The sequence below is a fragment of the Pseudomarimonas salicorniae genome (assembly GCF_023156535.1).
GTDB lineage: Bacteria > Pseudomonadota > Gammaproteobacteria > Xanthomonadales > Xanthomonadaceae > Pseudomarimonas > Pseudomarimonas salicorniae.
This window is the reverse complement of sequence record NZ_JALNMH010000019.1, coordinates 1-45,675: the sequence shown is the minus strand read 5'-3', so window position 1 is coordinate 45,675 and position 45,675 is coordinate 1. Positions and strand designations below refer to the sequence as shown.

38 protein-coding genes and 1 tRNA gene are annotated in these 45,675 nt (G+C 69.1%); 15 read left to right on the top strand and 24 right to left on the bottom strand.

Annotated elements, in window-relative coordinates; all coding sequences use genetic code 11:
* The first annotated feature begins 351 nt into the window (after positions 1-351).
* On the top strand, positions 352-1,269 hold the full coding sequence (locus M0G41_RS17755; protein WP_248211500.1) for a branched-chain amino acid transaminase: 918 nt from the start codon (positions 352-354) through the stop codon (positions 1,267-1,269).
* Between the two features lie 61 nt (positions 1,270-1,330).
* Here M0G41_RS17755 and M0G41_RS17750 read toward each other — a convergent pair whose 3' ends face one another.
* The 7 genes from M0G41_RS17750 to M0G41_RS17720 form a co-directional block, all read right to left on the bottom strand.
* The gene (locus M0G41_RS17750; protein ID WP_248211499.1) at positions 1,331-2,635 is read right to left on the bottom strand and encodes a sensor histidine kinase; all 1,305 of its coding nucleotides are present in this window, start codon (positions 2,633-2,635) and stop codon (positions 1,331-1,333) included.
* A 10-nt stretch (positions 2,636-2,645) separates the two neighbouring features.
* Entirely contained in the window at positions 2,646-3,326 is a 681-nt protein-coding gene (locus M0G41_RS17745; protein ID WP_248211498.1) for a response regulator transcription factor, read from the bottom strand.
* 59 nt (positions 3,327-3,385) lie between these two features.
* Positions 3,386-5,047, bottom strand: a complete 1,662-nt coding sequence (locus tag M0G41_RS17740) for a M56 family metallopeptidase (protein ID WP_248211497.1) — start codon at positions 5,045-5,047, stop codon at positions 3,386-3,388.
* Positions 5,040-5,438, bottom strand: coding sequence for a BlaI/MecI/CopY family transcriptional regulator (locus M0G41_RS17735; RefSeq protein WP_248211496.1), 399 nt, complete (start codon positions 5,436-5,438; stop codon positions 5,040-5,042). Before M0G41_RS17735 ends, M0G41_RS17740 begins: the two co-directional genes overlap by 8 nt.
* Before the next feature lie 740 nt (positions 5,439-6,178).
* A complete protein-coding gene (gene rimK, locus M0G41_RS17730) occupies positions 6,179-7,138 on the bottom strand; it encodes a 30S ribosomal protein S6--L-glutamate ligase (protein ID WP_248211494.1) in 960 nt (319 codons plus the stop codon).
* Between the two features lie 68 nt (positions 7,139-7,206).
* The gene (locus M0G41_RS17725) at positions 7,207-7,671 is read right to left on the bottom strand and encodes an ATP-dependent zinc protease family protein (RefSeq protein WP_248211491.1); all 465 of its coding nucleotides are present in this window, start codon (positions 7,669-7,671) and stop codon (positions 7,207-7,209) included.
* Between the two features lie 347 nt (positions 7,672-8,018).
* Positions 8,019-8,092 (bottom strand) — tRNA-Gly (locus tag M0G41_RS17720).
* Positions 8,093-8,221: 129 nt separating this feature from the next.
* On the opposite strand from M0G41_RS17720, the gene thiS reads away from it, so the two are divergent.
* From thiS to M0G41_RS17700, 4 genes are all read left to right on the top strand, one after another.
* Positions 8,222-8,422 carry a sulfur carrier protein ThiS gene (gene thiS, locus M0G41_RS17715; protein ID WP_248211489.1) on the top strand — a complete coding sequence of 67 codons (201 nt, stop codon included), beginning with the start codon at positions 8,222-8,224 and terminating at the stop codon, positions 8,420-8,422.
* Positions 8,423-8,544: 122 nt separating this feature from the next.
* Entirely contained in the window at positions 8,545-9,342 is a 798-nt protein-coding gene (locus tag M0G41_RS17710; RefSeq protein ID WP_248211487.1) for a thiazole synthase, read from the top strand.
* The gene (gene trmB / locus M0G41_RS17705; RefSeq protein ID WP_248211484.1) at positions 9,339-10,052 is read left to right on the top strand and encodes a tRNA (guanosine(46)-N7)-methyltransferase TrmB; all 714 of its coding nucleotides are present in this window, start codon (positions 9,339-9,341) and stop codon (positions 10,050-10,052) included. The genes M0G41_RS17710 and trmB overlap by 4 nt, the downstream gene beginning before the upstream one ends.
* Before the next feature lie 107 nt (positions 10,053-10,159).
* Positions 10,160-11,998 (top strand): SLC13 family permease, encoded by a 1,839-nt coding sequence (locus M0G41_RS17700; protein ID WP_248211483.1) that lies wholly within the window; start codon positions 10,160-10,162, stop codon positions 11,996-11,998.
* A 491-nt stretch (positions 11,999-12,489) separates the two neighbouring features.
* Here the strand turns inward: M0G41_RS17700 and M0G41_RS17695 are convergent, their stop codons facing one another.
* Positions 12,490-12,873, bottom strand: coding sequence for a Rieske (2Fe-2S) protein (locus tag M0G41_RS17695; protein WP_248211482.1), 384 nt, complete (start codon positions 12,871-12,873; stop codon positions 12,490-12,492).
* Positions 12,874-12,976: 103 nt separating this feature from the next.
* Between M0G41_RS17695 and M0G41_RS17690 the strand changes: the two genes are divergently transcribed.
* Together M0G41_RS17690 and mscL are read left to right on the top strand one after the other, a co-directional pair.
* Positions 12,977-13,222, top strand: a complete 246-nt coding sequence (locus M0G41_RS17690; protein ID WP_248211481.1) for a hypothetical protein — start codon at positions 12,977-12,979, stop codon at positions 13,220-13,222.
* A 77-nt stretch (positions 13,223-13,299) separates the two neighbouring features.
* A complete protein-coding gene (gene mscL, locus M0G41_RS17685) occupies positions 13,300-13,725 on the top strand; it encodes a large-conductance mechanosensitive channel protein MscL (protein ID WP_248211480.1) in 426 nt (141 codons plus the stop codon).
* 307 nt (positions 13,726-14,032) lie between these two features.
* Here the strand turns inward: mscL and aspS are convergent, their stop codons facing one another.
* Positions 14,033-15,787 (bottom strand): aspartate--tRNA ligase, encoded by a 1,755-nt coding sequence (gene aspS, locus M0G41_RS17680; protein ID WP_248211479.1) that lies wholly within the window; start codon positions 15,785-15,787, stop codon positions 14,033-14,035.
* 173 nt (positions 15,788-15,960) lie between these two features.
* Here aspS and M0G41_RS17675 point away from each other — a divergent pair, with 173 nt between their 5' ends.
* Positions 15,961-16,893, top strand: a complete 933-nt coding sequence (locus M0G41_RS17675; protein ID WP_248211478.1) for a DUF3011 domain-containing protein — start codon at positions 15,961-15,963, stop codon at positions 16,891-16,893.
* 403 nt (positions 16,894-17,296) lie between these two features.
* On the opposite strand, the gene M0G41_RS17670 is transcribed toward M0G41_RS17675, so the two are convergent.
* A complete protein-coding gene (locus tag M0G41_RS17670; RefSeq protein ID WP_248211477.1) occupies positions 17,297-17,899 on the bottom strand; it encodes a hypothetical protein in 603 nt (200 codons plus the stop codon).
* Between the two features lie 98 nt (positions 17,900-17,997).
* Here M0G41_RS17670 and M0G41_RS17665 point away from each other — a divergent pair, with 98 nt between their 5' ends.
* Together M0G41_RS17665 and M0G41_RS17660 are read left to right on the top strand one after the other, a co-directional pair.
* On the top strand, positions 17,998-19,029 hold the full coding sequence (locus M0G41_RS17665; RefSeq protein ID WP_248211476.1) for a mechanosensitive ion channel family protein: 1,032 nt from the start codon (positions 17,998-18,000) through the stop codon (positions 19,027-19,029).
* Between the two features lie 103 nt (positions 19,030-19,132).
* Positions 19,133-19,504, top strand: a complete 372-nt coding sequence (locus M0G41_RS17660; RefSeq protein ID WP_248211475.1) for a DUF1428 domain-containing protein — start codon at positions 19,133-19,135, stop codon at positions 19,502-19,504.
* Between the two features lie 176 nt (positions 19,505-19,680).
* On the opposite strand, the gene M0G41_RS17655 is transcribed toward M0G41_RS17660, so the two are convergent.
* Entirely contained in the window at positions 19,681-20,034 is a 354-nt protein-coding gene (locus M0G41_RS17655; protein ID WP_248211474.1) for an FmdB family zinc ribbon protein, read from the bottom strand.
* Between the two features lie 235 nt (positions 20,035-20,269).
* Positions 20,270-22,264 carry a ribosomal protection-like ABC-F family protein gene (gene abc-f / locus M0G41_RS17650; protein WP_248211472.1) on the bottom strand — a complete coding sequence of 665 codons (1,995 nt, stop codon included), beginning with the start codon at positions 22,262-22,264 and terminating at the stop codon, positions 20,270-20,272.
* A 167-nt stretch (positions 22,265-22,431) separates the two neighbouring features.
* Here abc-f and M0G41_RS17645 point away from each other — a divergent pair, with 167 nt between their 5' ends.
* The gene (locus M0G41_RS17645; RefSeq protein ID WP_248211470.1) at positions 22,432-24,918 is read left to right on the top strand and encodes a TonB-dependent receptor plug domain-containing protein; all 2,487 of its coding nucleotides are present in this window, start codon (positions 22,432-22,434) and stop codon (positions 24,916-24,918) included.
* Positions 24,919-24,960: 42 nt separating this feature from the next.
* On the opposite strand, the gene M0G41_RS17640 is transcribed toward M0G41_RS17645, so the two are convergent.
* Together M0G41_RS17640 and M0G41_RS17635 are read right to left on the bottom strand one after the other, a co-directional pair.
* Positions 24,961-26,934, bottom strand: coding sequence for a methyl-accepting chemotaxis protein (locus M0G41_RS17640; protein ID WP_248211468.1), 1,974 nt, complete (start codon positions 26,932-26,934; stop codon positions 24,961-24,963).
* Positions 26,935-26,945: 11 nt separating this feature from the next.
* Positions 26,946-27,494 carry a hypothetical protein gene (locus M0G41_RS17635; protein ID WP_248211467.1) on the bottom strand — a complete coding sequence of 183 codons (549 nt, stop codon included), beginning with the start codon at positions 27,492-27,494 and terminating at the stop codon, positions 26,946-26,948.
* A 49-nt stretch (positions 27,495-27,543) separates the two neighbouring features.
* On the opposite strand from M0G41_RS17635, the gene M0G41_RS17630 reads away from it, so the two are divergent.
* On the top strand, positions 27,544-28,200 hold the full coding sequence (locus M0G41_RS17630; protein ID WP_248211466.1) for a YceH family protein: 657 nt from the start codon (positions 27,544-27,546) through the stop codon (positions 28,198-28,200).
* A gap of 445 nt (positions 28,201-28,645) precedes the next feature.
* Here M0G41_RS17630 and M0G41_RS17625 read toward each other — a convergent pair whose 3' ends face one another.
* From M0G41_RS17625 to rarD, 9 genes are all read right to left on the bottom strand, one after another.
* Positions 28,646-30,175, bottom strand: a complete 1,530-nt coding sequence (locus M0G41_RS17625) for an FAD-binding domain-containing protein (protein WP_248211465.1) — start codon at positions 30,173-30,175, stop codon at positions 28,646-28,648.
* Positions 30,176-30,217: 42 nt separating this feature from the next.
* Positions 30,218-30,448 carry a dodecin family protein gene (locus M0G41_RS17620; RefSeq protein WP_248211464.1) on the bottom strand — a complete coding sequence of 77 codons (231 nt, stop codon included), beginning with the start codon at positions 30,446-30,448 and terminating at the stop codon, positions 30,218-30,220.
* 359 nt (positions 30,449-30,807) lie between these two features.
* Positions 30,808-31,203 carry a hypothetical protein gene (locus M0G41_RS17615; protein WP_248211463.1) on the bottom strand — a complete coding sequence of 132 codons (396 nt, stop codon included), beginning with the start codon at positions 31,201-31,203 and terminating at the stop codon, positions 30,808-30,810.
* 105 nt (positions 31,204-31,308) lie between these two features.
* Positions 31,309-31,968 (bottom strand): bifunctional 4-hydroxy-2-oxoglutarate aldolase/2-dehydro-3-deoxy-phosphogluconate aldolase, encoded by a 660-nt coding sequence (gene eda, locus M0G41_RS17610; protein ID WP_248211462.1) that lies wholly within the window; start codon positions 31,966-31,968, stop codon positions 31,309-31,311.
* A gap of 13 nt (positions 31,969-31,981) precedes the next feature.
* Positions 31,982-32,971, bottom strand: coding sequence for a glucokinase (gene glk / locus M0G41_RS17605; protein WP_248211459.1), 990 nt, complete (start codon positions 32,969-32,971; stop codon positions 31,982-31,984).
* Between the two features lie 951 nt (positions 32,972-33,922).
* Positions 33,923-35,743 (bottom strand): phosphogluconate dehydratase, encoded by a 1,821-nt coding sequence (edd, locus tag M0G41_RS17600; protein WP_248211457.1) that lies wholly within the window; start codon positions 35,741-35,743, stop codon positions 33,923-33,925.
* The gene (pgl, locus tag M0G41_RS17595) at positions 35,743-36,465 is read right to left on the bottom strand and encodes a 6-phosphogluconolactonase (protein WP_248211456.1); all 723 of its coding nucleotides are present in this window, start codon (positions 36,463-36,465) and stop codon (positions 35,743-35,745) included. Before pgl ends, edd begins: the two co-directional genes overlap by 1 nt.
* Before the next feature lie 4 nt (positions 36,466-36,469).
* On the bottom strand, positions 36,470-37,933 hold the full coding sequence (gene zwf / locus M0G41_RS17590; RefSeq protein ID WP_248211453.1) for a glucose-6-phosphate dehydrogenase: 1,464 nt from the start codon (positions 37,931-37,933) through the stop codon (positions 36,470-36,472).
* Positions 37,934-38,011: 78 nt separating this feature from the next.
* Positions 38,012-38,914, bottom strand: a complete 903-nt coding sequence (rarD, locus tag M0G41_RS17585; protein ID WP_248211452.1) for an EamA family transporter RarD — start codon at positions 38,912-38,914, stop codon at positions 38,012-38,014.
* 815 nt (positions 38,915-39,729) lie between these two features.
* Here rarD and thiC point away from each other — a divergent pair.
* From thiC to M0G41_RS17570, 3 genes are all read left to right on the top strand, one after another.
* The gene (gene thiC, locus M0G41_RS17580) at positions 39,730-41,607 is read left to right on the top strand and encodes a phosphomethylpyrimidine synthase ThiC (RefSeq protein ID WP_248211449.1); all 1,878 of its coding nucleotides are present in this window, start codon (positions 39,730-39,732) and stop codon (positions 41,605-41,607) included.
* A gap of 302 nt (positions 41,608-41,909) precedes the next feature.
* Positions 41,910-42,932, top strand: coding sequence for a DUF2333 family protein (locus M0G41_RS17575; RefSeq protein ID WP_248211447.1), 1,023 nt, complete (start codon positions 41,910-41,912; stop codon positions 42,930-42,932).
* Entirely contained in the window at positions 42,919-44,085 is a 1,167-nt protein-coding gene (locus tag M0G41_RS17570; RefSeq protein WP_248211443.1) for an acyltransferase family protein, read from the top strand. The genes M0G41_RS17575 and M0G41_RS17570 overlap by 14 nt, the downstream gene beginning before the upstream one ends.
* A 351-nt stretch (positions 44,086-44,436) precedes the next feature.
* Here M0G41_RS17570 and pyrC read toward each other — a convergent pair whose 3' ends face one another.
* Positions 44,437-45,474, bottom strand: coding sequence for a dihydroorotase (gene pyrC, locus M0G41_RS17565; RefSeq protein ID WP_248211442.1), 1,038 nt, complete (start codon positions 45,472-45,474; stop codon positions 44,437-44,439).
* Positions 45,475-45,675 lie beyond the last annotated feature (201 nt).

Sequence of the window (45,675 nt, the reverse complement as noted above, 5' to 3'; positions counted from 1 at the left end):
CTCTCCGACATACACTTCCCACTCGCGGGCCGTTCGCATGTTCGCCTCCGTTGGTTGGTCCCAATTAGAGGTTTAACTGCGGACGGCCCGCATAGCATCTACAGTCGGGCTTCGTTGGGCGTCGGCGAAGCCCCATAGGGTGTGCCTTGGCGCACCGATACGGGCGTTCGGAGGGTATGTCCGGTGCGGCCAGCCGCACCCTATGAATGTCTGCTTCGCGCGCGACTTCCACACTCCCGGCCCGCTCTGGCCCGCCTTTCCCGCGCGCCCGGAATGCCCATCCGGGTTCTGCCCGCTTGCCCGGCTTCGCGGGGCTCACGCATCATGCTCGGCATCGCAATGGAGCAGCCCATGGCCCACAACTACCCGGCGCATATCTGGCACAACGGCGGCATCAAGCCCTGGGCCGAGGCCACCACCCACGTCATGGCGCATGCCCTGCACTACGGCTCCTCGGTCTTCGAGGGAATCCGATGCTATGAGACGCCTAAGGGACCGGTGATCTTCCGCCTCGGCGACCACATGAAGCGGCTATTCCTCTCGGCCAAGGTCTACGACATCGGCATGCCCTACCCGCAGGACGTGCTCGAGGCGGCCTGCAAGGAGGTTCTCCGTGCCAACGGACTGAAGACCGCCTACCTGCGCCCGGTGGCCTTCCGCGGCCTCGGCGGTTTCGGGCTGTCCGCCGACACCCCGACCGATGTCGCGGTGGCGGCCTGGGAATGGGGGCCCTACCTCGGCGCCGGCGTGCTGGAGAGCGGCATCGACGCCATGGTCTCCAGCTGGCAGCGGATGGCGCCGAACACCATCCCCAGCGGCGCGAAGGCCGGCGGCAATTATCTTTCCGGCCAGCTGATCGCCCGCGAGGCAAGGCGCCTCGGCTTTGGCGAGGGCATCGCCATGGCCAGCAACGGCCTGATCAGTGAGGGCGCCGGCGAGAACCTGTTCCTGGTCGTCGAGGGCGTACTGAACACTCCGCCGGTCTCGGCCGGCATCCTCAGCGGCATTACCCGCAACACCGTCATGGCCCTGGCCCGCGACGCAGGCATTCCGGTGATCGAACGCGACCTGCCGCGCGAGACCCTGTACTTCGCCGACGAGGTGTTCATGGTCGGCACGGCCGCGGAGATCACGCCCTTGCGCTCGGTCGACGGCAAGCCTGTCGGCAGCGGCCGCCCCGGTCCGGTGACCCGGCAGATCCAGGATGCATTCTTCGGCCTGTTCCGCGGCACCACCGAAGACAAGTGGGGCTGGCTGGACCCCGTGTAAGGCGGATCCCGGCCCGGTTTCGCTTCCGCGCAGGCACCCGTCGCCGGGCTCGATGCCTGCCCTACCTCGAGAACCTGAGGGTCGCCACGGCGCCCTCCTCCCCGTCCCCACGCGGCGCCAGGCGCGCCTCCCAGCCGTACAGCTCGCAGAGCCGGGTGACGATCGCGAGGCCAATGCCCGCGCCCTTGCTACCCTCGCTGCCCTTGCCGCGTACGCCGCGCTCGAACAGGTGTTCGGCGTCCTCGGCGGCGATGCCCGGGCCGCTGTCGGTGATGGCCACGGCGTCGCGGGAGATGCGGATGCGCACCTCGCCCTGGCCGGTGTACTTGACCGCGTTGCCGATCAGGTTGCCCAGCGCTACCGAAAGCACGGACTCGGGCGCGTCGATGACCACCTGCGGGCCGTCCTCGACCACCAGTTCCACCGCCTTGCCGCGCATCGCCAGACGCTGCGCCTCGACGATCTGGCCGATGATGCGGCGCAGGTCGGCCGCGCCGTGGCCGCGCTCGCTGCGCGAGAGGGTCAGCAGGGCCTCGATCAGGTCGGTGCACTGGGTCACCGCACGCTCGATGCGCTTGAGCCGCGTCGCCGATTTGGGGTCCAGATCGGGAGCGGCCTGGAGCAGTTCGGTGGCCCCCCGGATCACCGCCAGCGGGGTGCGCAGCTCATGGCTGACGTCGGCGTTGAACTCGCGGTCGCGACGTACCAGCGCAGTGAGCCGCTCGGAGTAGTCGTCGAGCGCCGCGGCCAACTGGCCGACCTCGTCATCGGCGAAGTGCGGGGCCAACGGCTCGGGCTGGCCGCCCTCGCTGAAGCCCTGCAGGCGCGTGGCGAGGTCCGAGACCGGCTGCATCACCCGCCGGGAGGCCCACAAACCGAGCAGGGCGGCAAGAATGGAAAAGACCACCAGGGTGGCGAGCAGCGCATAGACCAGGTTGCGCTGGCTGAGCTGCTCCTGGCTGAAGTCGTAGCGCAGGAAGCTGATGATGTCGTCGCCCCGGTAGACCGCCAGCTTGTACGGCCGGGGCTCGCCAACGACGTCCTCGTCCACCATCTCATAGACCCCGGTCTCCAGCCGCTGCCAGGCAAATGGCAGGTTGGTGATGGTGCGCGGCGAGCGGGCGATGATCTCGATCTGCCGCGACAGGCTGAACGGCGCGTTGGGGTCGGGATTCTCACGCTTGAACTCGACGAAGTTCTTCGCCTCGCTGGCGAGCCAGGAGTCGATCAGGTCGTTCTCGATGTTCGAGCGCAGCAGCAGGGTGGCCAGGGCAAAGGCCGCGGTCAGCCCCGTGCCGAGCAGAACGAAGGACACGATGATGCGGGCGCGCAGGCGCCGGCGGTAGAGCCGCCCCTTGCTGGCCACGATGCGCCCCTCAGCTCGCCGCTTCGCCGGCGATCCGGTAGCCGATGCCGTGGCGGGTCTGGATCAGCGGGTTGGGGAAAGGCTTGTCCACCGCCGCACGCAGGCCATGGATGTGCACCCGCAGACTGTCCGAGTCGGGCAGCTCCTCGCCCCAGACCCGGGTCTCGAGGTCCTGCCGGGTGACCACCGAGGGCGCTGCCTCCATCAAAGCCTGGAGGATCTTCAACGCGGTCGGGTTGAGGTTGATCGACTTGCCGGCGCGGTGGACCTCGAGCGTGTCGAGGTTGTACTCGAGGTCGGCCACCTTGAGCACCCGGGGCCCCACCGCCTTGCCGCGACGCTGGAGCACGGCGAGCCGGGCCGAAACCTCCTGCAGGGCGAAGGGCTTGACCAGGTAGTCGTCGGCGCCGACGTCGAAACCGGCCAGCTTCTGCTCCAGCGCGTCGCGCGCGGTGAGCATCAGCACCGGTGTGCTCTTGCGGGCCTCCTGACGCAGCTTTCGACAGACTTCGAGGCCGTCCATGCCGGGCAGGTTGAGATCGAGCACAATGGCATCGAACTCGTTGACCACGGCCAGGTGCAGGCCGGTCACGCCGTCCGCGGCGAAGTCGACCGTATGCCCCTGGTCTTCGAGGAAATCACCGAGGTTGGCGGCGATGTCCTGATTGTCTTCAATGACGAGGATCTTCATCCGCAAAGACTACCCCGGCAGGGCGCCGCCGTCATCGTCCGCCCGGCGCGCGCCGGGTGCTAGCGACGAAGCGCGGCGCCGTCGATCGAAGTGACGCTGGATTCCTCCAGGCCACCGCGGCGACAGACCCGCGAGCCGGTGCTCGGGCGGTTGCAGCCGCCGTAAGGGGTGCTCTCGGAGAAATCTCCGGACAGGCTGAAATCGAATCGCTGGGTGCGCTCCTCACCTCCCGCCGCCGGTGGAAAGCGCCAGCTGCGCAGCGCGCTGCGCGAGGCCGCCTCGAACATGCCCTCGGGCTGCGCCTCGATCACCTTGACCTCGCGCACCCGGCCATCGAGGTCGATCCGATAGCTCAGCTCCACCCAGCCCTCGACGTTGGCAAGCCGAGCGGGGCGCGGATAGTCGGGAGCTCGGTAGTCGATCGGGGCGATCTGCGGCGCCGTCTCCGGCGGCGCCGCCAACGGGGCCTCGAAGGCGCGCTCGATGGCAAGGCCGACGGCCACGCCCGGCAGCTCGATCCGGGCCAGCGAAGGGTCCGGGACGGAACGCTGCAGGCCAGGCAGGCCGAGCGCCGAGGCGTCCGCGTCGACGAAATTTGCCGCTACCGGACGCAGCGGCTCGACCTCGATGGCCGGGCGCGCGACCGCCAGCGGCAGCGGCTCGACGCCCACCGCCCTCAGACCCTCGCCCAGCAGGCGTTCGACCGGGGCCAGCGCGATCGCTTCAACGGCTGGCTGCACTGCGCGGAGCCCCGCCACCAGAAGCATCGCCAGCATTGCGGCAACAATCACCGCGCGCAGGCCGCTGCCGCGGGTATCCGGCTCCTGCTCACCGACGATGCGGCGCACCCGCTCGAGCAGCACGCCTCCGGTAGCGGCCAGCGCCAGATCGCCGTGCTGGTGACGGAACTCGGCCACCGCCAGCAGGGCCCGGGCATACGGCGTCCGGTCGCGCGGGTCGGCGGCCACCCGCTCATCGCAGGCCAGCTCGCGCTCGTGGCGGACCTGCGCGGACAGCCAGCGAACCGCCGGATTGAAGAACAGCAGGGTCTCGACCAGCAGCTGCAGCAGGTTGAAGAGAAAATCGGCGCGGCGCACATGCGCCAGCTCGTGGGCCAGCAGCAACTCGATCTGACGCGGCGGCAGCCCGACGGTCATCCCGATCGGGAACAGGATCACCGGCCGCATCCAGCCGACCAGCATCGGCGCCGCGACCTCGGCCGACTCCAGCCAGCGCACGGCCACACGCACCCCATGCTGGCGGCACAAGGCGAGCAGCCGCGCCTGCCACGCCGCCTCTACCGGCGAGGCCTGATCGACCACCCGGCCCAGCCGCCGCCAGCGCAATGCCGCGCGCAGCGAGAGCAGGGCGACGCCAAGAGCCCAGGCGCCGGCGAGAACGACGGTGAGCGGCAGCTCGCGGCTGGCCGCCACCGCCTGCTGAGCCGGCAGGGCCCAGGACGGCAGCGTCTCGGCCATCACCGAAGGGCTGCTGCCGGAAACAGCAAAGCTCATGCTCCACACGGTCAGCGCCGGGAGCAGCAGACAGGCCATCAGCGCAGCTTCTCCGAGCACCACCCGGACGTGCGCAGGGGCGCTCTGCAGCGGGCGGCGCAGGCTGGCGTAGAGCAGGGCCAGCAGGAACGCCTGCCACAGGGAATGCAGCAGGCCCCAGCCGATGGCGTCGAGCCACGGCGAGGCATCCAGCAACAGATCAGTCATGGCGGCGCCCGTGTTCGATACGGTCGAGCAGTTCGCGAATCTGGCTCAGCTCCTCGGCGCTGGGAGACTTGTCGCTGCCCAGGGCGCGCATCACCAGCTCGGCCGGCCGCCCGTCGAACAGGCGCTGCACCAGCTCGGCCGTCGCCCGCTTCTGGGTCGCCGATTTGCTGATCGCCGCCTTGTAGACGTGCGCACGCTGCCTCTCATCGCGTCGGACCAGCCCCTTGGCGTGCATCACCTGGAGCATCTTCAGGGCGGTGGTGTATCCGCCGTCCTCGCCATACAGCGCCTCGTGCACCTCACGCACCGTTGCCTCGCCGAGGTCCCAGAGGACGCCGAGGATGGCGAGTTCGCTTTCGGTGGGGCGGGGAACGGCGGCTCGGGGTGCCATGGCGTCGATTTCCTGGAGAACGAAAGCCCAGGCGCGTCGGCGACGCCACCGGACGCCCCGAGTCTACGGCATTGTTCGTACGAATCAATGGGGGGCCTGGCCGGTACGGGGAGGAGATCCCCGAGACCAACATAGGAACCGGGACGGCCGCAGCGGCAACCCCTTGAGCCCCGCCGGGGACGGGCAAGGAGCGCATCGGGGGCAAACAAGACATTCATAGGGTGCGGCTGGCCGCACCGGGCGTACCGTCCGAACGTCCATATCGGTGCGCCGAGGCACGCCCTATGGGGCTTCGCAGACGCCCAACGAAGCCCGACCGTAGGAGCGCACATGGGCGCGACCGCGGCGCGGCGTATTCTCCACAGACCGCGGCCGGAGCGAACCTCCGCGGTCGCGGCCATGTCCGCTCCTACGAAGAGCCCGCCCGATCGGGGTCGGTGGCGAATGTCCGCTTCGCGCCCGAATTGAGCCCCTCGCGCAGAAGCGCCTTTTCTCGACCGCGGCCCTTTCTCGACCGCAGAAAAGAAAAACCCCCGGAAGCTCGGGGGAACGTGCTTCCGGGGGCTCAAGCTACTGCCCCGATTACCGCAATCTGCAAGCCCCGAACTGACTTGGGAGTGTCGAGCAAACGATTCCGGTAGCGAGCAGATTACTCAGGCGTCAATTAAGAGCCCGTTAAACGGTTCGCTGGGATTCGTTAACCGCCGGGGGCCTTCAAATTGCACGAGGGGTTTCGTTCATTATCCTTGCGAATCAGTGGCTTGCGACCTCTTGCGGCCATTCGAGGGACGCTTGGCTGCGGTGCGCTGGTCGCGCTGGCGCTGGCGGCGCAGGGCGGCGTCGGTGAAATCGATGATCGCACCGGCCACGTCCTCTCCGGTCGCCCCCTCGATGCCCTCGAGCCCTGGAGACGAGTTCACCTCCAGCACCAGCGGCCCGCGCTTGGAGCGCAGCAGGTCGACGCCGGCGACGTTCAGGCCAAGCACCCGGGCGGCGCGGATCGCGGTGTCGACCTCGGCCTCGCTCAGGCTGACCGCCTTGGCGGTGCCGCCGCGGTGCAGGTTGGAGCGGAACTCCCCCTTCTTCGCCTGCCGGCGCATCGCGGCCACCACACGGTTCCCGACCACGAAACAGCGGATGTCGGCGCCCTTGGCCTCAGCGATGAACTCCTGGACCAGAAAGTTCGCGTACAGGCCGCGGAAGGCCTCGATCACGCTTCGCGAGGAGGAGGCCCGCTCGGCCAGGATCACGCCAGTACCCTGGGTGCCCTCGTTGAGCTTGATCACGTGCGGCGGCGGGCCGAGCATGGCCAGCAGGTCGTTGGTGTCATCGGGGTTGTCGCCAAAGACCGTGCGCGGCAGGCCGATCTCCTGGCGGGCGAGGATCTGGTGGCAGCGCAGCTTGTCGCGGGCGCGCAGGATGGCGTCGGAGCCATTGGGCGTGTAGACGCCCATCATCTCCATCTGCCGCAGCACCGCGGTGCCATAGAAGGTTACCGACGCGCCGATGCGCGGAATGACCGCGTCGTAGCCCGACAGCGGCTTGCCCTTGTAGTGCAGGGCGAAGTCGCCCGGCTCGATGCGCATGTAGCAGCGCAGCGGGTCGAGCACGCGCACCGAGTGGCCGCGCGCGCGCGCCGCATCGATCAAGCGCTCGGTGGAGTACAGCTTGGTATTACGCGAAAGGATCGCGAGCTTCATGGAAGAGCCTTGGGGGCCGGCCTGGCTGCCGGCGGCTCGGGCGCGGCTGCGCCGGAGCGCGAAGTGTATCAATCCGGTTTGACGATGCCATCCGCGGCCGTGGCCGTCCTGCGCGCCGGCTTCTCGCCAAGCAGGAACGAGCCCGAGGGGTCGACCACCCAGCGCCCGGCGACCGCGGTCCGCCCGAGCAGCATGGGAAACAGCATCTCGCGGCGTTGGGTCAGGTTGAGCTCGATCGGGTAGCGCTGGCCACCGAGTGCCAGCGTGGTCTGGATGAAGACGCGCAGGGTGCGCTTGCCTCCGCTGTCGGTGACCTCGCGGTGGTCGACGACCCGCGCCCGGCATTCGCGGACCTTGCCCCCGCGGGTCGGAACGATGGCAAAGCGTACCCACTCGATCCCGTTCTCGAAGAAGGTCTCGCTCTCCTCGACGTGCAGCGCCGAGCTGCGCGCCCCGGTGTCGATCTTGGCCCGGATCGCCCGCAGCTTCAGCTCCGGAAGCGCCAGCCATTCACGCCAGCCAAGGCGCGGCAAAGGCGGGGCATCCGAAGAGGACGATGGCTTCCGGCCGCTCATCGCGACGGACGATGGAACGATAGGTTCAAGGTCGGGCCCGTATGGCGTGGGGTTGCAGCCCCGCCGTCGCGCGACCGGGTCGACGGATTGTGGCCGCCCGTTCGGCGAGTGGTCAATGCGCACTCCTGCGCGTTCGCCTGGCGCGCTGCGGACCCGCGGCGCCAGCGCGGAATCCGCGCAGCTCGGGACCGTCTTCGGGACACTCCGCACATCACGGGCCGGCCGCCACGGAGCCGGTCTGCGCCGCCGTCCCGACCGCTCCGGGAGTGGCCGGCCGCAGTGCTGCAGCCGCTTGGCGCCGGAGGTGGAGCGGGTGATGGGAATCGAACCCACGTTAGCAGCTTGGGAAGCTGCAGTTCTACCATTGAACTACACCCGCATCGCAGCCCTCGCGGCGGCTCCGAAGCGCACCAGCGGGGCGCCCCCGGCGGCTCCATGCAGACATTCCCCGAGGACGGCGCGATGATAGCCAGCGCCACGCGGAGCCGCAATCGAGGAGGACACGGCCATGGAAGTCATCGTCAACGGACGGGCGCTGCAGCTCGACACCCCGATCAGCCTCGGCGAGCTGCTGGCCCAGCTTGGCCACGGCGAGCGGCGGGTGGCGGTCGAGGTCAACCGCGAGATCGTGCCGCGCAGCCAGCACGCCAGCTATCGCCTCGGTGACGGCGACCGGGTCGAGCTGGTCCATGCCATGGGCGGCGGCTGAGCGAGCGCCACCCGGCCTGCAACACCCGGCCTGCAATCCGAGACCCGGCACGCGGCCCGCCGCCACGGCGGCGATCGCGCTGCCCCTGCCCTGCCACCGCCCGCTCGGGCCATAATCGGCAGATGGATACCATTGCCACGCAGCATGACCCGCTCATCATCGCCGGGCGCAGCTTCCGCTCCCGCCTTCTCACCGGCACCGGAAAGTTCAAGGACCTCGACGAGACCCGCCGCGCCACCGAGGCCGCCGGCGCGGAGATCGTCACGGTCGCCATCCGCCGCAGCAACATCGGCCAGGACCCGAACGAGCCCAACCTGCTCGATGTCCTGCCGCCCGACCGCTACACCCTGCTGCCCAACACCGCCGGCTGCTACAGCGCCGAGGACGCCGTGCGCACCTGTCGCCTCGCCCGCGAGCTGCTCGACGGCCATACCCTGGTCAAACTCGAGGTGCTCGGGGACAAGCGCACCCTGTTCCCGGACGTCGTGCAGACGCTCACCGCCGCCGAGCAGCTGGTCAAGGAAGGCTTCGAGGTGATGGTCTATACCTCGGACGACCCGATCCTGGCCAAGCGCCTGGAGGAGATCGGCTGCGTCGCGGTGATGCCTCTGGCGGCGCCGATCGGCTCGGGCCTCGGCATCCAGAACCGCTACAACCTGCTCGAGATCGTCGAGAACGCCAAGGTACCGATCCTGGTCGACGCCGGCGTGGGAACGGCATCGGATGCGTCGATTGCGATGGAACTGGGCTGCGACGGCGTGCTGATGAACACCGCCATCGCCGGCGCCCGCGATCCGGTGCTCATGGCCAGCGCCATGCGCAAGGCGATCGAGGCCGGTCGCGAGGCCTTCCTTGCCGGCCGCATCCCGCGCAAGCGCTACGCCAGTGCCTCATCGCCGGTGGACGGCGTGATCGGATGAGCGAGCGGCCGGACAGCGAGCCTGCCGCGGAGCCCGCCCGCCACCGCCCGATCCGCAGCTTCGTGCTGCGACAGGGTCGGCTGACCCCGGCCCAGCAACGCGCCTTCGACGAGCACTGGGCGCGCTTCGGTCGCGAGCCGGCCGGGCAGCCTGTCGACTGGGACGCGGTGTTCGACCGCAAGGCGCGGCGCGTGCTGGAGATCGGATTCGGCAACGGCGAAGCGCTGCGCTGGGCGGCCGGCCGTCATCCCGACTGGGACTTCGTCGGCATCGAGGTGCACCGGCCCGGCGTCGGACGCCTGCTCAATGGCCTCGCCGAGGATGGCCGCGACAACGCGCGTCTTTACTGCCACGACGCGGTCGAGGTGCTGCGCCATGATTTTTCCGAGGGCAGCCTCGACGAGGTGCGCATCTGGTTTCCCGATCCCTGGCACAAGAAGCGGCACAACAAGCGTCGCCTGGTGCAGCCTGAGTTCGTCGCCCTGCTCGCCACGCGCATCCGGCCCGGAGGTCGCCTGCATCTCGCCACCGACTGGGAGGCGTACGCGGAACACATGCACGAGGTGATGGACGCCAACCCCGATTTCCGCAATGAGGCCGGCCCCGGCCAGGCCTCGCCGCGCCCGGACACCCGACCGCAAACCCACTTCGAGACCCGCGGCCAGCGCCTCGGCCACGGCGTCTGGGACCTGCTCTACCAAAGGACCTGAGCATGGCGCAGCGGCAAGCCGGCAGTGGCGGTGCCCGGGACGCGGACGCGTTCCCCGCCCGCGCCCGGCGCCGCCGCGCCACGTATCGATCCGGCGAGGCGCCCTAGATGGACGGCGCCTTCGGACTCTCGGCCGACATGCTGACGGTGCTGGGCCTGGTGGTCTTCACCATGGTGATGTTCACCTGGGAGAAGCTGCGTGCCGACGTCACCGCCCTGCTGGTGCTGGTCATTCTTGGCCTCTCGGGCCTCGTGCCGCCGGATCAGCTGTTCAACGGCTTTTCCGGCAATGCGGTGATCAGCGTCATGGCGACCATGATCCTCGGCGCCGGTCTCGACCGCGCCGGCGTGCTCAACCGCCTCGCCATCTGGCTGCTGCGCGTCTCCGGCGGTGTCGAACGCCGCCTCGTGCTGTCCAGTTCGGCGGTGGCCGGGTTCCTCTCCGGCTTCATGCAGAACCCGGCGGTCACCGCGCTGTTCCTGCCGGTGGCCTCGCGCCTGTCGACCCGCACCGGCGTGCCGCTGACCCGCATGCTGCTGCCGATCGCCGCCTGCGTGATCATGGGCGGCGGGCTGTCGATGGTCGGCAATTCGCCGCTGATCCTGCTCAATGACCTGATCGAGTCGGCCAACCGCAACCTGCCCTCGGGCGTGGCCACCCTGCGCCCGCTGGACATGTTCGCCCCGCTGCCCGCGGGCCTCGCCCTGCTCGCCCTCGGCCTCATCTACTTTGCCCTGTTCGGCCGCCGCTTCTTCGGTGGCGCCGAGGACAAGTCTGTGGCGCCGGGGCGCACCGAGAGCTACTTCGCGCGCACCTATGGCATCGAGGGCGAGGTCTTCGAGCTGACCGTGACCGCCGAGAGCCCCCTGGTCGGCATGTCGGTCGGCGAGGCCGAATCCAACCCCGACGCGCCCCTGCTGCTGGCGCTGAAGTCAGGCAACGAGTCGCGCCTCTCACCCCCGGTCGACAGCATGATCTGGGTCGGCAGCGTGCTCGGCGTGATGGGCAAGCGCGAGGACGTCAGCGACTACGCGCAGAACAACCTGCTGCGCATGACGCCGCGCCTGCGCCACTTCGGTGACCTGTTCAATCCCGCCCGCGCCGGCATTTCCGAAGCGGTGGTGCCACCCACCTCGCCCTGGATCGGCCAGACCTCCAGCGAACTGCAGCTACGCAAGCGCCACGGCATCAGCATCCTCGCCGTCAACCGCGGCTCGGAGGTGTTCCGCGAGGACGTGCGCGACGTGGCGATCCGCGCCGGCGACCTGCTGGTCTTCCACAGCATCTGGCGCGACCTGTCGATGGCCGCGGAAAGCCGCGACTTCGTGGTGGTCACCGACTACCCGAAGGAAGAGCAGCGCCCGCACAAGCTGCTGCACGCGGCGATCATCTTCGCCGGCGCCATCCTGCTCACCCTGTCCGGCGAGGTCGCCGTGCCGGTGGCGCTGATGACCGGCGTGGTCGCCATGCTGCTGGCCGGCGTGCTGACCATGGACGAGGCCTACTCGGCGGTCAGCTGGAAGACCGTGTTCATCATGGCCGCGCTGATCCCGCTGGGCTGGGCGATGGATTCCTCCGGCGCCGCGTCGTGGATCGCCGCCGAGCTGTTCGAACGCTTCGGCGAGCTGCCGCGCTGGGTCATGCACCTGCTGGTCGGCATCCTCACCACCCTGTTCGGCCTCGTGGTGAGCAATGTCGGCGCAACCGTGATCATGGTGCCGATGGCGATCAACCTCGCCATCTCCCACGGCGATGCGCCGATCAGCTACGCCCTGATCGTTGCCCTGTGCGCCTCGAACAACTTCATCAGCGTCTCCAACCCCGTGCTCTCGATGGTCACCGGCCCCGCCGGCTACCGCGGCTTCGACCTGCTACGCGTCGGCGGCCCGCTGTCACTGCTGTACATCGGCGTGGTGGTGGCGGTGATCGGGTGGTTGTACCCGTAGGCCGCAGGCGACAGCCTGCGGCAGGCAGGGTTCGGCCGCTTCGCGGCAACGGCGGCTGCGCCGCCTGCGCCTTCGCTTCGCTCGGTCAGAGGCTAGGGCTCAGGGGCTAGGGGCTAGGGCTCAGGGTTCGGCCGCTTCGCGGCAATAGCGGCTGCGCCGCCTGCGCCTTCGCTTCGCTCGGTCGGCCGCTTCGCGGCAACGGCGGCTGCGCCGCCTGCGCCTTCGCTTCGCTCGGTCGGCCGCTTCGCGGCAACGGCGGCTGCGCCGCCTGCGCCTTCGCTTCGCTCGGTCAGGGGCCAGGGCTCAGAGGCTAGGGCCAAGGGGCGAGCAGCGGGAGCCAGGCTTTCCTCCTCCCCTTGCGGCGCCTTGCGCCGTAGGGGGAGGTTGGGAGGGGGTGAGGCCGCCAAACCCCCAGCGCCCAAGATCGCCTCACTCCGCTTTCCTGAGCCCTGAGCCCTGAGCCCTAGGCCCTGATTCCTGAGCCCTAGTCCCTAGTCCCTAGGCCCTAGGCCCTGCCTCACCCCAGCCGCCTCCCCGCCAACCAGATATACCTCACCATCGCGGACCTCGACCGGCAGCGCGCTGAGGCTGGCGCCGCGGCAGGGGCCGAGCACGCAATGGCCATCGTCCAGACGGAAGCTGGCGCCGTGCGCCGCGCAGATCAGCAGTCCGTCCTCGATCAGGAAACGCCCCGGCGCCCAGTTCAGCGAACGGCCGGCGTGCGGGCAGATGTTCAGGTAGGCCACGGCACCCTGCCCCTGTCGGCCCACCACCAGCGAGGCGGGGCCATCGGCCAGTTCCGCGTGGACTTCGGTCACACCCGTCTCCGGCAGCGCGTCGACGCTGCACAGCCGCAAGGATGGGGAATGGGTCACTTGTGATACTCCGTCTGGCTGTCGATACTGCGCCTCCCGCCACGGAAACGTGCGCGGAGTGTGCCATGAGGAGAGAAGATTGAAGGCAAGCGTGCTGTTTCGAATGGGCCGTCCCCGCCACCCGCTGGCGCGGCTGTTCCTTGCCTGCGTGGCCATCGCCCTGCTGGCGCTGGCCTCGGTATTCGTGATGATCGTCGCCGGCAGCGTGCTGGCGCTGTGGCTGGGCCGCCGCGCCTGGCTGCGCCTGCGGGGCGAGAGCCCGGCTGCTGCCCCGCGCGGGGCATCCGGCGAGGTTCTGGAGGGCGAGTACCGCGTGGTTCGCCGCAGCTCGGAGCTGCTGCCCCGCTGAGCGCGCGTTACGCGATCCAATCGGTGTAGGGTATCGGCGCCGCCTTGGCGGCCTGCCCTTTTCTGATCGGAGCGACCATGAGTTTTCTCAGCGAGTTCAAGACCTTTGCAATGCGCGGCAATGTCGTCGACCTTGCGGTCGGCGTGGTGATCGGCGCCGCATTCGGCAAAATCGTTTCCGCCCTGGTGGACAAGCTCGTGATGCCGCCGCTCGGGCTGCTGATCGGCGGCGTCGACTTCAGCAAGCTCGCCGTGGTCCTGAAGCCGGCCGAGGTCGGTCCCGATGGCGAAGTCATCGCCGAGGCGGTCACCCTCGGCTATGGCGCCTTCCTGCAGACCTGCTTCGACTTCGTGATCATCGCCTTTGCCATCTTCCTGGTGGTCAAGGCGATGAACTCGATGAAGAAGAAGGAAGAGGCAAAGCCCGCGGCCCCTCCCGAGCCGAGCAAGGAAGAGAAGCTGCTGACCGAGATCCGCGACCTGCTCAAGGCCCGCGGCGGTTGAACGGCCAGCGTGCCGGCCCGCGGGCCGGGATTCGCTGTCCGGGCGCAAGCCGGTACTTCGCCACCGCCCCCGAATGGGCGGGCTCTTCGTAGGAGCGGACATGGCCGCGACCGCGGAAGTTCGCTCTGGCCGCGGTCTGTGGTGAACGCGCCACGCTGCGGTCGCGCCCAAGTGCGCTCCCACAGTCGGGCTTCGTTGCGCGTCGGCGAAGCCTCATAGGGTGTGCCTTGGCACACCGATACGGGCGTTCGGACGGTACGCCCGGTGCGGCAAGCCGCACCCTATGAGTCTCTTCTTTGCGCCCGGACTACCCCTCCAGGGTACGAACGTGCACTTCCTTCAGCTGCTCGGCGTCGATCGGCGACGGCGCGCCGGTCATCAGGCATTGCGCGCTGGTGGTCTTGGGGAAGGCGATCACGTCGCGGATCGACTCGGTGCCGGCCATCAGGGCGGCGATGCGGTCGATGCCGAAAGCGATGCCGCCGTGCGGCGGCGCGCCGTGGCGCAGGGCATCAAGCAGGAAACCGAACTTCGCCTCGGCCTCCTCGGCGCCGATGCCCAGCAGGTCGAAGACTGCGCTCTGCATGTCCGGACGATGGATACGGATCGAGCCGCCGCCGATCTCGTTGCCGTTGAGCACCATGTCATAGCCACGCGACACGGCGGTCTTCGCGTTGGCGCGCAGGTCGGCGATGTCGTCGACCGCCGGGGCGGTGAAGGGGTGATGCAGCGCCACATATCGCTGCGCTTCATCGTCCCACTCGAACATCGGGAAGTCGGTCACCCACAGCGGCGCCCAGATGTTCTGCACCAGGCCGAGGTCACGGCCGACCTTGAGCCGCACCGCGCCCATGAAGTCGCAGACCGTCTTGTAAGGGCCGGCGCCGAACAGCAGCAGGTCACCCGACTCCGCGCCGGCAGCGGTCAGCACGGCCTCGAGGGTGGCATCGTCGAGGAACTTAGCGATCGGCGAGTTCACCCCCTCGCGCCCCTTGGCCCGATCCTCGACCTTGATCCAGGCCAGGCCCTTGGCGCCGTACTTGGCGGCATGCGCGCCCATGTCGTCGATCTGCTTGCGTGACCAGTTCGATGCGCCCGGGCAGCGCAGCACCGCCACACGGCCGTCCGGATTGCCGGCCCAGTCGGTGAACACCTTGAACTCGCAGGCCTTGACCTGCTCGGCCACATCAACCAGCTCCAGCGCGATGCGCAGGTCCGGCTTGTCCGACCCGAAGCGGCGCATGGCCTCGGCATAGGGCATGCGCGGGAACGGGTCGGCCAGCTCGACCTGCATCACCTCGCGGAACACCTCGCGGATCATGCCCTCGACGCTGTCCTGGACATCGCGTTCCTGCACCCAGGCGAACTCCATGTCGAGCTGGGTGAACTCAAGCTGGCGATCGGCCCGCAGCGCCTCGTCGCGGAAGCAGCGGGCGATCTGGTAGTAGCGGTCGAAGCCGGCCACCATCAGGATCTGCTTGAACAGCTGGGGCGACTGCGGCAGCGCGTAGAACTCGCCCGCATGCATGCGCGCGGGAACCAGGAAGTCGCGCGCGCCTTCCGGCGTTGCCTTGGTCAGGATCGGGGTCTCGATGTCCTGGAAGCCGCGTGCATCCAGCCAGCGACGCAGGGCCTGCACCAGGCGGATGCGGGTGCGCATCATGCGCTGCATCTCGGGCCGACGCAGGTCGAGGTAGCGGTACTTCAGGCGGGTGTCCTCGCCCGGGTTCTCATGGAAATGGTAGGGCAGGTTCTCGGCGCGGTTGATGATCTCGATCTTTTCCGCGATCACCTCGACCCGGCCCGACTTCATCTTGTCGTTGACGCTGTGCCGGGCACGCACGGTACCGGTGATGCGCAGCGCATCCTCGTAGCCCACCCTCGCCGCATCTGCATACGCCGGATTGTCGGGCTCGGCCACGACCTGGACGATGCCCTCGTGGTCGCGCAGGTCGATGAAACAGACCCCGCCAAGATTGCGGGCGACATCCGCCCAGCCGCACAGGGTGACGGTCTGGCCGATGAGGGTCTCGTCGACGAGACCGCAGAAGTGGGTACGCATGGACAACTCCGGAGCCGCAGCAGTGCGGAAAGCCCGCCATTGTACGAAGCGTGGCGCTCGAACTGGAACCATCCGCGAGGCACTTCATCTGCGGCTCAGCCCGGCGCGGCTGCTGGGGAGATCCGTTCAGGAAGACCCGCTATGCTCGTGGCGTCCCTGATCCGGAGTCAGCCATGAGCGTCCTGCTGCGCGTGTTCGCCCTGCTCGCCGTCCTGCTGTTCGCCCTGCCCGTCCTCGCCCAGCCGGGCGCCAAGGCCTACGCACCCGAGGACCTGCGCCGGCTGAACGTCCAGGACCGCATCCGCGTCCTGGAGCGCGAATACGCCGACCAGTCGAACGGCCGCCGCCTGCCCGACGACCAGCTCGAGTTCTATCTCGACCAGATTGATTCCGGCTGGACTTTCTCGCGCATCCAGCAGGACATCGCCGAATCGCTGGGCGGCGGCCGTGGCTGGCAGCCGCCGCGTTCTGGCTGGCAGGCGCGCGAGGTGATCTGCTCCAGCATCGACCGGCGCTACAACGAGTGCCGCACGCCCTTCGGCGGCCCGGCGGTACTCTCCCAGCAGATCTCCGATTCGGCCTGCGTCGAGGGACAGACCTGGGGCCAGCGCCGCGGCCTGATCTGGGTCGATCGCGGCTGCCGCGGCCGCTTCCGCGAGGGGCACTGGGGCGGCGCGCCCGGCTTCAACCCCGGCGGCGGCATCGCCTGCGAGAGCCGCGAGGGAAAGCGCAAGCGCTGCAGCCTGCCGTTCCGCGGTCCGGTGCGCATTGCCGAGCAGCTGTCCAACGCGCCCTGCATCGAGGGCCAGACCTGGTCGCAGAGCCCGGGCGAGGTCTGGGTGACCCGCGGCTGCCGCGCGGTATTCGTCGAGACCTACGGTGGCGGCGGACTGCCCGGTGGCCGCCCGCACGGCGGCGATTACTCGGTCACCTGCGCCAGCGACAACGAGCGCTATCGCACCTGCGCCTGGAACCGCAGCTACGGCCGCCCCTTCCTTATCGAACAGATCTCCCGCACCGCCTGCGTCGAAGGCCGCAGCTGGGGCTACGACGGCAACCAGCTGTGGGTCGACCACGGCTGTCGCGGGCGGTTCGGCACCCGCTAGGCAACCCGGGCGCCCCTCGCGTGCGTGGCGCTGCACCGGCTGCAGCGCCACGGCGCCGTGACCATCGGGCCAACGCGAGCTTGGGGCGCGAAGTTCGCATTCGCCCCGGTCCCGCTGTAGGAGCCAGCTTGCTGGCGATAGTCGCCCCGGATGGGATGATCGCCAGCAAGCTGGCTCCTACATTCGGGTTCTGCGGAAGGTCTGCTTCGCGCCCGAGGGGTGCATATCCGCCACTATTCCAACGAAGCCCGCCGGTTGCAGCGGTCCTGCCCGCGACCGCTACCTTGTGGATCTGGCGCGAACCATGGCCAGGGCGGACCTCCGCGCTCGCGCCCAAGGGCGCTGCTACCGGAGCCCACTATTCGACGAGCGAACGAACCGCAGATATGCGGCCAACCCGGCGCTATGGCGCCGCCGTCTCCGCCCCCCACGGCGCTGGCGGTGGAGGCACCGGCCGGGTGAGGTCGAACTCGACCCGGAACAGCCGGCCGCTGGGCCGCGACAGCTCGTAGACAAACCGCTGCCCGGGCTCGATCTCCAGCGCCCAGGTGTTCTGCAGCGAGGCATCGAGGCCGTTCTCTTTGAAGTTGGCGATGCTCGCGGCATCGACCGGAAAGGCCTGGCGCGCGGGCGTTCCGGAGTCCGTGGTGTCGCCGCCGTACCAGGTGACCGGGTCCTCGCTGCCGTCGGCATGGCGGTGGTCGTGTTTCAGCCGCAGCCCGTCAGCGACGCGGGTGAGCACCCATGTCCGCGAGCGGTCCTCGCCGACGTGGAAGGGAATCCGCAGACCGTCCTCGGAACACTCGCGTACGTGCATCACCAATGACTTGCCCTCGAACGGGTCAGGCGTGGTGGGCGGCGGGAGGTTGGCGGTTATCCGGCCCTCGAAGGCCTGCCCGCACAGCGCTCGGAGCCGGTCGAGAAAGGCCTCGGCCGGACTCGCCCCGACCGGTGCGGCGGCGGCACAGCAGAGCAGGATTGCAAGGCCTGCAAGGAATCGGGACATGGCGGGCTCGACGATGGGCGAGCCGGCAGCATACCCCGCCCCTGCGCGGTGGCGGATGCTCTAACCTGTACTCCGGACGCCCCGGGGATCGATGGCTGATGGAACTGCTGAACTGGCTGCTGGAAGCCCTGCGCAACGGCCTGCCCATGCTGGTCGTGCTGGTCTGTGGCGCGGCTGTCCTGGCCGGACTCAACATCGCGTTGCGCCGACGCTGGAAGGGGCGGCCCGAGCTGCAGTTCCGCTTCCAGCTGATCATGCTGTTCCTGACCCTCGGCGGCGTGCTGGCCCTGCTGCTGACGCTGCCGATCAGCGACTCGCTGCGTGGCCAGCTGCTCAGCCTGCTCGGCATCCTGCTGAGCGCGGCCATCGCCCTGTCGTCGACCACCTTCATCGGCAACATGATGGCCGGCATCATGCTGCGCCTGATCCAGAACGCGCGACCGGGTGATTTCATCAGCGTCGCCGACATCCGCGGCCGCATCACCGAGATGGACCTGCTGCATACCGAGGTGCAGACCGAGGACCGCGACCTGGTCACCATTCCCAACCTGCTGATGGTCACCCAGCCGCTGCGCCGCGCGCGGGCCAGCGGGACCATCGTCTCCTGCGAGGTGTCACTGGGCTACGACGTCTCGCGGCGGAGGATCGCCGAGGCCCTGCGCGACGCCGTCCAGCGCGCCGGGCTGGAGGATGGCTTCGTCCAGGTGCGCGGGCTGGGTGATTTCTCGGTGACCTACCGCGCCGCCGGCCTGCTCGCCGACTCCAGCCAGCTGATCAGCGCCCGCTCCGAACTGCACGAGGCCGTGCTCGACGCGCTGCATGATGCCGGCATCGAGATCGTCTCGCCGAACTTCATGAACACCCGTGCCCTGTCACCCGAGGCGCGCATCCTGCCGCCGACCGAGGCGAAACCGGTCGAAGCCCCCAAACCGCGCGCCGAATCGGTGGCTTTCGACAAGGCCGAGGAGGCGGCCTCGGTCGAGCAGCTGCGCGACCTGCTCGGCGAACGCGAGGATGCGCTCGGGGAAGAGAAGGACGAGGCCCGGCGCAAGGCCCTGCAGGTGGAGATCGTCAATCTCCGCGAGCGCATCGATGCCGCGCGCGAGGCGCAGAAGCAGGACGCCGACTAGGCGTCGGACCTCTGCTTGATCCCGGGCCGGAACCCTGCGGAGTTCGGGCCGACCCTCCCCCCCGGCGCAATGCAACGCTGCCAGACGTCAAGGAGAATCCACGATGTACGTACAAGGATTTCTGGTCCCCGTGCCGGAAGGCAACGAGGAGAAGTACCGCGAAGTCGCCGAGAAGTTCTGGAGGATCGCCAGGGACTACGGGGCGCTGTCCCAGTTCGAATGCTGGGAGGACGACATCAAGGACGGCGTGCAGACGGACTTTCGCCGTGCGGTGAACCTGCAGGCGGGAGAGAAGGTGGTGTTCGCCTGGATGACCTGGCCGGACAAGGAGACCGCCGATGCCTCCCACGAGAGGATGATGTCGGACGAGCGCATGAAGACCGACTTCGGCGCGCCCGACGGCAGCGACATGCCTTTCGACGGCAAGCGCATGGTGTACGGCGGGTTCAGGCCGATCGTGCAGAACGTGGCCTGAGCATTCGACGCCGGGACCGGCTCCCGCGGGCCTCGGGAGCCCCTCGGCCCGGTAAGGCACGGCGGCGAATGCGATTAAGCGGGCACTGACCCACCACCCGCGCCCTCGGGGGTGATTGGAGGCCTCGGTTCGTGCGCCCCTGAGCCCGGGCGCCCGCCCGATTCTGGCGCCGGGGCTCAGCTCGCCGCGGCGGCCGGCTTGGACTCGCTCTTGGCCGGCTTGCTTTCGGCCTTGGGCGACTCCGCCTTGCTCTCGGTCTTCGACTCGGCCTTCGGCGCCTCGGCCTTGCCGGCGTCGCCCTTGCCCGCCCCATCGCCGTCACCGGCGAGGTTGCGCTTCTTGTCACCGTCCTTTTTGAAGTCGGTCTCGTACCAGCCGCTTCCGGCCAGGCGGAATGCCGGCGCGGTGATCTGGCGGCGAATGCCCTCGGCCTGGCAGGCCGGGCAGGTCGTCGGATCTGGGTCGGACAGCTTCTGCAGGCGGTCGAAACGGTGGTCGCAGGCGGGGCATTCGTATCCGTAGATGGGCATGGTCGATCTCGTCCGGTAACAGGTAGCGGGCATCTCCGCCGATGTGGCGCATGTTGGGGCGGAGCAACACCAATTCAAGCCCGCGTCGATCGCCGCGGCAGCACCCCCTCCCAGCCTCCCCCTACGGCGCCAAGCGCCGCAAGGGGAGGAGCAGAGCCTGCTCCCCTGCCGAACCCTGAGCCCTGAGCCCTGAGCCCTGAGCCCTGAGCCCTGGCCCTGGCCCCCAGGCCCTCCCCTAAACCCCCAACGCCTCCAGCGCCTCATACAGCTCCAGCCACTCGGCCTCGGCCGCGGCGTGGCGTTCGCGCAGGGAGGACTGCTGGCGGGCCAGTTCGGCGGCGCGCTTGCCGCCGTCGGCGTAGAGCTCGGGATCGGCGAGTTGCGACTCCAGCGCCGCCAGCTCGGCGTCCAGCTTGGCCATGCCGGCCTCGACCTGCTTCAGGCGATTGCGCAGCGGGCGTTCGCGTTCGCGCTGCTCGGCGGCGCTGCGGCGGCGCTCCTTGCCGCCGCCGCTGGTGGCAGGCTCGGCGCTGGCCGGCGCCGGGCCGGAGGCGGACTTCTGCTCGGTGCGTTCGCGCGAGCGCAGCCAGGCGGCGTAGTCGTCGAGGTCTCCATCGAAGGCAGTGACGCTGCCGTCGGATACACGCCAGAAGCGGTCGCAGGCGAGGCCGATGAGATGCCGGTCATGGCTGACCAGGACCAGGGCACCATCGAACTCGGCCAGCGCCTCGGCCAGGGCCTCGCGCATGTCCATGTCGAGATGGTTGGTGGGCTCGTCGAGCAGCAACACGTTTGGCCGGGTCCAGGCGATCAGGGCCAGCGCCAGACGCGCCCGCTCGCCGCCGGAGAAACCGTCCACCGTCTCGAAGGCGCGCTCGCCGGCGAAGTTCCAGCGGCCCAGCCAGTTGCGAAGTTCCTGCTCGCCCTTGCCCGGGGCGATGCGGGCAAGGTGCTGGATCGGGCTCTCGCCCTCGGTCAGCGCCTCGACCGTGTGCTGGGCGAAGTAGCCGATCCGCGCTGCCGGGTGAATCATCCGCTCGCCGCCCAGCGGCGGCAGCTCGCCGACCAGGGTCTTGACCAGGGTCGACTTGCCGGCGCCATTGGGACCGAGCAGGGCGACGCGATCGCCGGGCTCCAGGGCGAATTTGACGTTCGAGAGCACGTGATTCGTGATTCGTGATTGGTGATTTTCCGGTGCGACGGCGGCAGACCCTGTCGTTGAGGCCACAGCTGCGGGCTCCTGAGCCTGAGCCTCCCGCTCACGATATCCCGCGTCGAGCCGATCCAGCCGCAGCAGCGGGCTCGGCAGCTCGGGCGGCGTGTCGAAGGCAAAGCGGAACGGCGACTCGGCGCGCACGGCTTCGGTGCCGGCCAGCTTCTCCAGCCGCTTCATCCTCGACTGCGCCTGCTTGGCCTTGCTCGCCTTGGCCTTGAAGCGGTCGATGAAGCTCTGCAGGTGGGCGCGCTCGACCTGCTCCTTCTCGTGTGCGATCTGCTGCTGGCGCAGCTGCTCGGCGCGCTGTCGCTCGAACGATGTGTAGTTGCCGGAGTACAGCTTCGCCCGGCCGTCGTGCAGGTGAACGACCTGGCTGCAGACGCCGTCCAGGAACTCGCGATCGTGGGAGATCACCACCAGGGTGCCGGGATAGCGCAGCAGCCACTGCTCCAGCCAGAGCACGGCGTCGAGGTCGAGGTGGTTGGTTGGCTCGTCCAGCAGCAGCAGGTCGGAGGGCGCCATCAGCGCGCGGGCCACGTTGAGGCGGACCCGCCAGCCCCCGCTGAAGCTGGCCACCGGGCGCTCGTGGGTCTCTGCTGCAAAGCCAAGCCCGTGCAGCAGCCGTCCGGCGCGGGCCCGGGCGTCGTAGCCATTGAGCGCATCGATCCGGTGATGCGCCTCGGCGGCCGCGGCATGGTCGCCGCGCGCGCTGGCCTCGGCTTCATCGCGCAGTGCAGCGGCCAGCGCGACGTCGCCGCCGAGCACGTAGTCGATCGCGGCATCGGGAAGAGCCGGGGTTTCCTGGGCGACGCTGGCGATGCGCAGGTTGGCCGGCAGGTCGAGATCCCCCGCATCGGCCTCCAGCTCGCCGAGCAGGGTGGCGAACAGGGAGGACTTGCCACAGCCGTTGCGGCCGACCAGGCCGACCTTCCAGCCGGCATGCAGGGTGAGGTCGACGTCGGACAGCAAAAGGCGTCCCGCACGGCGCAGGGCAAAGGAACGGAAGGCGATCATGGGCGCGAAGTGTAATCGAGCGCCGCCCGATCCTATCCTCATGACTTCCGGACCGCCCTTCGGAAGCTGAACGGTGGCACACTGCAACCAGCCGCAATGCCCGGCGACCCGACAACCGCCTGGCTGAAGCGCGCCCGATCCTTCGCCCCGATCCGCAGGAGGTTGTCATGCCGAAGCTGTCGCTGTTGTCGATTGCCGTTCTTGCTGCCCTGAATGCCGCCCCTGCTCACGCCCAGGATCCCGCCGAGGGCGAGGACGCCCGCGCCCTTGATACGGTCGTCGTGACCGGTACCCGCGTGTCCAACCGCTCGGCCGGCGAAACCCCGGCGCCGATCGACGTGGTCGGGGTTGAGACCCTGCAGCGCACCGGCGCACCGGAGCTCAACCAGGCGCTCTCGGTCGCCCTGCCCTCGTTCAACTTCCCGCGACCGGGTCTGGCCGACGGTACCGACACGGTCCGTCCGGCGACGCTGCGCGGCCTGGCCCCTGACCAGTCCCTGGTCCTGGTCAACTCCAAGCGCCGGCATGCCGCTGCCCTGGTCAACGTCAACGGCACCGTGGGCCGCGGCTCGTCCGCGGTCGATCTGAACACCATCCCGATGGCTGCGGTCCAGTCGGTCGAGGTGCTGCGCGACGGCGCCTCGGCGCAGTACGGCTCGGATGCCATCGCCGGCGTCATCAATGTGATCCTCCGCCGCGCCGCCGAGGGCGGCAACGCCACGGTCAGCTACAGCCAGCGCGACACCGAGTACACCACGCCGACCACCCCGCCCCCGGCCGGCGCGATCTGGAGCGCACCCTCCCGCATCAGCCGCGACCTTACCGACGGCGAGACGGTGACCGTCTCGGCCTGGAAGGGCTTCGCACTCGGTGACGCCGGCTATTTCACGCTCTCGGCCGAGTACAAGGACGCCGAGCGCACCGAACGCGGCGGCTACGACTACCGCCAGCAGTACCCGCTGGTGAACGGCGCCTTCGACCCGCGCGAGGCGAACTTCGACCGCTTCAACGCCTGGTACGGCGAGCCCGAGGTCGAGCAGAAGACCGTGTTCGCCAACTTCGGCATCGACTACGAGAGCGGCTCGCGGCTCTACGGCTGGGCCAGCCTGCAGGACCGCGAGGCCCGCTCGGCCGGCTTCTACCGCCGAGCGCTCGACGCCCGCAACGTCATCGAGATCTATCCGGACGGCTTCCTGCCGATCATTGCCCCGGATGTCGACGACAGCAGCGCCGCCATCGGCTACGAGTGGCAGTGGAACAACTGGTTCATGGACACCTCGCTGGTCTACGGCAAGAACGAGATGCAGTTCACCATCGAGAACACCCTGAACCGCTCGCTCGGCCCGGCCAGCGGCACCGAGTTCGACGCCGGCGGCTTCGACTACGACCAGCTGGTGTTCAACTTCTCCGGCGTGAATTCGCTGGATGTCGATGGCCTGGCCTCGGCACTCAACGTGGCCGCCGGCATCGAGGCCCGTCGCGAGAGTTATTCGATCTTCGCCGGCGAACCGGATTCCTACCGCAACGGCGGAGTGCTGCTCAACGGCAATCCCACGGCCTCGGGCGCCCAGGTGTTCCCCGGCTTCCGCCCCTCCAACGAAGTGAACGAGGACCGCACTGCGGTGGGCGTCTACGTCGACTTCGAGGCCAACCTGACCGAGAACCTGCTCGGTTCGGCCGCGGTGCGCGCCGAGGACTACTCCGACTTCGGCAGCAACCTGACCGGCAAGCTGGCGATGCGCTATGACTTCAGCACCGCCTTCGCCCTCCGTGGCTCGATGCAGAACGGCTTCCGCGCGCCCTCGCCGCAGCAGCAGTTCTTCACCGCCACCTCGACCAACTTCATCAACGGCGTGCCCTTCGACATCACCACCTTCCCGGTGGATGATCCGATCGCCCGGGCGCTGGGCGCACGGCCGCTGGACGCCGAGGAGTCGGTCAACTTCTCGCTGGGCGCGGTGATGTCGCTGGGCGATGTGACGGTCACCGTCGATGCCTACCGCATCGACATCGACGACCGCATCGTGCTCTCGGAGAACCTGGTCGCCACCAACGTTCGAGATTTCCTGACCTCGCGCGGCTTCATCGGCATCGGCGGCGGACGCTTCTTCATCAACGGCGTGGATACCGAAACCCAGGGCGTCGACGTGGTCGTCAGCTGGCCGTGGGACACCGAGAATCTCGGCAAGTTCGACTTCACCCTAGCTGGCAACTACAACGAAACCGAGGTGACCCGGGTCCCGACCACGGCCGAGCTGTCCGCGCTGGATCCGGCACCGGTGCTGTTCGGCCGCATCAACGTGCTGACCTTCGAAGAGGGCAATCCAAAGGACAAGCTCGCGGCCATCGTCAACTGGTCGCAGGGCATGCTTGGCGCCACCCTGCGCGCCACCCGCTACGGCGAGGTGTTGGACCCCGGAACCAGCGCGGCCACCGACTTCCGCCTGCCGTCAAAGACCCTGGTCGACCTCGAGGGTCGGGTGCAATTCACAGATTCGCTGCGCCTGGCCATCGGTGCCGAGAACGTCTTCGACCAGTACCCGGAAGCCTTCCCGATCAGCCGCAACGGCACCGGCAACACACCGTTCTCCAACTACTCGCCGTTCGGACGCTCGGGCCGGCTCGTGTACGCGCGCCTGAGCCTCGACTTCTGAGGCCGGCCGCCGCGGGGCGCAATAGCGTCCCGCGGCGGAGGTTCAAGCGGTGCGGAAGCGCCCCGCCGAGCGCTCGAGGCGCTCGGCGTGACCGGCCAGCAGAGCCCCCTGCGAGGCCGTTCCCTGGACCACCTCGGTGCTGGCCTGGGTCGAAGTTTCCATATCGCCCACCGCCCGGCTGACCTCGGCGATGCCGCGCGCCTGCTCGGCCGAGGCTGCCGAGATCTCGGCGATGAGGGCACTGACCCGGCGCACCGAGTCGACCACGCCGCCCATCGTGTCGCCGGCGCGGGAAACCAGCTCCGATCCGCTGCGCACGCGCTCGCCGGAGTTCTCGATCAGTGCCTTGATCTCCTTGGCCGCATCCGCCGAACGCTGCGCCAGCGCACGGACCTCACTGGCGACCACGGCGAAGCCGCGGCCCTGTTCACCGGCGCGGGCCGCCTCCACCGCGGCATTCAGGGCGAGGATGTTGGTCTGGAAGGCGATGCCGTCGATCACGCCGATGATGTCGGCGATGCGCTGCGAGGCCTCGCTGATCTGCCCCATTGTCCGAACCACCTGCTGGACCACGCTGCCTCCTTCCTCGGCCACGCGGGTCGCCCCGTCGGCCAGGGTGCGCGCCTCGTTCGCGCTCTGCGCGTTCTGCTGCACGGTTGACGTCAGCTGCTCCATGGCGGCCGCCGACTGCTCCAGGCTGGCGGCCTGGCTCTGGATGCGGCTGGACAGGTCCTCGGTGCCCTGATTGAGGCTTTCCGACGCGCCGTGAATGTCGCGCGAAGCCGCGCGCAGCTCGCCGACCAGGGCCTGCAGGCTGCGCATGGCGGTCTCGGAATCCTTGCGCAGACGCGCGAAGTCGCCGCCACCGCGCTCGCCGAGTCGAACCGTGAGGTCCCCCTTGCCGAGGGCGGTGGTGAAGCGATCGAAGTCGGCGACCAGCTCGGCCATCTCGCTGAACAGGCCGTTGATCTGCCGGCCCAGCTCCAGCTGGAACCCCTGCAAGCCGTCGAGCGGGAGGGACTGCCGGGTGTCGCCGCCGATGAAGGCGCGGACCGCCTCACTCTGCCGGGCCTGGAACAGGGAGAACACGTCCACGGTGTGTTGCAGCGAGCGCAGCAGCCGCCGGTACTCGCCGGACATCTGATCCGAGTCGATCTTCGGCAGTTCTCCGCGGGCGAGGGCCTCGACCGAGTCCGCGACCTCGGTGATCAGTACCTCCGAGCGCTGGGCGCCCTGGTTCACCGCGGCGATGACGTGGGCCAGCTCGCCCTCCGTGCCCGAGGCATCGACCCGACGGGCGAAATCGCCGGCGGCCTGTGCCTCGACCAGCAAGGAGACCTCCTCGAGCCGCTCGGAGAGACTCCTCGCCGCAGCCCCGAGGGCCCAGGCGGCGCTGCCGGCCGGCGCCGTGCCGAGCGCTCGGGCGGGCCCAAGATCGCCCACCGCCAGACGCTCGGCCGCCGCGCGCAGCGTGTTGCCGGCCGCTCCCAGACGGGTTGCATCGTCCTCGAGGCCTCTTGCCATCACCACCAGAAAGGCCGTTTCGGCTACCACGAACGCCGCATGGATGAGCAGGATGCCGAAGCTGTAGTAGCCGTCCGGATAGGCCCAGACCTCGACGCCACGAAGCTGAAGCCAGCCGAAAAGGGCGTGGTGCACCGCGATCACCGCGGCGGCCAGGACAAGCACTCGCCAGTCGCGGTAGTACACCAGGGCCGCCAGCAGGACGAAGATGGCGAAATGCATTTCGAGCATGCCCCGCGTCTGATGAATCAGCGCGGCCGACAGGATCATCGTCGCGACCGCCATCGCCATGCGCGTCAGCGCGGCCCCGGGCATCAGCCGGGTCAGCGCACCCATCGCGATCACCGTGGGCAGGGCGACCAGCAGCACGGTGGGCCAGGTTCCGTTGCCCATCGCAATGCCCACGCCGGTCAGCAGCGCCAGCACGCACAGCGCCAGCAGCAGACGGTCGGCGCGGACTCTCAGCGCGTCGAGATAATTCTGGTGGTTCATCGATCCCTCCCTCAGGTACTCGTGCGACGCTGGGCCGGACAGGGGCACAGGCCCGGCCAAACTCTGGTTGGCGCTTCCGGCAACAGGCCCTGTCGGAGCCTTGTGCCGATACTGACGCAGTGATCCGGATTGGCGCGGAGGAAGGCATAGCGCAGCCCGCCGTCCTCGGCAAACAGTAACGCATCGATGGCGCCGTCCTGCGGCAGGCCGTGGGCGATGTCCCAGGCGGGGGCCGCTGTGCGACCGACCTCGAGCACGGGCAGATCAAGCCCCGAAGCCGAGCGAAGCAGATCGATGCCGGCCGCCCCGGCGCATTCACAGCCCGGCAACACCACCAGGGTCATCCGCGGCGCGAATGCGTCGTGCGAGCGCCACCAGGCTTCGGCAGCCAGGCTGAATTCCCTTTCCGAGAGCGCGTCGCGTTCGGCGAGCCGTGGCGTCACGGCGAGGCTCCAGAAACTCGCACAAACAAAGCCGAGCCAGGCCACGAAAACCAGCACGCCGGCCTGCCTGCGGATGCCCGCATCAGGAATCCGAGCTGGCGATGCCGCATACTTCATGCCCGTCAGTGTAGCCAGTCGGCCACACCCGGACAGTCGGAGATTACCCGTGAGTGAAAGCCCGCAGGACGCCCAGGCCGAAACGCCCCAGCTCGACCCCATCGAAGCCCGCATCCTCGGTTGCCTGGTCGAGAAGGAAGCCACGACCCCCGAGCAATACCCGCTGACCCAGAACGCGGTGCAGCTGGCCTGCAACCAGAAGACCAGCCGCGACCCGGTGATGGAGCTGGAGCCCGGTGAGGTGGGACATGCCCTTCGGCAGATGGAAGCGCGCCGACTGCTGCGCAGCGTGCACGGCTCCCGGGCGCAGCGCTACGAGCACCGCTTCGCCGAGGCCTTCGGCGTAACCCGCGCCCAGCAGGCCGTGCTCGCCCTGCTCCTGCTGCGCGGCCCGCAGACAGCGCCCGAACTGCTGCAGCGGAGTGATCGCCTGCACGCCTTCGCCGACCTCGATGACCTGCACCACACGTTGGATCGCCTGATCCAGCGCAATCCCGCCCTGGTCATCCGCGTGCCCAGGTCGGGCGGCCAGCGCGAGGATCGCTACATGCACCTGCTCTCGGGCCCGGTCGACGTCGACGCGCTGCGCGAGAACGCCGCCTCCAGCCCGCGAGGCCCCGCGGCCGGACGCGACGAACTGCTCGACCGCATCGCTGCGCTGGAATCGCGCATCGAGGCCCTGGAGCAGCGCCTCCGCCACGACTGAGGACGCGCCCTTCGCGCTTCAATGCAAAAGTTGGGCGCAAAGAAGACCTTCCACAACACCCGGATGTAGGAGCCAGCTTGCTGGCGATCGTCCCATCCGGGGCGCCTATCGCCAGCAAGCTGGCTCCTACAGCGGGGCCGGGGCGCATGCGAACTTCGCGCCCTTCCGGCGCGTCCAGATCCTGCCCCCCTTCGACCACATTCTCGCAATTCAACGAGACCCGAGTGTGCAAGTGCCCTCGGGCGCGACCGCAGCGCCAGGGATTCACCACAGACCGCGGCCAGGACGAATCTCCGCGGTCGAGCCCATTTGCGTCGGGCCTCGTTGCGCGTCGGCGAAGCCCCATGGGGTGTGCCTTGGCGCACCGATACGGGCATCTGGAATGTATGCCCGGTGCGGCGAGCCGCACCCTATGAACGTCTTCTTCGCGCCCAACCCCGCCGTCCTACCCGCCAAACAGATCCGCCTGCCTCGATGCGGACGGGGCGGCGTCCCCGGCGATGACGCGTCGGCCGGCAGGACGGCGGCTGCCGTGACGTGCGAGGACACTTCGGCTCTGCTCGGCCATGCCTTCCCGTCCGCGCCAGGCAAACAGTCGGTCTCGCGCCTGGCGCGCGGCCTGCAGGTGGTCACGGACCGGCAGCGGGTAGTCGGCGTCCAGCCGCACCCCGTAGCGACGCTGGTCGGCAGATGACATCCGCCAGGGCTCGTGGATGCGCGACCCCGGCAGCGCGGCCAGCTCGGGCAGCCAGCGGCGGATGAACTCGCCCTCGGGATCCTGATCCAGTGACTGCTTGACCGGGTTGTAGATGCGCGGGATGTTGATGCCGGTGACCCCGGCCTGCATCTGCACCTGGCTGTAGTGGATGCCGGGCTCGTAGTCGCTGAACTGGCGAGCGAGATGCAGGGCCGGCTCGCGCCAGTGAAGCCACAGGTGGTAGCTGGAGACCGCCACCAGCATCGCCCGCATGCGGAAGTTCAGCCATCCGGTCGCAAGCAGCGAGCGCATGCAGGCATCCACGAAGGGCCAGCCGGTCTCACCCCGGCACCAGCGCCCGAAGGCTTCGCTGTCGAACCCGGTTTCGCGCAGACCATCAAAACCGCGATGGACGTTGCGGAACTCGATATCCGGTTGGGACTCCAGCTTCTGGATGAAGTGGCAGTGCCAGTGCAGGCGTTTGTCGAAAGACACCAGGTCGCGCGCCGGGGTCATCGCTTCGCCAGCGTTCCGCGCCGCGCGGGTCCGCCTTACCACCTCGCGCATCGACACGGCGCCGGTCGCAAGGCCCACCGATAGCCGCGAGCAGACCTCGGCGCCGCGCAGGGGCGAACTCATGCCGCGCTGGTAGCCGGCGCCCCGGCCGTCGAGAAAACTCTCCAGGCAGTCCCTCGCTGCAATGCGACCGCCGGCCTGCAGCAGATCGTTGCGTTCGAGTGGCAGGCCACCCAGATCGAGCGACCGTTCGCGCAGCGGCAGCAGCGCACGCGGCAGGCGAAGCGCGCCGGGCGCAGGCAGGGGATCGCCGGACATGCGCTGCTCCCACTGGCGGGCCCAGCCATCGCGGCTGCGCAGGCGGCGGACCACGCCGCCCTGCGGCCACTCCCTCCATTCGATCCCGTGCTCGCGCAACCAGCGGGCCACCGCGCGGTCGCGGGCATAGCTCCAGCCGTTTCCGGTTTCCTCGTGCGAATGCACCGCCGCGATGGCCACCTCCCGGCGCAGGGCATCGAGCACCTCGATGGCCTCCCCACGGCGCACCACGAGGCAGCTGCCGCGGCGCCTCAGCGCCGCATCGAGCTCCTCCAGCGCGGGCCTAAGCATGCTGCCGTGGCGCGGCGAGGCGTCCGGCTGCGCCCAGGCTTCCGGTTCGATGATGTAGAGCGGCACGACCTCGCCGCCCGACCCGCAGGCCGCAAGCAGCGGCGCGTGATCTGCGATCCGCAGGTCGCGTTTGAACCAGACGATGACGACCATGGCGCCATGCTGGCGCCGCGGCCGTGGAGCAGAGGTAAAGCCCTACCTGGCCTTGGGCTTGGCCTTGCCGGCCCCCTTGAGCACGAAGGTCAGCTTGAGGGTCACCCGGTAGCCGGTGACCTTGCCGCCGCTGACATCGACGCTCTGGTCCTTGACCCAGGCGCCGGCGACGTCGCTGACGGTTTCGGTGGCACGCGCGATGCCCTGCTTGATCGCATCGTCAAAGCTGGTCTTGCTGACCGAAATGACTTCGATGACCTTGGCAACCGACATGGGCTTCTCCCCGTTGAAAGGAGCGCCCAGTCTGCGCCGCGCGTTCCGCGCACGCTACCTTGCGCCGCATCAAGGCCGATCGTTCCGCCGCCTTAAGGAGACTCTGACCAAGTCCAGCGCCCCTCGCCGGAGGTTGTGCAGCCGGCCAGCAAGGCGCGCGCGCAGGGTGTGGTGGTGCCACGGCCAAGACGCGCAACGCAGCTGGATGGCTGCACAATCCCGGCCCGGAGGGTTGCCACGGTGTGCGCCCGCACCTGCGTTGGCCACCTTGAACGTGGCACCACCACGTCCTGCGGCGTCCGCCTTGGTGCGAACGCACACCGCGGCAACGCGGGGCACTGGACTTGGTCAGAGGCTCCTTAACGCACCGCGCGCCCGGCCTTCTCGCCCATCAGCTTGAGCAGCAGGGCACAGCCGAATCCCCAGGCGCCGTTGAGCAGCAGGGCGCCGATGATCAGCTTGGGACTCCAGCCACCAGCGAAAGCCAACCCCTTGAGCGGGAAGACAATGAACAGGGCCACCGCGGTCGGGCCGATGGCGCCGAACAGGGTCCAGTTGAGCCAGTATCGGCTGCGGGCGACATTGCGCAGGAGCAGCCACAGGCCAATGCCCCAGACGCCGCCCCAGAAGGCCAGCGAGATCACCGAGGGCACGCCGATTGGCGGCACCGGCGCCAGATTCCACGGCATGTTCGGCACCAGGCCGCCGAGATGGAAGAGCCAGAGCAGACCCTGGTGGAAGACAAGGGTGGACACGAATCCCGCTATGAAGGCCTTCACTGGCGCCATCGTCCGCTCCAATCAGTTGTTGTCCGGGCTGCGAGAGTAGTACGAGCGGCCTGCCCTGCGCACCTGCCGCCGTCAGTCCTTGCGCACCAGGGCGGCGGCCTCCGCGGCGAGCCGTCCGATCCGCGCGTAGTCGCCGGCCCTCAGCGCGTCGCTGGGCACCATCCATGAGCCGCCAAGGGTGGCGACGTTGCCCAGCGCGAGGTAGGCCGGGGCCTTGACGAGATCGATACCGCCGGTGGGACAGAAGCGGACGCCGGCGAAGGGGCCGGCGAAGCTCTTCAGGGCGGCAATGCCTCCGCTGCTCTCGGCCGGGAAGAACTTGAACCGGCGGTGGCCATGCTCCATGCCACGCATCAGCTCGCTGGCGGTGGCGATGGCCGGAATCAGCGGAATCGGTGAAGCGGCGGCGGCAGCGTAGATCGCCTCGGTCGCGCCCGGAGAGATGGCGAACCGGCCGCCGGCGCCTGCGACATTGGCCAGATCGGTCGCCGACAGCACGGTTCCCGCGCCGACGATGGCGCCCTCCACTTCCGAGGCCATGCGCCGGATCGCCTCGACCGCGACGGCCGTGCGCAGGGTCACCTCGAGCACCGGCAGTCCGGCATCGACCAGGCAGCGCGCCAGGGGAACGGCCTGTTCAAGGTCATCGATGGCGATCACCGGCAGCACCGGGGCCGCGGCAAACACGGCGTCCACTGCGGCGGCGCGGCTTTCGGGAGTCCAGGCGGTCATGCGTTGCGGTTCCTCAGGCTTGGCGCAGGGCGACCGCTGCGCCGAGCAGGCCGGGGTGCGCATGGGTGATGACATGGATGCTGACCGACTCAAGGTAGGCGGCGAAACGCCCCTTGGCCAGGAAACGCTCGCGGAACGCGCTGCTGCGCAGGAAGGGCAGGAAGCGCGGCACGATGCCGCCGGCGATCAGTACCGTGCGCGCGCCATGGATCAGCGCAGCGTCTCCGGCGACGCTGCCAAGCACCGCGCAGAAGCGGGCCAGCGTGCGCCGCGCCAGCAGGTCGTGGCCCTCCAGCGCCGAAGCGACGATCTCGGCCGGGTCACGCAGAGGATGCTGCTTGCCCACCGGCCGACCGACCTCGGCACCGCCCAGGGCGGCGTGGATGTAGGACAACCCGGTTCCGCAGAGCAGCCGCTCGTTCGAGGTCCGCCCGTGCCGCGCGCTGATCCAGCGATCGATGCACTGCTCCTCCTCGCCCAGCGCGGCAAAGCTGACGTGGCCGCCCTCGGTCTCGATCACCCGCCAGCCCTCGGCCTGGCTGCCGACCAGCATGGCTACGCCTAGCCCGGTCCCTGGCCCGAGCACCGTCACCGGCCCGCGCAGCGCCGCCGCCGGGTCGCCGTGCAGGGTGACCCGGTCCTCCGGACCGAGCTCCGGCACCGACCAGGCCACCGCACCGAAATCGTTCAACACCTGCAGCCGTTCCAGCCCCAGGACTTCGCGCAGCTCGGCCTGCGAGAACGACCAGGCCCGGTTGGTCAGGCGGATCTCATCCGCGCCCACCGGACAGGCCACGGCAATCGCCGCCCGCCTCGGGCTCTCGCCCACCGACTGCAGGTAGTGCTCGGCGGCATGCTGCAGGCTGGCAAACTCCGCCGCCGGCAGGCTCTGCGGCTGCAGGATCTGTGGATGCGGGGTCGCCAGGTCGCTCAGCGCAAAGCGCGCATTGGTGCCGCCGATATCGGCGATCAGCGCAAGGTTGGGGTTGTCGTTGGGGGTCACTGGATGACCTCGCGGCGCCCGCCGGCAGTGCTCCCTGGCCGCACCGAACGGCGGACTGTAGGAGCCAGCTTGCTGGCGATGGGAGGGCTGCGTCGCGACGCAGGTGCGCTTGATCTTGAGCCCAGAGCAGAAGCAAGTGCTTTCAGACCGACCTTCCTCGCTCCCAAAGCATGGCCGTCCTTGGCCATTCCCACGTGCGGCCGGCCCGAGTTACTTCTCTTTGATCGCCAAAGAGAAGTAACCAAGAGAAAGGCGACCCCACTTCCGCGCCGACGCTGCTTTGCAGCGCCGGTGCCCTGCGCTACTCGCCAGCTTCGGGCCGGCGCGTTCGAGCTCGAGCTCGTGGTAGCTGCGAAGCAGCCCAGCTCGCACATCCATGTGCTCGAACATGCGCGCCTTTCCCCCGAAGCCGGCTGCGTTGCTCGGCGCTGCACACGGGACCCGAAGATCAAGAGCACGCTTCGACCAAGCGTTGCGTGGGGCTTGCGGGCTTTGCGGCCAGGATGGACGATCAACGCGGCCCCTGTCTGGCGGCGGGCGGGTGGAGAACAAGGCCCGCAGGGGCGAGCACAGGGACGTGCTCGCGTTCGCCCAGCGCAGCAGGCGCTGTCGGCGAACCCTCGGAACCCGCACGCGTACCTGGAGGGCAGGAAGCCCGGAAGGCGCCTGACCGGGGTGTCCTTTCTTTGGGTCACCTTGCTTTGGACAAGCAAAGAAAGGTGACTCGGGCGGCCCGCAGGGCAGTCCGGAACGCTCTTGATATTGATTTCGCTCTGGCCGCGATGCTGGCTCAAAACCCGGATCGAGGCGCCACCGCGGCAGGACTCAGCCGAGCGGTCGCGGGCAAGCCCACTCCCACAGAAGAGCCGCCTGGCCCGGCCATCGCCAGCAAGCTGGCTCCTACAACAAGCGGTAGCCGCGCAGAAGCGGATTGCCATCGGCCTGCGCCGCTCAGCCATCGCAGAACAACGAGCAGGCCCCCTGCTCGGCCGATCCCACATTGGCCCGCATCAGCCCGAACATCTCCCTACCGACACCGGCGCGGTTGCCGCTGAAGTCGCCCTGCCAGGGCGCGCGGGTCGACCATTCGGCCTCGTCGACCTCGGCGCTGATCAGCCCGGCCTCGGCGTCGATATGGATCAGGTCGCCCTCGTGGACGCGGGCGATGGGGCCGGCGTCGGCGGCTTCGGGGACGACGTGGATGGCGGCCAGTACCTTGCCTGATGCGCCGGACATGCGGCCGTCGGTGAGCAGGGCGACCTTCTGGCCGCGGTCCTGCATGACGGCGAGGGTGGGCGTGAGCTTGTGCAGCTCGGGCATGCCGTTGGCGCGCGGGCCCTGGCCGCGGATGACGGCGACGAAATCGCCGCTCAGCTCGCCGGCCTTGAAGGCGACCAGCAGCGCATCCTGCGAGTCGAAGAGCTTTGCCGGCGCCTTGATACGGCGATGCTCGGGAGCAACCGCGCTGATCTTGACCACGGCGCGGCCAAGGTTGCCGGACAGCCGGCGCAGCCCGCCCTCCGGGGCGAACGGATCGGCCAGGGTGCGCAGCACGTCGCGGTCCAGCGACTCGGCCGGCGGTTCGCGGAAACGAAGGGTGGTGCCGTCCAGCCAGGGCTCGCGGGCCTGGCCCTCGAGATCGCTGCCGGAAATGCACAGGATGTCGCGATGCGCGAGCCCGGCGGCGAGGAGCTCGCGGATGACGAGGCCCAGGCCGCCGGCGGCGTGGAAATGGTTCACGTCGGCGCTGCCGTTTGGATAGATCCGGGTCAGCAGCGGAGTGGCCTGGGAAAGCTCGTCGAGATCATCCCAGTCGATCAGGATGCCGGCGGCGCGGGCCACGGCAACCAGGTGGATGGCGTGGTTGGTGGAACCGCCTGTTGCGGCGAGACCCACCAGGGCGTTGACGATGGCCTTCTCGTCGATCACCCGGCCGATCGGGCGGTAGTCGTCACCCAGCGCGGTGATCGCCGCGGCGCGCTCGGTGGCGGCGACGGTCAGCGCGTCGCGCAGCGCGCTGCCGGGATTGACGAAGGCGCTGCCCGGCACGTGCAGGCCCATCATCTCGATCAGCATCTGGTTCGAGTTGGCGGTGCCGTAGAAGGTGCAGGTGCCGGGGCCGTGGTAGGAGGCGCTCTCGGCCTCGAGCAGCTCGTCGCGGGTCGCCTTGCCCTCGGCGAAGCGCTGGCGAACGGCGGCCTTTTCCTTGTTAGGCAGGCCCGAGGTCATCGGCCCGGCGGGGACGAAGACCACCGGCAGGTGGCCGAAGCTCAGCGCGCCGATCAACAGGCCCGGCACGATCTTGTCGCAGACGCCAAGCAGCAGCGCGGCATCGAAGGCCTCGTGCGACAGGGCGACACCGGTGGCCAGCGCAATCGTGTCGCGGGAGAACAGCGAGAGCTCCATGCCGGTGCGGCCCTGGGTCACGCCATCGCACATCGCCGGCACCCCGCCGGCGACCTGGGCGGTGGCGCCGATGGCCCGGGCCGCTGCACGGATCAGGGTCGGGTAGTGCTCCATCGGTTGGTGCGCCGAGAGCATGTCGTTGAAGGCGGTGACGATGCCGATGTTCGGTGCGCGCAGCCCCTTCAGCGCCGGCTTGTCGGCGCCGCTCGCGGCGAAGGCATGGGCAAGGTTGCCGCAGGCAAGACGCGAGCGGGCCGGCGCGGTTTCACGCGCTGCCTCGATGCGGGCGAGGTAGTCACCGCGGGTCCTGCGGCTGCGCTCGATGATGCGTTCGGTGACGCGGGCGATTCGGGGATCAAGGCTCATCACGGACTCCAGTACACGGCCACCGGCGCGGCGGCGTCGTGCAGGAACAGGCCGATCGGCCGATCGGCGGAGGGCTCGGCGTCGAGCACCGATTGCCAGACCTTGCGCTTGCCGTCGCCGGTGATGCCAAGGATACGCGCATGGCTGCGCTTGAGCCGTGCAAGACCGAGGGTGATCCGGGCATGCGGGGCCTCGGGCGGCAGCGGCTGCGGCGTGACGACGAAGGCGCTGCCCGCGCTGGACGGATCGATGGCGGAATCAAGGCCCGGACTCCCCGGGAACAAGGAGGCGGTATGCGCATCGCCGCCCATGCCAAGGACCACGGCATCGAAGGGCGCGTCCAGATCGACCAGCCGGGCCTCGGCGAACTCCGCGTTCGGCGCTCCATCGGCCTTCGCCGGCACCAACGGAACGAAATGTACACCGGAGGCGGCCTCAAAGGCGCGCCGCATCTCCGCCTCGTTGCGGTGCGCGTGGTCGGCGTCGACCCAGCGCTCGTCGGTCGCCAGCAGCGAGACGCGCGACCAGTCGCGCGCCTGCGCGGCGAGCAGCCGATAGGCGGCGAACGGGGTGCGCCCGCCGGCCAGTGCCAGCACCGCCCGGCCGCGCTCGGTCAGCGCCCGGTCGATCAGTTCGCCGAGCCGGCTGGCCAGGGCCGCTGCAAAGGCACCGGCGTCCGGGCATTCGACCAGCACGCCGCGCACCCTTCCTCTCGACTCCATCGCCCTACTCCCGCCAGCTGTGACCGTGGCGCTCGGTCAACGAGACCGCCGCGCTCGGCCCCCAGGTGCCGGCCGGATAGTGCTTCGGCACGGTGCCGGCATGGCGCCAGCCATCGAAGATCTCGTCGACCCAGGCCCAGGCACATTCGACCTCGTCGCGGCGCACGAACAGGGTGCCGTTGCCTTCGATGGCGTCGAGGTAGAGACGCTCGTAGGCCAGCCGACGGCGGTGGTGGGCAAACTCCTCGTGCAGGTCGAGGTCGAGCGAGACCTGCGACAGGCGCAGCCCGTTCCGGTCGAGGCCGGGCGTCTTGCTCATCAGGCTCAGCTCGATGTGCTCCTCCGGCTGCAGGCGGATGACCAGGGCATTGGGATCAACGTTGGCCCCGGCCTGGGCGAAGATCGAGTGCGGCACCGCGCGGAACTGCAGGTAGATCTCGGTGCAGCGCCGCGGCATGCGCTTGCCGGTGCGCAGGTAGAACGGCACGCCCGACCAGCGCCAGTTGTCAATGTGCGCGCGCAGGGCGACGAAGGTCTCGGTGCGGCTCGGCCGGCCCAGCTCGTCCACATAGCCCGGGACCGCCTTGCCGTCTACCGCGCCGGCCGTGTACTGGCCGGCCACGCTGTGCCCGGCGACGTCGGCGCGTCCGATCGGGCGCAGCGAGCGCAGCACTTTCTTCTTCTCGTTGCGCACGGCGCTGGGGTCGAACTGCGAGGGCGGCTCCATGGCGGTCAGGCAAAGCAGCTGCAGCAGGTGGTTCTGCAGCATGTCTCGCATGGCGCCGGAGTCGTCGTAGTAGTCGCCGCGGCCCTCCACACCCACCGTTTCGGCGACGGTGATCTGCACCTGCTCGATGTGCCGGGCGTTCCACAGCGGCTCGAACAGCGCATTGCCGAAGCGCAGGGCGATCAGGTTCTGCACGCCCTCCTTGCCGAGGTAGTGGTCGACGCGGTAGATGCGATCCTCGTCGAAGCTCTGCGCGACGCCGTCGTTGATCTCGATGGCGGTGGCGAGGTCGTGGCCGATCGGCTTTTCCAGCAGGACCCTCGTGCCCGGGTCAGCGAGGCCGTGGCGGGCGAGGTCGGCGCAGATCTGGCCGTAGAAGCGCGGCGCGGTCGACAGGTGGAAGACCACGTCGCCGTCGCGCATCGACCTGACCCGTTCGGTGAGCTGGGCGAACGAGTCCTCATCGCCGAGTGCCGCCGGCTGGTACTCGATGCGCTCGAGCAGGGCGCGCAGCGAGGCCTCGTCGCGGTCGGCCTCGGGCACGCGCTGCTCGATGGTCGCCGCCACCATGTCGCGGAAGCCTGCGCTGTCCAGTTCGGAGCGCGCCGTCCCGAGCAGCCGGAAATAGGGCGGCAGCTGGCCATCACGGTGCAGGCCGTAGACCGAGGGCAGCAGCATGCGCTGCGCCAGATCGCCGGTGGCGCCGAAGATCACCAGCAGGGAAGCAGGTTGCGAACTCATCCACGCGCTCCTTCGGGAAGACCCCAATCTAACCGCTCGGCCGCTGCGTTCTGCCACGCATACGATTGCACAGGCCGCTCAGGCCGCCGCCGGGACCCGTCGCCGCGCGCGGCGCCAGCCGTCGGCCGCGTAGATGGCGAGGGCGGCCCAGATCATGCCGAAGCCCATCGCCTGCTCGGCGACGAAGGGCTCACCCAGCAGCAGGACCCCGCAGATCAGCTGCAGGGTGGGTGCGAGGTACTGCAGCAGGCCGATCAGCGACAGCGGGATGCGTCGGGCGCCGTAGGCGAAGCCGATCAGGGGCAGGGCGGTCAGCGCGCCGCCGAACACCAGCAGCAGGTCCTTCCAGCCCGGCTGGTGCAGGAAGGCCGCGCTGCCGGCCAGCTCGGACCAGACCAGCCAGCCCAGCGCCAGCGGCAGCAGGACGAGGTTCTCCACCGCCAGTCCGGGAATGGCGTCGATGACCGCGTAGCGGCGGACCAGGCCATAGAAGCCGAAGGTCACGGCCAGCACGAGGGCGATCCAGGGCACGCCCTCGTGGCGCGTGCTCAGCCAGAGCACGCCCAGCGCGGCAAGCCCGACCGCCGCCCACTGCACCCGCCGCAGCCGCTCGCCGACCACCAGCACGGCCAGAACGACGCTGACCAGCGGATTGATGAAGTAGCCCAGGCTCGCCTCGACCACCTCGCCATGGGTCACCGCCCAGATGTAGACCGCCCAGTTCAGCCCGATCAGCCCCGCGCTGAGCAGCAGCAGGCGCAGCAGCCGCGGATTGCCGAAGGCCTCGCGCAGCGCGGGCAGCATGCCGCGCACGGCGAGATAGACCAGCACGAAGACCACGCACCAGACCACCCGGTGGGCAATGATCTGCAGCGAGGGCACGCTGGCCAGCAGCGCCCAGTAAAGCGGAAACACGCCCCACAGCGCGTAGGCGGACAGGGCCGCCAGCAGGCCGCGGCGATCGGGCGAGGTGTCGGTCATGCTGGGTCCTCGGCAGCACGGCGCTGCCGGCCCGGCCATTGTGCATCGCAGCAGGCGAGGCTGATAGACGCGCCGATCACGGACTACGACGCCCGGGTCCACTATCCCGTTCGAGGCAAGGGTTCGAACCGCGAACGGCAATCCGCCGCGCCGTCCGGGCTTCGATACCTCAGCCCGAACGGATGCAGCCTTCCCGCAAACTTGCCCGCCACCCCGTTCGCGGTGAGGTATCGAACCGCGAGCGGCAACCCGCCTCGCCGTCCGGACTTCGATACCTCAGCCCGAACGGATGGGGCCTTTCCGTTGAGCGCAGCTTGCTGTGCGGGTCCGGGCGCCTCGTTCGCAGATGGGCCGACTGCGACCTCGACGCGAGGCCGGACGAACCCCCTCCCAACCTCCCCCTACCCCGCCTTCGGCGGCGCAAGGGGTGGGGCAAGAGCCGACAGCGCGCGCCCGAACGTTGTTCCCGCCCCCACTGGCGCTCAAACGCGCCCACACGCCTCGAGACTCCCCGCCCCCCGTTCGCGGTGAGGTATCGAACCGCGAGCGGCAAGCCACCGCGCCACCCCGCTCCCCGCCCCCCGATCCCCACTCCCCATTCCCCACTCCCGGCTCCCCGTCCAACTCCCCTCGCTCGCAGCGCGCCCTGCTTCGTGCTTGAATGGCGGCACTGAAGCGGGGGTGTCCGGGCGCGGTCCGGGCTGAGATCAAACCCTTGGAACCTGGCCGGCGGTCGCGCTGGCGAGGGAGTCTTCGCCGGCCCCGCCGACGCGCTCGCTTCCCCACTCTCCGTAAGCCCAGCGAGCGCCGAAGTCATGAATGCCCTGCCCTCCGACCTGATCCGTCGCACCTCCGAACTCTCCGCCGACGTCACCCGGCCCATCCCCGGCTCGCGCAAGGTCCATGTTACGGGCTCGCGTCCCGACCTCAGGGTGCCGATGCGCGAGATCGCGCTGTCCGATACGCCGAAGATGTTCGGCGCCGAGAAGAACGCCCCGTTCACCGTCTACGACACCTCAGGCCCTTACACCGATCCCGAGGCCCGCATCGACCTGACCGCCGGCCTGCCGGCCCTGCGTGCAGAGTGGATCCGCGAGCGCGGCGACACCGAGCAGCTGCCCGGCCTGACCTCCAAGTACGGTGTTCAGCGTGCCAATGACCCGAAGCTGGCCCCGGTGCGCTTTCCCGCCACCCACCGCCCGCTGCGCGCCAAGGTCGGCGCCAACGTCAGCCAGATGCACTACGCCAAGCGCGGCATCGTGACCCCGGAGATGGAATACATCGCCATCCGCGAGAACCAGAAGCTGGAGGCGATCCGCGAGGCGCACCTGCTGCGCCAGCATCCCGGCGAGTCCTTCGGCGCGGCGCTGCCCAAGCTGATCACCCCCGAGTTCGTCCGCGACGAGGTCGCCCGCGGCCGCGCCATCATCCCCAACAACATCAACCACCCGGAATCCGAACCGATGATCATCGGTCGCAACTTCCTGGTGAAGATCAACGCCAATATCGGCAACAGCGCGGTGACCTCCTCGATCGCCGAGGAAGTCGAGAAGATGGTCTGGGCGATCCGCTGGGGCGCCGATACCGTGATGGACCTGTCCACCGGCAAGCACATCCACGAGACCCGCGAGTGGATCCTGCGCAACAGCCCGGTCCCCATCGGTACTGTCCCGATCTACCAGGCGCTGGAGAAGGTCGATGGCCGCGCCGAGGAGCTGACCTGGGAGATCTTCCGCGACACCCTGATCGAGCAGGCCGAACAGGGCGTGGACTACTTCACCATCCACGCCGGCGTGCGCCTGGCCTATATCCCGCTGACCGCCAAGCGCGTCACCGGCATCGTCTCGCGCGGCGGCTCGATCATGGCCAAGTGGTGCCTGGCGCACCACAAGGAGAGCTTCCTCTACACGCACTTCGAGGAAATCTGCGAGATCATGAAGGCCTATGACGTGGCCTTCTCGCTGGGCGACGGCCTGCGCCCAGGCAGCATCGCCGACGCCAACGACGCTGCCCAGTTCGGCGAGCTTGAGACCCTGGGCGAGCTGACCAAGATCGCCTGGAAGCACGACGTGCAGACCATGATCGAAGGCCCCGGTCACGTGCCGATGCAGCTGATCAAGGAGAACATGGACAAGCAGCTGCGCGAGTGCGGCGAGGCGCCGTTCTACACGCTCGGCCCGCTGACCACCGATATCGCGCCCGGCTACGACCACATCACCAGCGCAATCGGCGCGGCGATGATCGGCTGGTACGGCACCGCCATGCTCTGCTACGTGACGCCCAAGGAGCACCTTGGCCTGCCCAACAAGCAGGACGTGCGCGACGGCATCATCACCTACAAGATCGCCGCCCACGCGGCTGATCTCGCCAAGGGACACCCCGGCGCCCAGGCCCGCGACAACGCGCTGTCCAAGGCGCGCTTCGAGTTCCGCTGGAGCGACCAGTTCAACCTCGGCCTCGATCCGGAAAAGGCGCAGGAGTTCCACGACGAGACCCTGCCCAAGGACGCCCACAAGCAGGCCCACTTCTGCTCGATGTGCGGGCCGAACTTCTGCTCGATGAAGATCACCCAGGACGTGCGCGATTTCGCCGCCGAACAGGGCATCTCCGAGCAGGAGGCGCTGGAAAAGGGCATGCAGGCCAAGGCCGCCGAATTCCGTGAGAAGGGCGCCGAGGTCTACCAGCCGGAGTAGCCCGGCCGGACAAGGGCAGGCGCCGGCAGGTTCGGGCGCGAAGAAGACCTTCCGCAAAACCCGAATGTAGGAGCCAGCTTGCTGGCGACCGTCCCGTCCGGGGCGCCAATCGCCAGCAAGCTGGCTCCTACAGCGGGACCGAGGCAAAGACGCACTTCGCGCCCTCAATATGCCCTTACCCACCGCTCCACCCCAGCCCCCTGTCACGATCAGCCGCCACCGGCCGTCGACGGCTTAGCTGATAATGTGAGCTCTGGCCGATGGCGTCAGTCGTCCGCCCCGAGTCGAATCGAGGAGTCGCCATGTCCCTGAAGACCCGCATGACCCCGAAGGAAAAACGCCACCTCTGGATCCGTATCGTCACCGCCGTGGTGGCGATCTGGCTGCTGGTCGCCTGCGTGCTCTGGTGGTGGTGGGACTACGAGCCGCGCCCGTTCGACGTGGTCAAGTCGGCTCAGAAGCGCGCCTCGGCCGAGGGCCAGCCGGTGGTGGTCGGCAGCGTGACCACGTCCACCCTGATCCGCGTCTCCGAGACCCTGCTCGACAAGCGCGGCGGCTATCTGTCCAACGACTACGCCCCGCCGGGCGTATGGATGGACAACGTGCCCAACTGGGAGTTTGGTGCCCTGGTCCAGGTGCGTGACCTCGCCAAGGCGTTCCGCAACGAGTTCTCCCGCTCGCAGACGCAGAGCACCGAGGATCCGGACCTGCTGGAGGCCGACCCGCTGTTTTCAACGCCGTCGGACCGCTGGCTGCTGCCGGCTTCGGAGAACCAGTACCGCAAGGCCATTGGCCATGTCGACGCCTACCTCACCCGGCTCACCGATGACGACGAGTTCAACGCGCAGTTCTACGCCCGCGCCGACAACCTCGCCGACTGGCTGGCGGTGGTCGAAAAGCGCCTCGGCTCGCTCTCGCAGCGGCTTTCGGCCAGCGTCGGCCAGATCCGCGTCGATACCGACCTCGGCGGCGACAAGGACGCCCGGCAGTCGACCCCTGCCCCGGACGTGCAGACCGTGCGCACGCCCTGGCTCAAGGTCGACGATGTCTTCTACGAGGCCCGCGGCTCGACCTGGGCGCTGCTGCATTTCCTGCGCGCCGTCGAACACGACTTCGAGCCCGTTTTGCGCGATAAGAACGCCCTGGTCTCCCTGCGCCAGATCATCCGCGAGCTGGAAGAGTCGCAGACGCCGCTGTTCAGCCCGATCGTGCTCAACGGCTCGCCCTACGGCTTCTTCGCCAACCACTCGCTGGTGATGGCCAACTACATCTCGCGGGCCAACGCCGCAGTGATCGACCTGCGCAAGCTGCTTGAGCGAGGCTGAGGCAGGGCAAGGCGGGCGCGGCACGCGCCCGCCCGGCGACTCGGGGCACTACCTCTGGCTCGACGCGCTGCGCGCCTTCGCCGCGCTGTCCGTGCTTGGCTACCACCTGATCGTCATGGGCGGCCTGGAAGTGCCGGTCTCCTCAATCGGGGGCTGGCTGAACTTCGGCTTCCTCGGCGTCGATCTGTTCTTCGCCCTCAGCGGCGCGGTGATGGTGATCTCCACCCGACGCCTGATCGACAGCCCGGCGGACGGCTGGAGGATGACCTTCACGCGCCGCCGCCTGGCGCGCATCGTCCCGCTCTATCTCGCCAGCTGCGTGCTCTTCCTGCTCGTCGTCGAACCGTTCCGCCTGCAGCAGGATGACGCGCTGTGGAACCTCGCCAGCCACGCACTGTTCCTGCACAACCTGTTTCCCTCCCTGCACGGCGCCCTGAACGGCCCCAGCTGGAGCCTTGGCGTGGAAATGCAGTTCTACGCCCTGCTCCTGCTGATCGCACCCTGGGCACTTCGGGTGTCACCGGCCTGGCTGCTGATCTCGGCCGCGCTGGTATCGGTCGCATGGCGGCTGGTCGTCTTCAACGCTGTCGCGCCCATGGACGAGGCGCAGGGCGCCGGCCATGGTTTCTTTCTGGCTACCCAGCTGCCCGGCGTGATGTTGAGCTTCGCCGGCGGCGCCGCGGCGGCCCGCCTGCTCGAGCACAGGCGCCCGGGCAGCGATCGGGCGAGCAATTCTGCATGGATCGCCCTGCTGGCCCTGCTCGCCTGGGGCGCCGCGGGCGCCGCCCTGCTCCACCTGCAGGCCGGCTACTGGACCCGGCTGGCCGGCCTGCTGGGCGCCTATGCAGCGGTCTGTGTCGCCACCTCGATAAGCATCTGGCTGGCCCTGCGTCTCCCCGCTCCCCCGCGCCGGCTGGCAGCCCTGATACGCGGCGCCGGCAATCTCAGCTACGGCATCTACCTGTGGCATGCCGGCGTGATCCTGCTCCTGCTGCGCCTGCCCGTGCTGTCGAAGCCGGCGCTGGCCCTGGCCTGCCTTGGCATCACCCTGGCCCTGTCCTGGACCAGCTGGCGCCTGCTCGAACGGCCCTGCCTGCGCTGGGCCCGGGGCAGCCCATCCGGCGCCACGGCGCCCCGCCAGGCCGGCACCTGAGCCGCGCCCTCCAGGCGCATTCAATCCCGGGGGCCGCTTCGGGCGCAAAGCAGACATTCGTAAATAAGACATTCATAGGGTGCGGCTGGCCGCACCGGGCATACCGTCGGAACGCCCGTATCGGTGCGTCCAAGACGCACCCTATGGGGCTTCGCTGACGCCCAACGAAGCCCGACTGTGGGAGCGCACATGGGCGCGACCGCGGCGCGGCGTATTCACCACAGACCGCGGCCGGAGCGAATCTCCGCGGTCGCGGCCATGTCCGCTCCTACGAAGAGCCCGCCCGATCCGGGGCGGTGGCGAACGTCCGCTCTGCGCCCCTATTTGCCACCCGATCACGCGCCCGGTCGGCTACCCCGTAAACCGCCAGCCCAGCGTCTCCCCCGCCGCCAGCGGCACCAGCTCGCGGCCGCCGAAGGGCAGGCTGGCGGGGATGACCTGTTCGGCGCGCTCAAGCGTCACGGTGCCCTGGTTGCGCGGCAGGCGGTAGAAGTCGGCGCCGAAGTGGCTGGAGAAGGCCTCCAGCCGGTGCAGCGCATCGGCGCGCTCGAAGGCGGTGGCGTACAGCTCCATGGCGTGCCAGGCCGTATAGCAGCCAGCGCAGCCGCAGTCGGACTCCTTGTCCTGCTTCGCATGCGGGGCGGAGTCCGTGCCGAGGAAGAAGCGCGGGTTGCCCGAGGTCGCGGCGGCGACCAGGGCTTCGCGATGGCGCTCGCGCTTGAGCACCGGCAGGCAGTACCAGTGCGGACGCACGCCACCGACGAAGATCGCGTTGCGGTTGTACAGCAGATGGTGCGCGGTGATGGTGGCGCCGATCTCGCCCTCGGCCTCGCGCACATAGTCGGCGGCGTCCTGCGTGGTGATGTGCTCGAACACCACGCGCAGCTCGGGGAAGTCGCGACGCAGCGGGATCAGCTTGTCCTCGATGAACACCTTCTCGCGATCGAACAGGTCGATGTCGCGGTCGGTGACCTCGCCGTGCACGCAGAGCGGCATTCCGTGGCGCTGCATGGCATCGAGCGCCGCGCGGCATTTGCCGAGGTCGGTGACCCCGGCATCGCTGTTGGTGGTGGCCCCGGCCGGATACAGCTTGACCGCATGGACGAAGCCCGACTCCGCGGCGCGCGCGATCTCCTCGGCCGATGTGTTGTCGGTGAGGTAGAGCGTCATCAGCGGCTCGAAGTCCGAGCCCTCCGGCCGCGCGGCGAGGATCCGCTGGCGGTATTCGGCGGCCAGCGCGGTGGTGGTGACCGGCGGCTTCAGATTCGGCATGACGATGGCACGCGCGAACTGCCGCGCGGTATCGGGCAGCACCGCGGCCAGCGCCGCGCCGTCGCGCAGGTGCAGGTGCCAGTCATCGGGACGGGTCAGGGTCAGGCGGTCGGTCATGCGCGGCTCCGTAGCGAAGCCTGCATTCTACTGCCCGGGCGCTGCCGGCCGGCCCGCAAGCCTGCCGCGACTGCTCCCCTGTAGACACTCTGTTCCCTGTCAAGCGATTTCTTGGCTCGGGAACAGCCTGCTCCCGTCGTACTTTTCTGGGCTTTTGACGAGGGTCCAGGCAGCGGTGAGCAGCTTTCTCATGACCGCCAC

Bases quoted from the DNA above. Each gene is read 5' to 3' on its own strand.
- M0G41_RS17755 (WP_248211500.1), top strand. From the start codon at position 352: ATGGCCCACAACTACCCGGCGCATATCTGGCACAACGGCGGCATCAAG.
- M0G41_RS17745 (WP_248211498.1), bottom strand. From the start codon at position 3,326: ATGAAGATCCTCGTCATTGAAGACAATCAGGACATCGCCGCCAACCTC.
- M0G41_RS17740 (WP_248211497.1), bottom strand. From the start codon at position 5,047: ATGACTGATCTGTTGCTGGATGCCTCGCCGTGGCTCGACGCCATCGGC.
- M0G41_RS17735 (WP_248211496.1), bottom strand. From the start codon at position 5,438: ATGGCACCCCGAGCCGCCGTTCCCCGCCCCACCGAAAGCGAACTCGCC.
- rimK (WP_248211494.1), bottom strand. From the start codon at position 7,138: ATGAAGCTCGCGATCCTTTCGCGTAATACCAAGCTGTACTCCACCGAG.
- thiS (WP_248211489.1), top strand. From the start codon at position 8,222: ATGGAAGTCATCGTCAACGGACGGGCGCTGCAGCTCGACACCCCGATC.
- M0G41_RS17710 (WP_248211487.1), top strand. From the start codon at position 8,545: ATGGATACCATTGCCACGCAGCATGACCCGCTCATCATCGCCGGGCGC.
- trmB (WP_248211484.1), top strand. From the start codon at position 9,339: ATGAGCGAGCGGCCGGACAGCGAGCCTGCCGCGGAGCCCGCCCGCCAC.
- M0G41_RS17700 (WP_248211483.1), top strand. From the start codon at position 10,160: ATGGACGGCGCCTTCGGACTCTCGGCCGACATGCTGACGGTGCTGGGC.
- M0G41_RS17690 (WP_248211481.1), top strand. From the start codon at position 12,977: ATGGGCCGTCCCCGCCACCCGCTGGCGCGGCTGTTCCTTGCCTGCGTG.
- mscL (WP_248211480.1), top strand. From the start codon at position 13,300: ATGAGTTTTCTCAGCGAGTTCAAGACCTTTGCAATGCGCGGCAATGTC.
- aspS (WP_248211479.1), bottom strand. From the start codon at position 15,787: ATGCGTACCCACTTCTGCGGTCTCGTCGACGAGACCCTCATCGGCCAG.
- M0G41_RS17675 (WP_248211478.1), top strand. From the start codon at position 15,961: ATGAGCGTCCTGCTGCGCGTGTTCGCCCTGCTCGCCGTCCTGCTGTTC.
- M0G41_RS17670 (WP_248211477.1), bottom strand. From the start codon at position 17,899: ATGTCCCGATTCCTTGCAGGCCTTGCAATCCTGCTCTGCTGTGCCGCC.
- M0G41_RS17665 (WP_248211476.1), top strand. From the start codon at position 17,998: ATGGAACTGCTGAACTGGCTGCTGGAAGCCCTGCGCAACGGCCTGCCC.
- M0G41_RS17660 (WP_248211475.1), top strand. From the start codon at position 19,133: ATGTACGTACAAGGATTTCTGGTCCCCGTGCCGGAAGGCAACGAGGAG.
- M0G41_RS17655 (WP_248211474.1), bottom strand. From the start codon at position 20,034: ATGCCCATCTACGGATACGAATGCCCCGCCTGCGACCACCGTTTCGAC.
- abc-f (WP_248211472.1), bottom strand. From the start codon at position 22,264: ATGATCGCCTTCCGTTCCTTTGCCCTGCGCCGTGCGGGACGCCTTTTG.
- M0G41_RS17645 (WP_248211470.1), top strand. From the start codon at position 22,432: ATGCCGAAGCTGTCGCTGTTGTCGATTGCCGTTCTTGCTGCCCTGAAT.
- M0G41_RS17640 (WP_248211468.1), bottom strand. From the start codon at position 26,934: ATGAACCACCAGAATTATCTCGACGCGCTGAGAGTCCGCGCCGACCGT.
- M0G41_RS17635 (WP_248211467.1), bottom strand. From the start codon at position 27,494: ATGAAGTATGCGGCATCGCCAGCTCGGATTCCTGATGCGGGCATCCGC.
- M0G41_RS17625 (WP_248211465.1), bottom strand. From the start codon at position 30,175: ATGGTCGTCATCGTCTGGTTCAAACGCGACCTGCGGATCGCAGATCAC.
- M0G41_RS17620 (WP_248211464.1), bottom strand. From the start codon at position 30,448: ATGTCGGTTGCCAAGGTCATCGAAGTCATTTCGGTCAGCAAGACCAGC.
- eda (WP_248211462.1), bottom strand. From the start codon at position 31,968: ATGACCGCCTGGACTCCCGAAAGCCGCGCCGCCGCAGTGGACGCCGTG.
- edd (WP_248211457.1), bottom strand. From the start codon at position 35,743: ATGAGCCTTGATCCCCGAATCGCCCGCGTCACCGAACGCATCATCGAG.
- pgl (WP_248211456.1), bottom strand. From the start codon at position 36,465: ATGGAGTCGAGAGGAAGGGTGCGCGGCGTGCTGGTCGAATGCCCGGAC.
- zwf (WP_248211453.1), bottom strand. From the start codon at position 37,933: ATGAGTTCGCAACCTGCTTCCCTGCTGGTGATCTTCGGCGCCACCGGC.
- rarD (WP_248211452.1), bottom strand. From the start codon at position 38,914: ATGACCGACACCTCGCCCGATCGCCGCGGCCTGCTGGCGGCCCTGTCC.
- thiC (WP_248211449.1), top strand. From the start codon at position 39,730: ATGAATGCCCTGCCCTCCGACCTGATCCGTCGCACCTCCGAACTCTCC.
- M0G41_RS17575 (WP_248211447.1), top strand. From the start codon at position 41,910: ATGTCCCTGAAGACCCGCATGACCCCGAAGGAAAAACGCCACCTCTGG.
- pyrC (WP_248211442.1), bottom strand. From the start codon at position 45,474: ATGACCGACCGCCTGACCCTGACCCGTCCCGATGACTGGCACCTGCAC.